We start from the raw sequence: 56870 nt of genomic DNA on the forward strand, positions 1-56870 counted from the left end.
CCCCACGACCCGCTCGCCGCTCCCACGCCCCCGCCCCCCCCCCCCCCCCCCCCCCCCCCCCCCCCCCCCCCCGGGGCTCCCCCTTGGCCGTTCATCCGGTCGGCGCAACGAGGGGCTGCGCCGACCGGCCTGAGTGGCCAGGGTTGAGTGCGCTGGATGGCGAAGTCGGTCCGAAAGGTCCAAACAACTACGCCATCCAGCGCACTGTTTTCTACAGGGTTCAGTACTGGTAAAGCTAGCTACGCCACCGGTATGAGACCGTCGGAACCGACCGACCCTGGGGCACCGGTGATGCCCGCGGCGACCCGAGACAGCCTGAGCACCGCGTCTACCAGCACCGGAGCCGGTAAGGCGTACGGCAGGCGCAGCCACCGCTCCAAACCGCCGTGCACACCGAATCGTGACCCGGGCGCGACCCGCACCCCCGCGTTCTGCGCGGCGACCGCGACCCGCGTCCCGATCGGCGCGGGCAGCCGGCACCACAGGCTCAGCCCGCCCGAGGGCACCTCGAAAGTCCAGTCCGGGCAGTGCGCCCGCACCGCAGCGACCAGCGCGTCCCGCGCCTGCCTGGTCACCGCGCGCCGCTCCCGCAGCATCGGCTCCGGATCGGCGTACAACTGGGCGACGACCAGCTGCTCGAACACCGGCGATCCCAGGTCGAACGCGTGCCGAGCCGCGGCGAGCCGCCCGATGACCTCCTCGGGCGCGCGCACCCACCCCAGCCGCAACCCACCCCAGTGCGACTTGCTCACCGATCCCACGGTGACCACCAGATTCGGCGCGAAGACCGCCATCGGCGGCGGCCCGTCCACCGGGTCCCCCACCAAATCAAGCTCGACCAGTGTCTCGTCGACCACCGCGGGCGTCCGCCCCCGCCGCAGCGCGGCCCCCAACCGCTCCCGCCCCTCGGCGTCCAGCCTGCGCCCCGTCGGATTCTGAAAATCGACCACGAAGTACGCCAACCGCGGCGCCGCCTGCCGCAGCGTCGCCTCCACCCCGTCGAGATCCCACCCCGCCCCAAGCCTGAAATCGCCCGCCTCAGAACCCCCCGGCCCCAAACCCCCACCAGCGCAGCCCCCACCCGCCCTGGGGGGTCGGCCCTGCTCCAGTCTACCGGCGGGGGCCGACAATTCCGGGGCGAGCGGGGCTGCCTGTGGATAACTCTCCGGCAGGGGAACGGGCACCGGCACGACATGCGCGGCCCGCATCGTCTCGATCGCGTTCGGATAAGTGGGCTGCTCTACGAGCACGCGATCCCCGGGCCCGGTAAGCGCCCGCAAGACAAGCGCGAGAGCGTGGTGAGCGCCGTTGGTGATCAGCACTTCCTCCGGGCCGGTAGGCAGCCCGCGCGCGGTGAACCGGTCAGCGATTCGCTCACGCAAAATATCCAGGCCGAACTCGTGATAACCGTGCCCGGACAACTCGGCCGCGAACGAGCCCCGCACCGCGTCGATCGCGGCGCCGAGCCCGGGAAGCGCGGCGGGAGCGGCCCGCGCCAAGTCGATCAGGTAGTGGCCGGTCGGCTCGGGTTCCCGGTCACGCGCGGCGGGCAGCGCGGTACGCGAACCAGAACCGCGCCTGCTGACGATCAGGCCGTCGGCCCGCAACAGGTCCCATGCGGTCGCCACCAAGGTCCGGCTGACACCGAGCGCCCCGGCCAACTCGCGCTCGGCGGGCAACAGGGTGCCGGGCGGCAGCTGCCCGTCGAACACCAGCAGCCGGATGCCCGCGGCCAACCCGGCCGAGCCCTGCCGACTGCCGTGCTCGCGCCACTCGCCGAGCATGCGAACCAATCGCTGGGCGGACACTCGTCCGGCTGCGGGAACACTGGAGACCATAGGGCCAATTGTCTCAGATTGGCCATCGCAGAGATAGCCAATCGTCAACCACGATGGCCGCATGGCCCTAGACCTGACTCCTGTCCCCGTCCGCATCAGCCCCAGCCGACGCCTGCCGCACCTGTTCGCGGGCCTGGCGCTCTACGGGGCGAGCATGGGCCTGCAGATCGAGGCGGCCCTCGGCCTGTCGCCGTGGGATGTGCTGCATGAGGCGCTGCACCTGCGAACCGGCCTGAGCTTCGGCGCGATCACCGCGGTCACCGCCGCCGCGGTGCTGCTGTGCTGGCTTCCGCTGCGGCAGCGCCCCGGCATCGGCACGCTCGCCAACGTGGCAGTCATCGCGCTCACCGTCGACCTCACCCTGGCCGTCCTGCCCACTCCCGGCGCGCTGGTCACCCGAATCGCCCTGCTCGCCGCCGGGATCTTGCTCAACGGCGCGGCGACCGCCGCCTACATCGGCGCCCGCCTCGGCCCCGGCCCGCGCGATGGCCTGATGACCGGCATCGCGGCCCGCACCGGTTTCCCGATCCGCTGGGTGCGGACCGCCATCGAGGTGACCGTCCTGGCCACCGGCTGGTTCCTCGGCGGCACGGTCGGCGTCGGCACAGCCCTGTACGCGCTGGCCATCGGCCCACTCGCCCAAGCGTTCCTGCCCTGGCTGTCGTGGCGCCCCCGTTCCGTGCCAGCCTGAACTGCCTCTGTCAAGGCCCCCACTCAACCTGTGGACAACTTTCAGGTCTGTGGATAACTTCCGGCCGCATTCCGCCACCCGCACTAATGTCGACGCATGTGAACGCCACAACCACCACCACGCCCCTGCCCCGTTGGAGCCTCGCCGTCCCGCCCGCCGCGGTGGCGGTGCTGGCCCTGACCTGGGGCCGCGACCTCGGGCCAGTGCTGCTGGCGCTGGTCTGCCTCGGGCTCGGCGGGGCGGTCGTCGCGGCCGTGCACCACGCCGAGGTGGTCGCCCACCGCGTCGGGGAGCCGTTCGGGACGTTGATCCTGGCCATCGCGGTCACGGTGATCGAAGTGGCCCTGATCGTCACGCTGATGGCGTCGGGCGGGGAGAAGTCCGCCTCGCTCGCACGAGACACCGTGTTCGCCGCCATCATGATCACCTGCAACGGGATCGTCGGCCTGGCGCTGCTGGTCGGGTCGTTACGGCATCGGGTGCAGGAGTTCCGCGCGCACGCCTCGGGCGGGGCGCTGGCGGTGATCACGGCGCTGGTCACGTTGAGTCTCGTGCTGCCGACCTTCACCACAAGCACCCCGGGGCCGACGTTCTCCGGCGCGCAACTGGCCTTCGCCGGAGTGGCGTCGTTGGTGCTGTACGGGGTGTTCGTGTTCGTGCAGACCGTGCGGCACCGCGACTACTTCCTGCCCAAGTCCTCGGCCGACGACCTGGACGAGGACGGCCACGCCGACGCCCCGACCACCCGGACAGCGCTGGCGAGCCTCGGGCTGCTGCTGGTCTGCCTGATCGCGGTGGTCGGACTCGCCAAGACGGTGTCGCCGACGATGGAGTCGGCGGTGGCCGCGATCGGCGCGCCGGTGTCGTTCGTGGGCGTGCTGATCGCGCTGCTGGTGCTGATGCCCGAGACGGTCGCCGCCGTGCGGGCCGCCCTGCGCAACCGCTTGCAGGTGAGCCTAAACCTGGCCTTGGGGTCGGCGTTGGCCAGCATCGGCCTGACCATCCCGGCGATCGCCGTGGCGTCGGTTTGGCTGACCGGACCGCTGTTACTCGGGCTGGGTCCGACCGAACTCGTGCTGCTCGTGCTGACCGTGGTGGTGAGCACGCTGACGCTGGTCTCGGGACGGGCGACGCTCTTGCAGGGCACCGTGCACCTGACCCTGTTCAGCGCGTTCCTGTTCCTGGCCGTCACACCATGAGAGTCACCAGCAGATGATCATCGTGGCCCCCTTCGTGGGTCACCGATACGGAAGAGAAGGTGAGGCACCGCCGTAGATCGCCGCGCAATCGCCTCGGCGGCCCGCGAAAACAGGTCCCAACGGTCTGCGGAAACGACACTCGACGGTCCGCGAAAGCCGGACTCGACAGCCCGCCAAAGCGAAACTCGACAACCCACCAAATCCGGACTCGACAGCCCGCCAAGACGGAACTCGGCACCCGCCAAACCCGGACTCGGCAACCCGCCGAAGCGGAACTTGACAGCCCACGGAAGCCGGACCCACCAGCCCGCCAAAGCGCGACTCGACAGCCCACGAAAGCGGGACGAGCCGCGGTGGCCGCGGAATCTGGACGCAGGCCGCGACTAAGCCAGTGGGTGTCGTGGTGGGTCCTGTTGTTGGTGCTGACGCACCGATACCTCGTCGGAACGTCGACCGTGGGGTTTGGGGTTCGGCTGCCGTGGGGTTCGCGGCTCGGCGGCCGTGGGTTCGGGGCCGCTGCCTCCGGGTTCGGGGGCCGCTGCCTCCGGGTCGGGAGCGGCTGCCTCCAGGTTCGGGGTTCGGCCGCCTCCGGGTTCAGGTTCGGCTGCGGTCGGGTTCGGGGTTTTCGGCTGGCATGGCGCTGCTGTGCCTTGGGTATGGGCGACGGCAGGCGGAACGGCATCAGCAGGGGTGACTGGGTCGCTGACGACGTGCATCCGGCCGGGTACGGGCGTCGGGGGCCGCTAGCGGTTCGGTCGGGAGCCTGCGCGGCTGCTCGGTGTGCGGCAGGGTGAGGTGCCTGCGGCCTGCCATCGGCCAGTCGGGTTGTCCGGGTCGGTCGCCCACCCAGGCGGCTGCGAGCCGGGCTTCGGCGCGGTGACTTGCCGTGGCGCGCGGTCGACGGTGAAAGGGTCGGCGGGGCTGTCGGACGGTCGCGACGGGTTGTGTCCTGTGTGGACTATGACTGGAGTGAGGAGCACGCCATGTTGGAGCACACTAAGGCGTTCAGCGGATTTTCCGTGGACGACATTGGCAAGGCCAAGGAGTTCTATGGCGAAACGCTCGGCGTTCCGCTGGTCGAGGAGTTCGGGATGCTGCGTCTGAGCCTGGGGGCGGAGACATTGGTCTACCCCAAGCCGGACCACGTGCCCGCGTCGTTCACGATCCTGAACTTTCCGGTTGCCGATATCGAGGCGGCGGTGGAGTGGCTTCGGGAGCGTGGCGTCATATTCGAGCGCTACGAGGGGGTTGACGAGAAGGGGATCATGCGCGGACGCGGGCCGTTGATCGCGTGGTTCAAGGATCCGGCGGGCAATGTGCTGTCGGTGCTCCAGGCCGACTGAGGTCAGCTCGCGCGGGACAGGGAGGCGCGCACGCCCTGGTAGGTGACGCCCAGGGAGGCGAGTGCGTCCGCGGTCGGGCCGCCGACGCGGAGGATGGCGAGTAGGACGTGCTCGTCGCCGATGCTCTTGTCCCCTAGGTCCAGCGCCTCGCGCAGGCTGTGCTCCAGGACCCGTTTGGCTTCGGCGCTGAACGGGACCCGCCACCGTGGGCCGAAGGTGCGCGGGCGCTTGCGCCCGCCTGCCAGCGCGCCTTCGCCGTGGGTTTGCTCGACGGCCGCGACGACGGCGTCGACGTCGATGCCGAACTCGCCGAGGGCGGCGGCTTCCGCCTCGGTCAGGCCGCCGCGCCTGCGGGTGGCGGCGAGGGCGGCGCGGGTCGCCTCGGTCGTGACAGCGTGCCGGGCGAGGACCGTGGTCCCCGGTGTGCCGTCCTGGCCGAGCAGGGCGAGCAGCAGGTGCTCGGGACCGATCGTGGCCGCTTCCTCCGTCTCGGCGATGCGCACGCCGTCGCGGACGACGACGCGGGCCGCTTTGGTGAACCGCTCGAACATCTACTGCCTCCCGTGTTTCTTGTGCACGGCCTGCTTGCTCACCCCTAGCTCGGCCGCGATCTCCTGCCAGGACCATCCGTCGGCGCGCGCGCTGCGCACCTGCACCGCCTCCAACTGCTCCAGCAGCTTGCGGAGAGCGGCCACCGCGCGCAGGCCGACCCGGGGATCGCGATCCCCCGCCGCGCTCGCCAAGTGGGTTGCTTCAGCCATAGCGTCAACATAGGTTGACGACACCGGGGTTGTCAACCCTGGTTGACGAGGGCAGGATCGGGGCATGCCGCAGATCGCGATGGCCGAACAGCCCGGGGTCGGACTCGACGGCCTGCCGCGCCCGAGTGAGGACGTGGTGGTCGTGCTGCCGGACGCGGTGATCCTGCTCGACGGCGCCACCTCCCTGCGCCCGGAGTTACCCAGCGGCGGCGCCTACGCGACCGACCTGGCCACCCAGCTCGCCGGGCGCCTGGCCACCGCGCCCGAACTGGATCTGGCCGACCTGCTGGCGGGCGCGATCCGCGCGGTGGCGCGCGGCAACGGCTTCACCCCGGGCGAGAGCCCGGCGAGCACCGTCGCGGTGGTGCGCTGGGACGACACGACCGTCGAGGCGCTGGTGCTGGCCGACAGTCCGGTGGTGGCGTTCCTGACGACCGGCATGGTGGTCGTGGCGGACACCCGGCTCCGCGAGGGGCCGCCCGGCTCCTACCGCGACCGGCTCCGCGACGGCGCCGGGTACACCGACGAGCACCTGGCCGCCCTGCGCGAGTCGGCGCGGCAGACCTCGGCCCGGCGCAACCAGGAGGGCGGCTACTGGGTCGCCGAAGCCGTGCCCGCCGCCGCCCACCACGCGATCCGGGCGTCGTGGCCGCGCGCGGAGGTCACCTCGATCCTCATGGCCAGCGACGGCGTGTCCTGCGGCGTGGACGACTACAGCCTGTTCGACTGGCCCGCCGTCCGCGCCCTGGCCACCGAACACGGCCCGCACGCGGTCCTGGACGCGGTCCGCGCCGCGGAGACCTCCGACCCGGCGGGAATCCGTTGGCCCCGCCCCAAACCCCACGACGACCAAGCCCTCGTGCACATCGACTTCACCAGGTGAGAACCGGCCGGGCGATCCGCCTGCCACCTACGCGCCAGCCAAGGAGAGGTCGGCGCTTGCCACACCCGTCGCGAAGTCCCCGGTGAGGCGGCCTTGGTGCGCGAGGGTGCGGCCTAGGGACAGAAGACTGTGCCACCGCGCACCCGGCCACCAGCACGTCCCCGGCGTGGCGGCTTATTCCGTTGGGAGCTTCTCGGCGCCGGTCAGGGTTTGCCGATGCCGATCCACTCGAAGCCGACGCGGCGGGCGACGGCGGGGTCGAGGAGGTTGCGGGTGTCGACCACGATGGGCTTGCGGACGGACTCGGCGAGGCGCGCCCAGTCGAGGCCGCGGAACTCGGGCCATTCGGTGAGGACGATCAGGGCCTCGGCGTCCTTGGCCGCCTGGTAGGGATCGTCGGCGATGGTGATGCCCGCGAGGTCGGGGTGGCGGGCGTCGGGGCGCAGGGCGGGGTCGTAGCCGACCAGGTCGGCCCCAGCCTGGCGGAGCAGGGCGGCGACGGCCAGGGCCGGGGAGTCGCGCAGGTCGTCGGTGCCCGCCTTGAAGGTGAGGCCGAACAGGGCCAGGCGCGTGTGCGACAGGGAGCCGCCGCGGCGGCCGGTGACCGCGAGGCGGACCTTCTCGACCATCCGCTGGCGCTGGCGGGTGTTGGTGTCGATGGTGGCGCGGATGAGGCGGAACTCGAAGTCCGCCGCGTCGGCGAGTTGCAGCATCGCCGAGGTGTCCTTGGGCAGGCAGGAGCCGCCCCAGCCGGGGCCGGGCTGCAGGAACGCCTGGCCGATGCGCTTGTCGTAGCCCATGCCCTCGGTGACGTCGGTGATGTTCGCGCCGAGGCGGTCGCACAGTTCGGCGACAGCGTTCACATAGGACAGTTTCATCGCCAGGAAGCAGTTGGCCGCGTACTTGACCAGTTCGGCACTCGGCGCATCGGTAAGCACTGTCGGGGCGCCGAGTCGGGAGTAGAGGGCGGCGACGCGTTCGGCGGCGTCCTGCTTGCTGCCGCCGACGACGATGCGGTCCGGGTTGAGGAAGTCGTAGACAGCGCTGCCTTCGCGCAGGAACTCCGGGTTGGAGACCACGGCGACGTCGTCGCGGACCAGCAGCTCCTCGGTGCGCGCCGCGGTGCCCACCGGCACGGTGGACTTGTTGACCACGACGCAGCCCGCGGGCAGCAGGTCGCGGACCTCTTCGACCACCGACTCGACGATGCTCAGGTCGGCGACGCCGCCGACGCCCATCGGGGTCGGCACGCACAGGAACATGACCTCGGGGCCGTTCTCAGCGGGCCGGATCGCGGCGGCGGCGCCCAGGACGAAGGTCAGCCGCCCGGCCGCGATGCCCTCCGCGACCAGTTCGGCCAGACCCGGTTCGAGGATGTCGACCTCGCCGCGGGAGAGGCGCTCGACCTTGTCGGCGTCCACGTCGGCGCACACGACGTCGTGGCCAAGCGAGGCCAGGCACGCCCCCGTGGTCAACCCGACGTACCCGGTGCCGATCACGGCGATCCGTCGTACGAACATCGGTTCTCTCCCCTTGCGTCCGGAAGTCAGCTTGCCTGCGGGGCCGGGCCGTCGCACGACTCGGGCGCCATGATGCGAGTCGCGGCGAAGGCACGCAACGCCCGGTCGTCGCGAAGATCGACAAGTCGGTTGCCCCAGCGGTCGGTTCCGGGCGCGAATCTGGCCTCGGCCTCGGGGTCGTCGTGGGGGAACGGGCCCGCTGAGGCGAAATCGAGGAGTTCGTCATAGACGCCCACGTACGCCTCGGCCTGCGGGCGCCAGTCGAGGACCCGCTCGGCGCGGCGCCTGCCAGCGGCGCCCAGTTCGGCGCGGCGGTCGGGGTCGTCGGCGAGCGCCACCACCGCGTCGGCAAGTCCGTCGCTGTCACCGGGTTCGACATAGACAGCGCAGTCACCGCCGGACACCACGGTTTCCGTGAGCCGGTAAGCGACGACGGGCAGCGCGTACGCCATGTACTCCATCGTCTTGTTCATGGTGGACACGTCGTTGAGCGGGCTGCGCGGGTCGGGCGAGAGGCCGATCGACGCCGCCGAGAGGTAGGTCGCGATCTGCTCGGGGCCGACGCGGCCGGTGAACTCCACGTACTCATCCAGCCCCAAGTCCGTGGACTGCCGCTTAAGGTCTTCCAAACAGTCGCCGAACCCGAGCAGGACGAACCGGAAATCCTTGCGGCCGTGGAAGTGCACGATCCGGTCGGCGGCCTCCAGCACACCGTCCACACCGTCCTGTGGGCCCATGATTCCCAAGTACGCCACCAAGTGTTCACCGCCGCGCAGTGGCGCGTCGCCCGCGTAGACCGGGCGCATGACAGAGGTGTCCGGGCCGGAGCGCACGACGGTCGTGTGCTCACGTTTGACGCCGCCTCGGTTAACCGCGATGTCTTGGTAAGAGGTGTTCGTAGAGATCACTCTGTCCGCGGTGCGGAAAGTGCGGCGTTCCAGCCACTTCAGGATGGCGAGCTGGATCTTGCCGGGCAGCTTCGTCGGCTCGCCGAAGCGCGACCGGAACACCTCGGGGTTGAGGTCGTGGTGGTCGAAGACGAACTTGACCCCGGTGAGCTTCCACGGCAGCGCGAGCGCCCAGTAGGTGTCCGGCGGGTTGCACGCCTGCAGGACGTCGAAGCGGGCGCGGCGGCGCACCTTGAGGGTGAGCCGGGCGGTGCGCAGCCAGCAGTAGACGAACTCCCAGGCATAGCCCAGCAGGCCATCGGCCTGCTTGGGCGGGGCGTACTTGTAGAGGTGGACGCCGTCGAGCACCGCGTAGGCGGGGTCGCCGGGGCCCTTGGGGCAGATCACCGACACCTCGTAGCCCGCCGCGGTGAGCGCCTGGCACTCCAGCCAGACCCGGCGGTCGAGCGGGACCGGGAGGTTCTGCACGATGATCAGCACGTGCGGCCGCTGACGGCTCACGGGGACCTCTTCCTGGCGGGGGACCGACGGGTCTGTATTCGCTCGATCGAGTAGTTCGGTTACGGGCGGTATGAATCAGCTGCGAAACCTGGCCGAGTTGCCCATCACAGATTCGGCCGACCGCCGGTTGTTGTTACACACCGTGGTCGTTCGCCGATACGGAGGTCGAAGCACCGCGGCGGGCGGGCTGGGCTGCGGAGGTGTTCGGGTGTACGTCGCATCCACCAGGAGGACCAGCGCCCCGCCCGGGGACGCGCGGCCCAGCCGGGTGCCGACCACGGTGCTGCTGCTCGGCACAGTGAGCCTGCTCACAGACGTCTCCGCCGAGATGGTGACCGCCTACCTGCCGTTCTACGTCGTGTTCAGCCTGCAGATGAGCTACCTGCAACTCGGTCTGCTCGACGGGATCTACATCGGCGCGACCGCCGTCCTGCGTCTCGTCGGCGGCCATGTCGCCGACCGGGTGGGCAGGCACAAGGCGGTCGCGGTCGTCGGATACGGGCTGTCGGCGGCCACCAAGCTCGCCTTCACCCCGATCGGCGCGTCGGCCGCCGGTCTCGGCGGGCTCATCGCCGTCGACCGCGCGGGCAAAGGCTTGCGGACCGCGCCGCGCGACGCGCTGATCTCCTTCGTCACCCCGCCCGACCGGCTTGGCGCGGCGTTCGGGGTGCACCGGGCGATGGACACCGTCGGCGCGATGATCGGGCCGCTGGCGACGTTCGCGATCCTGACCTGGCTGACCACCCGGCCCGGCCCGATCTTCGTGGTCAGCTTCTGCTTCGGCCTGCTCGGGCTCATCGTCCTGGTGTTCTTCGTGCGCCAGCCGCGCCGGGAGCGGACGCCGGGGCGCATGGTCACCTTGCGCGACACTCTCGGCCTGCTGCGGAGTCGAGGGGTGCGGCGCACGACCGTGGCGGCGGGCCTGCTCGGGCTCGCGACGATCTCCGACGCGTTCGTCTTCGTGATCCTGCAGAAGGTGTCCGGCGTGTCGACGCAGTGGCTGGTGCTGATGCCGGTCGGCACCGCCGTGACGTTCCTGCTCGCCGCCGCGCCGCTGGGGCGGCTGGCCGACCGGGTCGGGCGGTGGGCGGTGTTCTTCGCCGGGCACGTGGTGCTGTTCGTCGTCTACCTGTTGCTTCTTGGACCGTTTACCGGTGTGCCGTTAGCGCTGATTACCGTGGCTCTGCACGGTCTCTATTACGCCGCGACAGACGGCGTGCTGATGGCTCACGGCTCGACGTTGGTCCCGGAACACCTCCGGGCGGGCGGTTTGTCGATCGTGCAGACCGGCCAGGCGTTGGCGCGGTTCGGCTCATCCGTCTGCTTTGGACTGCTCTTGCAACAGTTGGCGTTCACCGTGTCCGTGCTCATCGCCATCGGCGCGCTCGGCGCCGCGCTCGTGGGCGTCTTCCTGCTTGTCCGCCCGGAGGTCTCCCGGTGAACTGGTTCGCGCGACACCGGATCGCGGTCGGCGTGGCCGCCATCGTGCTCGTCGTCGCCGCGGGGGTCGGGTATGTCGTGGCTGCCGTGCGCGACCAGCGGGCGGTCGCGAACCAGCCGGGGGCGGCGGTGGCGGGCGGGCTGACGTTCGTGGACAACGCGGGCGGGCAGAACCTGGTCTCCGCGCTCGCGCCGGACGGCACGCGGACCACCGGGGCGCTCAAGTGCCTGCGGGTCTACACGGCGGGCGGGACCACGGTCTGCCTGCGCATGTCCCTGCCCGGCGGCTACGAGGCCGCGGTGTTCGACGCGGCAGGCAAGGACCTGCGCCGGGTGCCGCTGCCCGGCACGCCGAGCCGGGCCCGGGTGTCGGCGTCGGGGAAGATCGTCTCCTGGACGGTGTTCGTGACCGGCGACTCTTACCTCGCGCCGGGCGGGTTCTCCACCCGGACCGGTGTGCTGGACCTGCGTTCGGGCGAGGTGGTCGAGTCGCTGGAGACCTTCGCCACGACCATCGACGGCGTGCCGGACGAGCGGGCCAACGAGAACTACTGGGGCGTCACCGTCGCCGCCGACGACCGCACCTTCTACGCCACCCTCGGCTCCGGCTCCACCACCTGGCTGGTCAAGGGCGACCTGGCGGCGAAGACCATGGCGACGGTCCGCCAGTCGGCCGAGTGCCCGTCCCTGTCCCCCGACGAGACCCGGGTCGCCTACAAGAAGCGCGGCGGCCGCCTCGGCGGCTGGCAGCTGTACGTCCTCGACCTCGCTACCGGCCGCGAGACAGCGCTACCCGGCTCGGACGGCGTGGACGACCAGGCCGCCTGGCTGACCCCCACCACCCTCGCCTACGCCAAAACCCCCCGCGACGGCGCACCCGCCATCTATGAGTCCTCCGCCGACGGCGCAGGCGAACCTCGGGTCCTGGTCACCGGCGCCTCGTCACCTTCCCCCTGACTGGTCGAGCCACACGAGCCGGGTGGTGGTGTCGTCGTCGGAAAGCAGAGTGCGCACCCGCTCAGGCGTGCTCACCCGCATGTGGAAGAGCTCGTCCACGGTGAGCGCTTCCACGCGGTCCGCGAACGCCATGCCCCAGGCCGCGACGCAGGCGCCCTCTTGGCCGTCCTGTTCCTGAACCACAGCGAACAGGCTCGGCGCCTGCTCGGCGATCATCTCGCGGACCTCGTCGCTGACCTCCGTGTTGTCACCCGATCGGGTCTGACCTGCTGCTACTACCATGGCGCCTCCACCCCACGCGCCGGTGTGATCACCGGCTGTCACCGCTACAGTGGCGTAGAAGTTGTCGCACCAAAAGTGGAACTTCCGAATTTCATCCATTCAGGCTACCCGGGTGGGTCTGTGCCGAGAGGCGAACCGTCGAGTCAGGGGGAGTTGTGAGCCAGGAGAACGGCGCGGCGGTCAGCGCGACCGTGCGGCAGTGGCAGCTCATCGAGATGCTGCGGGAGGCACGCGAGAAGAGCGGCCTGACCATGGACCAAGCCGTGGACCGGCTGCGCGAACTGGGCGGCAAGTGGTCGCGCTCGAAGATCAGCCGCATTGAGAACCGCGAGCAGGGCGTGAAGGACTACGACCTAGACCGACTGCTCGATGTCTACGGCGTGGCCGACCCCGGCGTGCGCGAGTGGGCACACGGCCTCGCCGCCCGCGCCGACGAACGTGGCTACTGGCTGTCGATTCGCAAGGACTTGCCCGAGGATTTCCACGGCATGCTCAATGTCGAAGCCGCGCTGATCGCCCGGCGGCAACTGGAAACCCTTGTGGTGCCAGGTTTGTTGCAGACAGCGGACTACACCCGCGCGCTGTTCAGGGGCGTCAACCCCGGCATGTCGCATGAACTGGTCGAGCGCCGAGTGCTGGCCCGCGCCGCCCGGCAGCGCGTACTGACCCGTCCGGACCCGTTGCGCTACCACGTGATCCTCGATGAGATGGTGCTCGAACGCGCCATAGGCACCCGATCGGTGATGCGTGGACAACTCAGCAGGCTGGTTGACGCCGCCGAAGCCGAGCACACCACCATCCAAGTCCTGCCGAAGTCAGCGGGCGCGAGCCCGGCGCTCGACGGCTCGTTCTCGGTGCTGACCTTGCCGGAGCCGATTCCCGAAGTCGGCTACACCGAAGGCCCAGGCGGTGCGGTCTTCATCGAAGACCGCACCGAAGTGGGACTATGTTTGGAGCGTTGGGGCATCCTCACTGACCGGGCGCTGTCACCTAACGACTCACTGGCAACCATCAAGAGCATCGGTAAGAGTTACGAGTAACCCTCAGCGAGAGGAATATCCGATGACGAGCAACGACACCGTGGTCTGGCGCAAGAGCAGCTTTTCCGGCGGCGGCGGCTTCGGCGGCGGCGACTGCGTGGAAGCCGCTCGGCTCGACGGCGACCGCTTTGGCCTGCGCGACAGCAAGAACCCCGGTGGGGCCATCCTGCCGGTGTCCACCGCCGCCATGACCGCTCTGCTCCGCGACCTCACCGCAAGCCACTAGACCCGCGATCAGCGTCCCGAAGGCGGGCCTTCGGGACGCTGAAAGTCACCGCGGGCTGGGCAACTGCCGGTTGGTGGCGCTGAGGTTGTTGGCCCAGCGGGCTATGCCGCCGCCGTCGAAGAGGACTTCGCCCCAGCCGCCGGTGGTGGGGCCGAAGCGGTTGTCGGTGATGACGGCGCCGGACAGCGGGGCGCCCAGGCGGAGGATGTAGCCGCCGCCCGAGAGGTAGTTGCCGACCACTTGGAGGTTGGTGGAGGCGAAGCCGTCGCTGGGCATGATGAAGATGGCCGCGTTCTGGTGGGTGCCGTCGTAGGCCTTGCCGTCGGCGCTGATGTCGATGCGGTTGTGCTTGATCGACAGGTTGGGGCCGCCGTAGTTCTGGATGCCGTCGTTGTGGGTGTTGTTCGGGTAGTCGCCCGCGCGGAGCATGCCGTGGATGTGGTTCTGCTCGATGGTGCTGTTTCCCGGGCCGTTCTGGATGCCGTCGGGGGTGCCGGAGATGTCGCAGCGGATCACCGTGACGGTGGCGTCGCCGTGGATCGCCCCGTTGCCCCATTGCGGGCCGGGCCACTGGGAGTCGGTGTAGGTGATGGTGGTGTCGCGGACGTCGATGTGGCCGCTGTTGCCGAGCAGGGGCGACCAACTGTGGTGGTTGCCCTCGATGATCGAGTCGCGGATGGTCAGGGTGCCTCGGCCGCTGTACTCGATGCCGCCTTTGACGTGGACGTTCGCCAGGGTGACGTCGCCGCCGCCGAAGCGGAGGGCGCCGGAGTTCCACTGGGTGCCGGGGGGCGCGCTGGCGGGGCCGTCGACGACTTTGAGTTTCGCGCGGTCGCCGCGGTAGCCGACTTGGCCGGGTTGAGGGACGACACCGGGGGCGAGAACGCCCGCGACCGGGCGCGGGGTGGCGACGGTGGGGGGTTTGACGCTGGACGACGCGGTCGGTTTGGCGCTCGACACCGTGCTGGTCGGCGGTGCGCTCGTCGTGGTCGTCGTCGTGGCAGGCACGGAGGTGGGCGCCGGGGCGATGGTGGTGGTCGTCGTCGTGGGGAGGGTGGGCAGCGGGGGGACCGGCTTGCCCGCCAGGGGTTTGCAGCCCGCCACGAGAACCGCGACCGCGCCTGCCGCGAGGGCGATGCGGGCGCCCGCGCGGCGTCTGGGTAAGTGGTCGGACATGGGTTCCTTCCGGTCGCGCCGCCTCGCCCGGGCGAGACAACAACTTCCCGCTGACACCAACGGCACTCTATGCACATCGCCGAACGGATCACAATAAGGTCACGGCGAGACGTCGTCGCGGTCACGGTGAGTGTGACTCTCCCCTCGCGTCCCAGAGATCGACGCTGGGTAACGATTCCCCCGGCGGCGCGATCCCAAGCCAGAGCACTTCCTTACTAAGCCGGGAGCCCTGGGATGCGCACAAGCACCCGACCGACCCCAGTAGGCGGACGGCACCACGCCGTGCCGAGTCCGCGGCCTCGGCCACCGGTCTGGCTCTCGGCGACCCTGCTGGCCTGCGGGATCGCCGCGATCCGGCTCGCCATGGTCGTCTTCGCGCCGTACGAGCGCGCGGTCGGCCTGTTCGATGACGACGCGTTCTACTACTTCGGCGTCGCCCGGCACATCGCGGGCGGCGACGGGTCGACGTTCAACGGCCTGGACCCCACGAACGGTTATCACCCGCTGTGGCTACTGGTCCTGATCCCGGTGTTCTCGGTCGCGCAGGGTCACGCCGCTCTGGTGGTGGTGACCCTGGTCTCAGCCGGGTTGGCCATCGCGTCCGCGCGGCAACTGGACCGGATCGGGAAGCTGACCGGACGGCCGGTGCTGACGCTGGTCTTCGCCGCGCCGCTGCTGGTGGTCGGGGCCGCGGGACCGTCGTTCTGGTACTCCGGGATGGAGACCGGGCTGCTGTTGTTCGCGCTGCTCTGGCTGGCGGCGACGTACGTGCGCACCGACGGCTTCACCTCGGCGCGGTTCGGGCCGGGGCACGCGCGGGTCGCCGGGGCGCTCATGGCGTTGGCCGTGCTGGCGCGGTTGGACACGGTGTTCCCGATGGCCGTGCTGGGCGTGCTCTCGGCGGTCCTGTGGGCGCGGGCGGGCCGTCCGTGGCTGCGGCTGTCGCTGTGGCTGGCCGCGTATCCAGCGGTCGCGCTTACCGTGTACATGTCAGTCAACTTGGCGTTGTTCGAGACAGCGCTACCGGTTTCCGGTCAGGCCAAAGCGTTGGGCGGCACGGCGTTCAACGTCGATGTCATAGGGCAGTTCTTGTCGTCGCCGGTGCTCTTCGGCCAGTCGACCTGGCTCGGCGCGCTCGGCCTGGTCGTGGTCGGCGCCGCGGTGGCCAGTCGGGCGGGCGGGCGGCTGGGTCACTCGGCCCGGTATGGCGCGGTCATACTGGCGGGCGGGATACTCACTGTCGGTTACTACGCGGTGACCTCGTCCTGGCAACTGTGGCCCTGGTATTTCTCGGCGGCACCGCTGGCCGTCGCGCTCGCCGGTCCGGCCATGGCGGCCCGGTGGAAAGCGCCCGCGCAGCGGCTTCTCGCCGCGGCGCTGGTCCTGCTGGTGGTCGCGGCGGTCGGCGCGAACGCGGTACGCGCGACCGGCGGCGGTGTGGCCCGCTCGGCGTTCATCGAGGCGGGGCCGAGGGTGGCCGCGCAGATCGACGCGCTGCTGCCGCTGGGCGAGCCGATCGCCATCGGGGACCGGGCGGGCAGCCTCGGCTACCACCTCAACCGGCCGGTCGTGCACCTGGAGGGCCTGGTCAACTCGGCGGCGTACCTCGACGCGATGCGCGCCGGGCGGGTGGCGGAGTTCCTGGCCATGCGCGGTGTCGTGCTCTACGCGCGCGGCGACGCCGAGTCGGGCGTCCCCGATCCGGCCCACCCCGGGTGCGTGCGGTTCACCGAGCCGCAGCAGGGCGGCGGCACCAAGGCGCGGATAGTGGTCTGTGAGCGGGACCTCCTGCTCACAACCCCGCTGGGTGATGGCACGTCCTACCGCGTGTGGCGTTACCGTGCGAACCTTGCCGGGTAGGGCTGGGTCCCCCGAAGAGAGTTGTTTCGTCCAGATGGCCGAACGGGCTAGCGCACGGCATCACATGGAGTAACGACTTTTCGTGTGATCACGATTGACTGAAAAGTAGGCAGCCGGACCTGTTGCTCGGCGATACGTCGTGTGTTGGGGCGCAGATGGACTTCTGGAAGACACTGCTTGTACTGCTCAAGCGGTGGTATGTGGCGCTCCCGGTGTTCCTGGTGACCATCGGCGCGGCGGGCGCGGTCTACGCCGCGGCGCCGCTGCACTACGAGTCGACCGGCGTGATCGTGCTGACCTCGCCGTCCAGCGGGCCGACGAGCAGCGCGGACAAGGTCAGCGGCCAGACCAACCCGCTGCTGGCGTTCGAGAGCAGCCTGGCCATCTCGGCATCGATCGTGATCCAGAGCATCAACACCCCCGAGGTGGTCAAGCAGCTGGGGGCGGACAAGGCTGACCACACGTTCGTGCTCACCGGCGGGTTCGAGGGCAGCCCGTTCATCAGCGTGAAGACCGAGAGCGTGTCCGAGCAGGGCGCGCGCGACTTGGTGGTCCAGGTGCTCGACCGGGCCAAGAAGGAGCTGGCGAAGCGGCAGGAGGCGCTCAACGCGCCGCCGAGCACGTTCATCGGCGTCGATGACGTGGTGCCGCCGACCGAGCCGGAGCCGCTGCGCGGGAGCAAGCTGCGCGCCGCGGCCGTCGCGCTGGCGCTGGCGCTGGTGGCCAGCCTCGGCACGGTGTTCGCCGTGGAGAGCTACCAGAACCGCCGCCGCAGGCGCGACGGCGGCGAGGAGGGCGGCAGGCACGCCGACGTGCCGGACGACGAGCCAGTGCCCGCCGGGGACCGCAGGGCGCCCCGGGCGCCCGCGCACGCGCGCGACGAGCGGCTGCCCGCTTCGCCCGCCGAGCGCACCCAGCGGGTGCGGCCCGCCGAGGTCGGCGGCCGGTCCACGCCCGGTGCCCCGGTCAAGGCAGCGCCTGCCGTGAACCGGGCCCCGGTTAACGGCAAACCGGTAAGCGGTGGTGCGGCGACCGGTAGCGCCACCGGCGGCAGGAGGCCGGGGTGGCCTGCCGAGGAGTACCGCGAGCCGCCCACGGTGCGCGTGCAGCCGCCCGATCCACGAAGCTGACCATGCTCCCCGATCATCTCGGCGGCAAGCAGAAGGCCGACGGCGCGACGCTGGCGTGTGGGTACGCGTTGGCCATGACGATGATCCCGGCCGCGCTGGTGATCAAGGGCATGCCGATGGCGATCACCCCCGGCATGGCCATCGGCCTGGTGATGGGCGTGCTGTGGTTCTGCGCCCAGTTGGTCACCACGCTCGGTGTCGCCAAGGGCCGCAACGCGGCGCGGACCGCCCTGTTCCTCTTCGCCTGCTCGCAGCTGGCGACCTACGGCTACGCCACGTACGGCTACCTGCCGCCGGACGAGCTGGCCGCGGCCGACCGGACGCTGATCACCTTGCTGGCGGTCATCTCGGTCGGCATCGCGACCTGCGACGGCGTGCGCGGCCTGGCCAGGATCGACCGGCTGCTCAAGACCATGGTCGTCGGCGCGACGTTCATGGCGGTGGTCGGCATTCTGCAGTTCATGGCGGGCCTGGACCTGACCCAGTACCTGATGCCGCCCGGCTTGCGGCCCAACGGCGAGATGTCCTACGTGCTGGAGCGGTCGAACTTCCGCAGGCCAGCGGGCACCGCGGGGCATCCGATCGAGTTCGGCGTGGTGTGCGCGATGGCGGTGCCGCTGGCGCTGCACTACGCGCTGCGCGGGATGGACCACGGCGGTCCGCACCGGCGGTGGTGGCTGTGCCTGTCCATTCTCGCGGTGGCGTCGATGCAGTCGCTGTCGCGCTCGGCGGTGCTGGCGCTGGCGATCGCGGCGATCTTCATCATCCCGGCGATGACCCCCAAGCGGCGGGTGCGGGCACTGCTCGGCATCGTGCTGTTCCTCGGTGCCATGCGGGTCGTGGTGCCCGGCCTGGTCGGCACCCTCTACAGCCTGTTCACCAGCATCAGCGTCGACCCGAGCGCGGAAAGCCGCAGACGCGCCGTCGAGCGGGCGGGCTCGGAGATCGCCGAGCACCTGGTCCTCGGCCGGGGCATGGGCACTTACCTGCCGGAGAAATACGGCTGGCTGGACAACCAGTACCTGGGCACGCTGGTGCAGAACGGCGTCGTCGGCCTGGTGCTGCTGATCTTCCTCTATCTCGCGGGCATGTACTGCGCGTTCCGCGCGCGGCTGGCGAGCAAGGACCCGAGGGTGCGTGACCTGGGCGTGACCATCGCCGCGTGCATCGCGGTGCCGGGCATCTCGTCGGCGACCTTCGACCTGATCGGCTTCGCCGTCGCCACCGGGTACACGTTCCTGCTCGTGGGCGTCGCCGGGGCGTTGTGGCGGACAGTGCAAGAGCAACCGGGCGGTGTGCCGCCGTTGCTTGGCGAACCACTGCAACGGGGAAGGCGTCCGCAGCGACATTCCCACCGACATTCCCACCGACATCCCCACCGACGACAAGCCCCGCCGCACAGAACCGAGGTGTCCGCGTGACCACAGACGCCCCCGAGGCGCCGCCGGGCGCCGCGGTCGGTGGGAAGGTGGGCCGGGGCGCGCTCTGGAGCCTGCTGAACACCGTCGTGCTGCGCCTGGGCACGCTGGTGGCGGGCATCGCGCTCGCCCGCATCCTCAGCCCGGCCGACTACGGCGTGTTCGCCGTCGCGCTGGTCGCGGTGACGCTGTTGCAGGCGTTCAACGAGCTCGGCGTCAGCCTGGCGCTGGTGCGCTGGGAGCGCGACGTGCGCGAGTTCGCGCCGACGGCGATGACGATCGCGGTCGGCACGTCGACCGCGCTGTACGCGCTGGTGTGGTTCGGCGCGCCCGCGTTCTGCGAGCTGATGGGCAGCCCGGACGCGGTGTCCGTGGTGCGGGTGCTGTGCCTGGCCGTGGTGTTCGACGGGGTCGCGGTCGTGCCAGCGGCGATCCTGAACCGGGAGTTCTTGCAGCGCACCAGGTTCCTCTGCGACGCGGCGGCATTCGTGGTGGTGACCAGCGTGACGATCTCGCTGGCGCTGTCCGGCGCCGGGCCGCTGAGCTTCGCGGTCGGGCAGATCGCGGGCAACGTGGTGTCGGTCGGCTGCTATCTGGCGCTGTGCCCGGTGCGGGTTCGGCCGGGCTGGAACCCGGTGGTGGCGCGCGAGTTGGTCCGGTTCGGGCTGCCGCTGGCCGCGGCGAGCCTGCTGGTGCTCTCGGTGACCAATGTGGACAAGATCGTCGTGGGGTCGCTCGCCGACGAGGTCGCGCTCGGGCTCTATGTCATGGCGTTCAACCAGTCGAGCCTGCCCCTGCAGGTGTTCTCCGAGGCCGCGCGGCGGGTGTCGCTGGCCGGGTTCTCCCGGCTGGCGCACGACAAGAGGCAGTTGGAGCAGGCTCTCGCGCGCGGGGTGGGGCTGCTGATGGCCGCGTCGATCCCGGTGTGCGTGCTGCTCGCCTGCTACGCCGCGCCGATGCTGCACGTGGTCTACGGCGAGAAGTGGACGCCAGCCGCGGTGGCGTTGCAGGTGCTGGCGGTGCTTGGCCTGCTGCGGATTCTGCTGTTCATCGGCTACGACCTGCTGGTCGCGCTGGACGGCAACCGGGTGCTGATCGGGTTGCAGGCGCTGTGGCTGGGCACGATGCTGCCCGCGCTGATCGTCGGCACCCGCTTGGACGGCATCCGGGGCGCGTCGATCGCGCAGGCGGCGGTGGCGGCGCTGGTTGTGGTGCCGTCGTTCGCCTGGGTGGTGCGCGGGCGTGGGCTGCGGCTGCTGCCGTCGGTGCTGGCGTGCCGCAGGCCGGTGGCGGGCGGGCTGCTGGTGGTCGCCTCGGCCGTTCTGGTGCACCACCTGTTCGAGAACGTCTTCGCGAAACTGGTCATCGGCGGCCTGGTGGCCGTCGCCGTCTACCTTCCGGTGGTGTATCCGATGCGTGCCCTGCTGCCTGGCCGTTCCGGTGCGGAGGCGGCCGCCGCGTGACCGCCCCGACGAAAGACCGCAACGGCGTCTCCGCCACTGTCCGCCGCGCGCTGCGCGACGCGTTCGGACTCTGGCCCATGCACGAGGCCAAGACCCGGCTGACCCTGGGGCGGCGGGTGCCCGCGCTGCGCGCGTTCGAGGACGCCGAGGTGGCCCGGCTGCGCGCGGTGGTCGGCGCACGGCCCTCGACTCTCGTGACCACGGTAATGCCGACTTACCGGCGCCCGGAACTACTACCGGCGGCGGTGGAGTCGGCGTTGGCGCAGACGGTGACAGACCAGACCGTGATCGTGGTGGACGACGGCGGCGGAATGCCCGCGCTGCCCCAGGACCCGCGCCTGGTCGCGGTGAGCCTGTCCCGCAACTCCGGCGTGCTCGGCCTGGTCCGCAACGTCGGCATCCGGCTGACGAACTCGCGTTACCTGGCTTTCCTGGACGACGACAACACCTGGCGTGAAGACCACCTGGAGCACACTCTGCGCGCTCTTAGCCGTGGCACCGATTTGGTGTATTCGGCCGTCGAACGCCGCCGCGCCGACGGCACCGTTCTCGATGTGCTGTCCGAGCCGTTCGACCGCAAGACCCTGGTGGATGACTCCCCGTACGTGGACTCCAACTCGATCGTGCTGCGCCGCTCGCCCGATGTGCTGTTCAGCCGCATTCCCCGGGTGAAGGCGACGCTGCCGAAGGAAGACTGGGAGTTCGTCCACCGCATGTCGAAGCGGCGCGTGGTCGAGCACGTCCCGGAACCCACCGTCCGATACCTGGTGAACGAGGCCAGCTACTACACCCAGTGGCAGGCCGACTGACTTCGCTCCCGGGCTGGGAATCGGACCTATCGCCGCGCGGCAAGGTGGGGCTGTCGTCTGTTCTCCTGGTCGAGGCAGCGCCAGGTGACCCTGGTGTCGCCGCCGAGCAGGGCCAGGCAGCCAGGGGAGACGAACCGGGCGTCGGCGACACCGGGGACGCGGGTGAGCGGGGTGTTCTCCGGGCCGAGCACGACAAGGTCCGTTTCGGTCGGCAGGGCGAGCAGGTCGGACGCGGGATCGTAGGCGGCAGGGTGGATTCCCGGGTCTTCACGTTCCCAGCGGAGGTGGCCGCCAGCGTCGAAGAAACGGGTGGTCGTCATGGCTCCCATGGCTGACTCCACACGGAATCGTTGCGTGACAACGGTGTTCTGGCCAACGGCGCAGCGGCCGACGTGGGTGGCTGGGAAGTCTCGGCGGGCGTCGGCGTCGGCGACGATCGTGTGATCGGCGTCGAACAAGACGATCGGGTGGCCCCCAAAGCCGAGGCAGGCGCTGTCGATCGGCGCGCTGGTCGGTGCCGAAATCGACCACCTGCCAGCCGAGCGGGCCAGCGTCCGGTACTCGGCGGAAGCGCCCACAAAGGACACCGCGACGGCGCGGGAATCGTCTGGGGCGACGAACAGGCGGGTGTCGACACCGCTGGTCTGGTGTGTTCCCGCGGCACCCAAGTCGATCTCGTCGCCGCTCGGCCTCGGCCGCACGGTGATCGCGTCGGTCCGGGAAGCCGCCCAGAGCACGGGGTCCTGAGTCAGATCGCGGGTGTCGCCGGTCCACCAGATCGTGGGGGCGGCCGGGTCCGAGCCGACCGCGTCGGGGCAGTGGGCTTGACAGGCGACGGTAAGGCGGGCCGCGAGGTCGCGGTCCCGCCAGCGGACCTCACCCGCCGCGTCGATGCCGAGCATTTCCCCGGTCGCCTGGTCGAGCACGATCGCGCCGTGCTCGTCGGCGTCGATCAGCACCGGCGGGTCCGGCGGGAGCGGCGGCGCCGTCTCCCTGGGATACAGCAGGTACCCGAGCACCAGCACGACCAGGGCGGCCGTGATACCGATCCATCGTCGCATGTGGACACTCCGGGATGCGGGCCGGTGGCCCGCGCCAGGGACGCGGGCCACCGGGACACGGATTACCTAGGCAGGTTGATGTAGGCGGCGCACGAGGGGTCGGGGCCGTTCTGGTCGAAGGTCGCGTGGAACTTCACGTAGGGCTTGGCGCCGCGGGGAACACGGACGTTCACCGTCTGGGTGTAAGTCCTGCCGCCGACGATGTTGTCTCCGCTGGTCCACGCCCAGTAGTTGGAGTTGCCGCCGTTGCCGCGCAGCCGGACGTAGACATTGTTGTGCTTGCCGCTGTTGCGCTCGATGTTGAAGCGGGTCTTCGACACGTAGACGGTGTTCTGACTGGCCAGGTTGAAGTCCACCGAGCCACTCAGGATGTCGCCGCCCGCCCGGCAGTCGGCGTGCCTGGTTTCCGCCGACGCCGTGCCCGTCAGCGCGATCATCCCCACCATCGCCGCGGCCGCGACGCCAACGGCCTTGGTTCGTCGAGTTGCCATGAACCCCTCCTGATTCCGCGAGTCCGCCGAGCGCGGACTCTCTGGCATGACAGGGGAAACGCTATGCGCGCCGGTTCGGGAAGTCGTCCGCCCACGGTTTGCGACTTCGGCTACAACTCGGAGATCACGTCCACGGCCGGATAAACCCGCGCGGTATACGAGGTCCACTGTCAGGACGACGCGGGGGCGGAAACGTGGCAGACCGGCTGGTTCTCCTGCGGGCACTGGCCAGAGTGCCCGCACTCCGCCCACAGCGCCTTTCGCTTGCGCTCGGCGCGCTTCGCTGTGTCGACGGCGGCGGCCGCGATCAGCATGACGGCGGCGGCGCTGCCACCGCCGTGGTGCTGACCACCAACGGCTTGGAGAGCGACACGGTGACCCCGGCGGCAGGCCCGTCGATCCAGCCGACACCCCAGGTGGTGATCGAGGTCCAACACGGCGGAAATCCCCTGGACGACTGCGGACTGACCAAGAGCTTCTGGGGCATGGGCGGCAAATGCGGCCCGGTCACCGTCAACGGCGCCACGATAGGCGTTTCCACCCAATCGACCGACGACGACCGATTCGACCAATGGGCCGCCTACAAGCACCTGGGCGACGCAGTGGTGTTCGTCGCCCAGGCGAAGTCGTACCCCTACACCGGCCTGCCCGGCCTGGACGCCTTACCGTTCACCGTCGACCAGCTCGCCGCCCTGGCCGCCGACCCGAAGTTCCTGGTCAAGTGACCCATGCCGAGCGGCGGTCCCCCAACCGCCGCTCGGCTCCCCCCTCCTGGGCTGCCCGTCGTCTCTTGTGGACACTCCGGGCGACTCGCAGGAACAAGGTTATGCTTGCCGCCTGGGAAAAGCGTCTGCCGTGGGTTGCGTCATCTGCTGCCCCGGGTGGGTTACGTCCGCCGTGGGGATAAACCTGCGCGGTATACGGGGTCCACTGTCAGTACGACGCGGCGCTGCGGCGGGCGGCTTACCATGCGGGGGGTGTTCAGCGAAAGCGCCGTTCTGCGCGGCTTGGGACGGCGTGGGCCGTGGCTGATCGACGCGGTGATCACGGCGGCGATGACGGGGCTGGCCTGGATCGTGGGCAGCCAGTACTTCCCCGACCCGTGGGGCCCCGACCTGTTGGCGTACGCGTTGACGGCCGCGGTGTTCCTGCCGCTGGCGGCGCGGCGGGCGGCCCCGGTGGCGGTGCTGGCGGCGTCGACGGCGGGGCTCGCGGCTTACCTCGCCGCCGGTTACGACCAGTTGGCGCTGAACTTCTGGGGGCCGCTTCTGGCGCTGTACACCGTCGCGTCGATGCGGCCGCCTCGGGTGACCGGGGCGTGCCTGGTCGCGCTGGCGCCGGTCCTGTTCTGGAGCGCGACGGTGTCCGGGCTGTCGCTGCCCATCGCGCTCGCCGAGACCCTGCTGCTGCCCGCGACGGCGTGGGCTTTCGGTGAGACCGGCAGAAGACTGGCCGACCGCAACGAGCGGCTGGCCGCGGTCACCGAGCAGTTGCGCGCCGAGCAGCGCAAGCGCACCGAGCAGGCGATCGTCACCGAGCGCCTGCGCATCGCCCGGGAACTGCACGACGTGGTGGCGCATCACATGTCGGTGATCGCGATGCAGACGGGGCTGGCGGGCTACGTGCTCGACGCCGACCCGGACACCGCCCGGACCGCCTTGAACGTCGTCAGCGGCGCCAGTCGCGAAGCCTTGGACGAGATGCGGCACATGCTGGACCTGCTGCGCGCCTCCGACGACCCGGGACCTGACGCCGACGGCGATTCCCAGCAGCCCGCGCCGGGGCTCGACGGTCTCGCGGACCTGATCAGCCGGGTGCGCGCCGCGGGCGTCGAGGTCGAGTTGGCCGTGGTCGGGACACCGCGCCCGCTGCCGTCCGGTTTGCAGCTGACGGTGTACCGGGTGATCCAGGAGGCGCTGACGAACGTGCTCAAGCACGGCGGCCAGTGCCGGGCCTGGGTTTCGGTAACGTGGCATCCTCGGCAAGTGGTGGTGCGGATCGACGACAACGGCACGCGGGCGGGCGACCCGGCCCCCGGCGGACACGGCGTGATCGGCATGCGCGAGCGCGCCCGGCTCTACGGCGGCACGCTCACCGCGGGCCCCGCGGCCGAGGGCGGCTTCGCAGTGCGGCTCACCCTGCCCACGCCGGAGCCGCTGAGCACCTAGGCGCCCGGCCGGGACGCGGGGAAGGGGAGCGATCCGTGGCGATCACGGTGCTGGTCGTGGACGACCAGGCACTCATCCGGGCAGGTCTGACCGCGTTGCTGCGGGCCGCCCCCGGCATCGAGGTGGTCGGCGAAGCGGGAAACGGCGAAGAGGCCATCGCCCAGGCCGCCGCGCTGCACCCCGATGTCATCCTCATGGACATCCGCATGCCCGGCGTCGGCGGCATCACCGCCACCAGGCGAATCCTGGCGACCGGCTCCGCCGCCCGAATCCTCGTCCTCACCACCTTCGACTTGGACGACTATGTCTACGACGCCCTCAGCGCGGGCGCGGCGGGCTTCGTCCTCAAGGAAATCGAACCCGCCCGCCTCCTCGCGGCGATCCACACCATCGCCACCGGCGACACCCTGTTCGCCCCCACAGTCACCCGCCGCCTCATCGAGGCCTACCTCCACCACCAGGCCCCGCCCGAGCCGACCCGCGCCACCGACCTCGACTCTCTCACCGCCCGGGAACGGGAAGTCCTCCAACTGGTGGGAACCGGCATCGGCAACGCGGAAATCGCCCAGCGCCTGGTGGTCAGCGAGGGCACGGTCAAGACCCACCTGAACCGGGTGATGACGAAACTGGACCTGTCCAGCCGAGCCCAAGCCGTGGTCACCGCCTACGAAACCGGCCTGGTCGTAGCCCAGTCGACCCGCGACGGCGCCTCCCGAAGACCCCCGTCCGAGCAGTGAGGGCCTGGATCAGATTCCGCTGCGCTGCCAGCGGAGTTCGCGGACGTGCTGGCGGACGCGGCGGGCGGGAGCGGTGAGCACCAGTGGGGACAACACGCGAGCGCGGCGAGCCCCCAACCGCCTGCGGAGCCGCAGCGTGTGCCATTCCGGCAGCGAATCGATGTCGCCGTAGGACTCGCGGGCGAAGTCGACCAGTTCTTCCACCGGATCGATGTCGGCACGGCCCTTGTCGAAGGCGCGGCCAGCTCTGCGCAGGGCGTCCCGGGCGAGGACTCGGCGCACCTGGCGGTCCAGGTCGGCCTTGTCCGCGAGCGGGTTGTCGGCGCGGTCGGTGATCGCGGTGTAGGCGGCGAGGCGCTGGCGCAGGTCGGCGACCACCGAGGCGTAGTAGGCGGCGGACATGTTTTGCCCGTGGACCCGGTAATACGCCTGGTCCACCCCGCGCAGGTAGCCGACGTCCGCGTGCAGGGCGAAGCGCATCCACATCTCGATGTCACCGGTGTGCTTCAGCTCCGGGTCGTAGCCGCCCAGCTTCTGCTGCAACGAAGTCCGGACGACCACCTCCGGAGAAGTGATGCACCCGTCCCCGAGCGCGAACCGGCGACGCAGCCAGGAATGTCCCTTGTAGACAGTCCAGCCGCGGTCCTCAGTGCGCGCGGGCGGCAGCGGTTCCGAGCCGTCCCAGTGCAGTGGGCGCCCGTACACGAAGCCCACCTCCGGATGGGCGTCCATCAGCCGGGCCGCCCGGCCGAGAGCCCCGGGAGTGAGGGCGTCGTCAGCGGACAGCAGCGCGCAGTAGTCCGCCGACGCCCAGTCCAGCAGGCCCTCGTTGTAGGTGGCGATGTGCCCCTTGTTCTGCACGTGCTCGACCACCTGCACCCGACTGTCCACATCAGACAGCGCGCGGGCGATGTCGGCGCTGCCGTCGCCGGAGGCGTCGTCGATCACGAGCACCCGGACGTCGACGTCCGGTTGGTCGAGCACGCTGCGCACGGCGGTCGGCAGCACCGAGCCGTACTTGTAGCACGGGATGACCACATCGACGCTGGCCACTGTCTAGCCCCCTCGGGATCGGCTACGGAAGAGTGGTTGCGAACACAGCGTCGACCCAGTAGTTGGATCCGTTACCGTTTCCGACCGGGAAAACCCCGCCGCCACCGTATTGGTACACGCCGTTGAATCCGGTGTCCGCAGTGGCGGGCGCGGTCAGCGGGCCATTGGTCCGATCGGTGGCGAAGTACTGCGACGTGTAGCCGTACCGTCCGGCGGAGCCCCAGTAGGACACCACGTAGGTCGTGCCCGCGGTGACCGGCACCGGAGTGGCGAACGTGAGGGTCTGCCATCCGCTGCTGGTCTCACCGGTGAACGTGCCGGTGGCCAACTGCTGCCCGGTGTTGCTCCACAGGGTTCCGGTGTGCGAGCCGGGGTCGCCCGCGGCCTTGTAGAAGCGCACGCCGGTGATCCAGCCGTCCGCGGTCGGGGTGATCCGCATGCCCAGTTCCACTGTGGAGTCGACCGCGTAGGTCTCGGGCTCGTCCGTGGGGCGGAACAGGGTGCACGGGCACGCGCCGGGCGGGCCGGTGGTGAACGACCAGGTGTGCGGCGTGGGCATGAAGTTGCCCATCGGGTCGCTGGCCCGCACGCTCACCGTGAACTGCGCGTCGCCCGCTAGGACCGAGGTCGAGGCGAAGGTGGCGCTGCGGCCGTCCGGGGCGATCTTGGTGGCGCCGCTGACCTCGCCGACGCCGTTCTGGGTCACGGTGAATTGCAGCGACGTCGGGTTGATCGGCTCGGAGAAGTGCGCGGTGACACCGGTTCCGGTGGACACGTTCACCGCGTTCGCCGCCGGGTCGGTCGAGGTCACCGTGGGCGCGGTGGTGTCGGCGCCGTCGGTGTCGACCACGACGTCGACCCAGTAGTTGTTGGCGTTGAACGTGCTCGTCGGGAAACCGCCGCCGTAGACGAACACGCCTTGGCCGCCCGAGGCGGGCGAGCTGGGCGCGGTGAGCACCCCGCGCCCGGCGCCCTGGTTGGCGAAGTAGCCGGTGTCGACCGAGTAGTGGCCGGTCGGCGTCCGGTACGAGGCGATGTAGGTCTGGCCTGCCTGGATCTGCACCGGGCTCGGGAAAGTCAGGGTCTGCCAACCGGTTTCGGTCTCGTTGGTGAACGTGCCGTGCGCGATGCGCTGGCCGTTCGTGGTCCAGACCGAGCCGGTGTGCGTGCCGGTGTTGGCGAAGGACTTGTAGAACCGCACGCCGGTCACCGTCGCGTTGGCGGCCACGGTGAACTTCACGCCCAGCTCGACGTCGCTGGCGTCCCCGGCGTCCACTGTGGCCGGTGTGCGCGTCTTGAACAGGGTGCACGGGCACGGTGAGAGGTTCGTGCCGGTGGTGAAGCTCCACGTCTTCTGCGCGGCGAGCGGGTTGCCGAAGCCGTCGGTGGCGTTGAGCGAGACCGTGTGCTGGGTGTTCATCGGCAGCAGGTCGGTGGGGCTGAACGTGACCACCTTGTCGTCCACGCTGACCGTGCCAGGGATCGGGGTTCCGTTGGCCTGCACGGTGAACTGCACGCTGGCCGGGTCGACGCCCTCGTTGAACGTGGCCGTGATGCTGCTGTCCACATACACGTTGGTGGCGTTGGCGGTGGGCGTTGTGGACTGCACGACCGGCGCGGTGTTGTCCGCGGTGTCGGTCGTGACGATCACGTCGACCCAGTAGTTGCCGCCGTTGAACGAGCTGTCCGGGAAGCCGGAGCCGTAGCGGAACACGCCGTTGCCGCCGGGGACGGACCCGGTGGCGGGCGCGGTGAGCGGGACGATGCCCGCGCCCTTGCCGTTGAAGTACCCGGGATCGACCGAGTACCGGCCCGCGGGCGCGGTGTAGGAGACGACGTAGGGCTGGCCTGCGCGGATCTGCACCGGCTGGGCGAAGGCGAGGGTCTGCCACCCGGTCGCCGATTCGCTGGTGAACGTGCCGGTGGCCAGGCGCTGGCCCGCCGAGGACCACAGCGAGCCGGTGTGCGTGCCGGTGTTGCCCGCGGACTTGTAGAACCGCACGCCGGTCACCGTGGCATTCACCGAGGTGGTGAACTTGGTGCCGACCTCGATCGCCGCCGTGTCTCCGCCGTCCACAATGGACGGCGTTTGGTTGCCGAAGATGGTGCACGGGCACTGCTGCGAGCCCACGGTGAGGTTGATCGTCACCGTGTTGCCGATGGTGGCGCCGTCGTCGGAGGCGCGGACCTTGATGGTCACCGGGCCGAGCACAGACGGCGTCCAGTTGTAGGTCCAGTTGTCCAGGCCGGTGGCGCGGTGGTAGGTGGTCCCGCCGTCGACGGACACCTCGACCGAGCCGACCTTGCCGCCGCCGACGTCGGCCGCGGTGCCGCTGATCACCCGCGGGGTGCCCGCGGGGACGGTGGAGCCGTTGGCGGGCGCGGACACCGTGACGGTCGGGCCGGTGGTGTCGGCGCTCTTGGTCGCGGCGACCAGCCCGGCCATCAGCGTGCGCGGCTGCGCGCTCATGTCGGCGAGCATGTTGACCGTCGCCTGCTGCATCGCCGGGCTCGTCGGCGCGGTCGGCGGGGCGCCCGCGGGGAAGGTGTGGTCGGCGTCGAGGCCCCAGGACCACTGCACGGTGGCGGAGTTGAACACCAGCGCCTTGCTGACCTGGTCGCGGTAGAGGATGAGCTTGTGGTTGGCCGGGCCGCCGCCGTAGAGGTGGCCGTGGTCGAGCAGCAGCTGCCCGTCGTCCACGGTGACCGTGGTGTCCGACAGCGGAACCGAGCCCGCGGGCCGGTGGCCGTTGTCCGGGTCGCTGTCCCACTCGTAGCCGAGCGTGCCAGCGGGCAGCGTGGTCGTGGTGGTGGCGGTCGCGATGGAGGTGTTGCGCCACAGGCGGTTGCGGCCGTAGGACGCGGGGACCTGAATGGCGTCGGCGCGGTAGCCGTTGACGAAGAACAGGGCGCCGGTCAGCGCGTTCTCCGGGCGCCCGCCGTCCGAGGGCGGCGACTGCCGGGGGTCGCGCCAGGTGCCGGTCCAGGCCGGGTTCGGGTCGATCTTCGCGCCGCCGGGTGCCTTGGTCTCCTTGTAGCAGACCATGGTGCGCAGAGCGGTGTTTGAGCCGTCGATCGAGTTCTCGAACCGGGTCTTCCAGAACATCGAGTTGCCGGTGAGGAACATCAGGTTGACGCCAGCGGCCTTGGCCGCCTCGATGCCCGCGCGCTGGGTGGCGTTGACGTACTCGTCGTGGCCCGACGAAATGTAGACCTTGTGGTTCTTCAACAGGTTCGGGTTGCGGGTGACGTCCACACCGGACAGGTAGCTGACGTCGTAGCCGTTGCGTTCGAGGAACCGGATCAGCGGGTACTCGGCGTTGAGGAAGTTCGACGTGCCCGCGTTGCGGTACGGCCGGTTGTAGCTGACCTTGAACGCGCGCCCGTCCGGCGAGCCGCTGAAGCCGCCCTCGTAGAGGTTGAACTCGTTGATGCCCTCGCGGTCACCGTACTTGTTGTACGCCTGCCAGGTCTGGTCCGAGGTCTGCACCACGATGTCGGAGGTGGACGAGTCGTTGCGCACGACGAACGGGTACTGGCTCGCGCCCGCGCCGTCGTTGCGGATGAAGTTGGCGACGTAGAAGCCGGGAACAGCCGTGCTGGGCACGAACCAGCTCGCCGAGACCGCCCAGTTGCCGCAGTCGACCAGGCCGGTGTTGGTGTCGTACTTGCACACCGGCTGGTTCTGCGGCAGCGGCACCGAGGGGTTCAGCGTCTGCTGGAGCCTGCCGCCGGTGCCCTGGTAATAGCCCAGGCGCACGATGTCGATCTGGTAATTGGCGCTCGGCGTCTTGACCTTGAAGTCGAGCCGCTCGCCGGGCTGCACGCTGGTGGCGGTGGCGAAGCCCTCGATATCGCCGTAGTGGCTCTCGACAAACCAGTTGTCGCGCGGCGTGCCCGGCTTGGAGTTCTCGCACACCACCGGATTCGTCGGCGCGTCACAGGGCCCCGCGGAGGCGGGTGACGCGACCAGGACCGGAAGCCCGACAGCGACGAGAAGTGCCGCGAGGCCCGCGCGGAGACCGCGGGCCTTCCGACCGCGTGCGGTGTGCGTCGCCGGGTCCATCCGAGCCTCCACGGTGTGTGACCGCAGGTGATGATGTTCTGCGGAAATGGTCTTGCGAATGGGGACGCGTGACACCGTCAGCGGTTCCCATCACCCAGTCATCGCCGAACCGTCCTACCCCGTTACCCCACTTGGCGGCTGGAAAAGTGGGCCTGGACTCAGAGCGTCACCATCTGTCCCTTGCGGACTGCACAACGCCAGCACGGGCATGACGGATCGTAGTGGCCCTGATACCCGGACATGATCATCAGCCGTGTGGGATCATGCGTCGAGTCGATCTCGGGGGGCGGATTGTGCGTGAGCGCGCGCTGATTCTGGCTGCGTCGTTGCTGGTGGCGGGCTGTGCCGCACCGGTGAAGGGCCTAGCGATGACCACTGACGGACAAGTCGCGATCCCGTCGGCGCAAGCCGAGATCAAGGAGTCTTCCGACAAGAATATCCGGAAGGTGCCGCGCGCTTCCGGCGAATATTTCACTTATCTGCCCGAGGAGACGGCGGCGCAGACAATCTGTCACACGATGCCGTTGCAGCGGTGGTCGGAACTACTGCACGGCCCGGTGCGCCGTGAGATCTACGGCGGCTCGCCTGCCTGCCTGGTGACCTCGAACCGGATGCGGGTCGAGCTGACGGCCCAGGACTTCGACCCCGCGGGATGGCGCCCGTACCGAGACACCCCGCCGCCACGGGACATTCGCCACGGGGACCGGCCGGGGCGCATCAGCGTCACGGCGGCGGCGCCGTTCCAGGCCGATGGCTACGTGGCGCTCATCGACGACAGCAGCGGCCGCAACCTGAACGCCCTGACTTTCCGGATCACCGCCGGGTCGCTGGCGACCATGGACCGGCCGCCCGCCTTCACCAAGCTGGTCGATGACGTCCTGGCGGAGGTGGTCGAGACGCTGGCGAAGCCGAGTCCCCCATTGCCCGCTGCCAAGGACGCAACCGGCGTGATCGACTACATCGCGACTCCGCCCGCGCCGCGCGGCGGGGTGGTCGACGCGCCGTACCCGGTGGCGGCGTGGCAACTGTGCACCGCGGCGGTGGCCGCGGTGGGTGTCGATCCCGCGACCCTGACCATCGTGCCCGACCTCACCGGCAACTGCCGGGTCGGCAGCGGCGCCGACCTTTTCGTCTCGCTCTGGTTGCGGCCGTACGCCAACCGCGCCGAGTTCACCGAGAAGATCGCCGGACGCCCAGCCAAACGCGGGCAGAACAAGCAGGTCGAGGTGTTGCTGCGCGACGACGTTCCGGCCTCGCTGTGGGTGACCACGGCCTCGGGTGACAGCACCCCGTTCATCGAGAAGCTGGTGCCGTTGCTGCTGGCGGGCTAGGGCGTGTCACCTGCCGGGACGAGACCGTTGCCGTCCGCGGCGGGCGCGTAGGCGCTGCGGCAGTCGGGGCAGCGCAACACCTCGTCCAGGCGTTCGCCGCACGCGCAGACCCAGCCCTTCTGGCGGGCGGGGTTGCCCGCGACGAAGGCGTGCGGGGGCACGCTCTTGGTGACCACCGAGCCCGCCGCGGCGAACGCGTACTGTCCTATGTCGACTCCGCAGACGACGACCGTGCCCGCGCCCAGGGTGGCTCCGTGCCGGACGTGGGTGTCCACCAACTGGTCAGGGCCTTTGCGAATCGCCGCCCGAGGCCGGAAGTCGTTGGTGAACAACACGTTGGGGCCGAGGAAGACCTCGTCCTCGCAGGTGACCCCGGCGAAGACGAGAGTCCCGTTCTTGACCGTCACCCGGTCGCCGAGGGTGGCTCCGGTCTCCACGAACGCGCCGTCGCAGATGTTGCAGTCGCGGCCGACGCGGGCGCCGGGCAGGACGTGCGCGAAGGCCCACACCCGGGTGCCGTCGCCGACCTGGTCGCTTTCGCAGAGGCCCTTGTCGTGCACGAACACGCCGGTCATGGGGCCACCTCACTTGTTCGGTGGCCCCGCGCGCCCACGCACTGTGTCAATGATTCGCTCGCAAGCTCGCTCATGCGAACACCGCGTCCGCCAGCACGGAGACCACGCGTTCCTGCTGCGCCACCGTGATTTCCGGGAACAGCGGCAGCGACAGGATCTCGCCCGCGACGCGCTCGCTGACCGGGAACGCGCCATCGCCGTGCCCGAGGTCGGCGAACGCGCCGGTCAGGTGCACCGGGGTCGGGTAGTGGATGCCCGCGCCGATTCCGGCCGCGTGCAGCGCTTTGAGCACGGTGTCGCGCTCGGCGACCCGGATCACGTACAGGTGCCACACCGGCACGTTGCCCTCGGCGACGACCGGGGTACGCACACCGGCGATGTCGGCGAGCAGCGCGTCGTAGCGGGCGGCGGCGGCGCGGCGGGCGGCGTTCCAGCCGTCGAGCCTGCGCAGCTTCGCCGACAGCACCACGGCTTGCAGCGTGTCGAGCCTGCTGTTGAACCCGAGCACCGGGTGCTCGTACTTGCGCGGCGAGCCGTGCGCGCCGAGCAGCCGGACCCGCTCGGCGAGGTCAGCGCGGGCGGTGGTGACCGCGCCGCCGTCGCCGTAGGCGCCGAGGTTCTTGCCGGGGTAGAAGCTGGTGGCGGCGATGTCGCCGAACGAACCGGCGGCCTGGCCGTGCCGGGTCGCGCCCTGGGACTGCGCGCCGTCCTCCACGATGGCGACCTCGGCGGGCAGCGCCGCGCGCAGCTTCTCGATCGGCGCGACCTGACCGTAGAGGTCGACCGGCAGCACCGCGCGGGTGCGCGCGGTCACGGCTTCGGCCGCGGCGGCGACATCGATCAGCGCCGTGTCGTCGTCGCAGTCGACCAGGACCGGGGTGGCACCGGTGCGGGCGACGGCTTCGGCGGTGGCGATGAAGGTGTTGGCTGGCACGACGCACTCGTCGCCAGGGCCGACGCCCAGCGCGCGCAGGGCGAACTCCAGCGCGTCGGTGCCGTTGCCGACGCCGACGCAGTGCTCGACGCCCGCGTACCGGGCATAGGAAGCCTCGAACTCGGCGACCTGCGGGCCGCCGACGAACGCGGTCTTCGCCAGCACCTGCGCCCAGCCCTCGGCGACCTCGTCGGCCACGGCGGCGTGCTGGGCGGCCAGGTCGACCAGGGGGATGCTCATGTCTACTCCTCGCGGGACGTGCTGAGTTCTCGGGCGGGCACGCCTGCCCAGGTTTGGCCATCTGGCACGTCGCGCAGCACCACCGCGCCCATGCCGACAACAGCCTTCGCTCCAATGTGGACACCCTGCCGGATGACGCACCCCGCGCCGAGGTACGCCGACTGCGCGACGGTCACATCGCCGGAGAGGGTGGCGCGACCGGCGCAGGTGACGAAGTCGCCGATGACGTCGTCGTGGGTGAACAGCGCGTGCGGCATGACGACCACGTGCGCGCCGACGCGCTGCGGCGCGGTGACGACGACCCCGGCGAGCAGCACGGCACCCTCGCCGAAGGTGACGCCGGGCGCGACCGAGGCCATCGGGTGGACCAGCGTGGCGTAGCGCTCGGGCGGCAGCGCCAGCTTGCGCACCAGGTTCGCCCGGCCGTCGGGCCGGGCTGGGGACGCCACGCACACCAGCACGACGGCGTCGGTGTGCTCGTGCACCAGCTCCGTCGGGCCGAACACCGGCACACCGTCCACTTCGGACCCATGGCGGCCGGGGTCGTCGTCAAGCATCCCGATGGGCTTGAAGGCTTCCGGGAGCGCGCGGGCCGCGGCGAGGACTTCCCTGGCCAGCCCGCCAGCGCCCACCAGGAGCAGGGGGCGGCTCATGAGCGGGCCACTTCGCGGTGCCAGACCTCCAGCGACAGCAACGTCCACAGCCGGGGCTGCTCGTTGCGGGTGCCCGCGGCGTGCTCGGCGAGCAGGGTGCGGACCGCGCCGGGGTCGAGGATGTCGGCGACGAACGAGGACGGCCCGGTGAGCAGGTCGTTGGCCATGTCGCGCAGGCCGTCGCGGAACCAGGCGTCGAGCGGGACCTTGAAGCCGGACTTGGCGCGGTCCACCACGTCGTCCGGCAGGTGCTTGCGGGCGACCTCCTTGACCACCCACTTGGTCGTGCCGCCGCGCACCTTCACCGAGCTGGGCAGGGAAAACGCCAGTTCCACGAGCCGGTGGTCGAGGAACGGCGGGCGCAGTTCCAGGGACGCGGCCATGGACATGCGATCGCCGCGCTCCAGCAGGTTGTCGGCGAGCCAGGCGTGCGAGTCGGCGTAGAGCATCCGGCGCAGCGCGTCGCCCCGCCCGTCCCGGTAGGGCTCGATCGCACTGCGCACGGCGGGTCCGCCGAGCAGGCCGGCGCGCTCCCGTTCGGTGAACGGCGCGAACCAGCCGCGCATCCGTTCCGCCGCGCTGGCTTCGGCCATCGCCCGGACCGCGACGCCAAGGCGGGCGCGGGACGCGGGCAGCGCGCGTTCCAACCGGGGCAGCAGGGCGCCACGCACGGGCGCGGGCACCAGCCCAGCCCAGCGGGTGGCGTTGGCGAAGCGGTACTTGGGGTAGCCGCCGAACAGCTCGTCGCTGCCCTCGCCGGAAAGCACGACCTTGACCTGCTTGCGGGCCAGTTCGGCGAGCCGGAACACGGCGACGTCGGCTGGCTCGGACAACGGCGCGTCGCGGTGCCAGCTCAGTTTCGCCCACGAGTCCTTGAAGTCCTCCGCGGTGACGATGACCTCGTGGTGCTCGCTGCCGACGATGCCCGCGACCTTGCGCGCCCAGTCCAACTCGTCCACCCGGGGGTCGCCGAAGCCCGCCGAGAACGTGTGCAGGCCCTCGCCCTGGCGGGCTTTGGCGGTCAGCGCGCAGATCAGGCTCGAATCGATGCCGCCGGACAGGTACGCGCCGACCGGCACGTCGGCGACCAGAGCGTCCTCAATGGACGCTTCGAGCGCGTCGGAGACCAGCCGCACCGCCTCGTCCGGGGTGACGTCGCGGCGGTCGCCCCGGGTCGGGATGCGCCAGTACGCGCGCAGCCGCACCTGGCCGTCGCGGCCCAGGGTCAGCCGGTGCCCCTGCGGGACCTTGCGCACGCCCTGGATCAGCGTGTTCGGCGCGGGCACCGAGCGGTGCGCGAGGTAGTCGTGCAGGCTGGCGCGATCCACCTGGCGGTCGCCGATGGCCGGGAACAGCGCCTTGATCTCCGAGGCGAACGCGAACACCTCGTCATCGACGTAGTAGTACAGCGGCAGGATGCCGAGCCGGTCGCGCACCAGGTGCAGCTCGCCGGTGTCGGCGTCGGCCACCGCGTAGGCGAACTGGCCGCGCAACCGGTCCACGCCGTCGACGCCGTGCTTCTCGTACAACGCCACCAGGGTCTCGGTGTCGCCGCCCGTGCGGAACGGGTAGTCCAGTGTGGACCGAAGCTGCCGGTAGTTCAGGATCTCGCCGTTGAACACCAGGTGGCTGCGGCCGTTGTGGCTGGCCATCGGCTGGGCGGACGCGCCGAGGTCGATGATCGACAGCCGGGTGTGGGCGAACCCGGTCGAGCCGTCGACCCAGGTCCCCGCGTCGTCGGGGCCCCGGTGGTGCAGCCGCTTGGCCATCTCGGCGAGCACGCCGGGGTCGACCGGGGCGCCGTCCAGGCGTCGCACGCCCGCGATTCCGCACATGGCTACCGCTGCCCCTCAGCCAGGTCCATGAGCTGCCGCGCCCGGGAGTCCCAGGACGCGGGCAGCACCGATGCCCGCCGCTCATCCACAGTGGACACACCGCCGTCGGCGATGGTCTCGCGGACGGCCGCGACGAACGCGTCGTGCCCTTGGGCGACCCGGACCCGGTCGGCGTAGTGGCGGATCTCGGGGAAGTCCGAGCTCACCACGGCCAGCCCGAGCGCGAGGTACTCCTTGAGTTTGATCGGGTTCGCGTGCTTGATCCAGTCGTTGTCCAGCCACGGCATGATCGCCACGTCGAACCCGGTGCCGTAGGCGGGGATCTCGGCGTAGGGCCGGAAGCCGAGCCAGTGCACGTTCGGGTACTTGGCGAACCGCTCCATGCTCAGCGTCGCGTCGCCGATGAGCACCAGCGACGCCTCGGGGAACTCGGCCGCGAGTCGTTCCAGCAGGTCGAAGTCGACCAGGTAGTCGTCCAGGCTGCCAAAGAACCCGATGCGCGGCCCGGGGATCTCCGCGAGATCGGCGGGCAGCGTGTCGCGGCGGCGGAAGTGCCGCAGGTCAACGCCGTGGTCGAGGAAGTACGCGCGGTCTCCGGTCGACGCGGCCTCTTCCGCTTGCAGCTCGCGGCTCACGTAGAGCACGTGGTCCGACCCGGTGAGCAGTTTGTCCTCCAGCGCCGCGATCGTGCCCTGGTCGGCCTCGGGGAACGCGGAGTGCCGGTCGGAGCGGTTGAACAGCAAGCCCCGGCGCCGCATCGGCTCCACCACGTCCCACGCGGTGGGGATGGTGGCGACGATGACCGGGGCGCGCATCCGCAGCACCGCGCACACCGCGCGGACCTGCGCGCGCACCAGGGTCGCGTTGAGCCTGCGCACCCAGGCGCTGCCGTAGAAGGGGATCGGCAGCGGGGTCATCACGTGGTAGCCGGGCACGTCCGGCAGCGGGCGGCGCACCAGCTTGGCGACGCTGCCCGCCTTGCGGGCGATGCGGCGCAGGAACTGGGTGCTCTTACCCGGGGTCGGCATCCGCAGGCCGATGCTGTTGACCAGCAAGACCTTGCGATGCTCCGCGACCCGGCGCATGAGCTGGAAGTCGGAGTGCGCCTGGTTGTGGTACCACCAGTCCTGCGCCGAGAAGCACACGTACGGCGGCGCGTTACGGTCCGGTGTGGACAGTGGCTCCGGCCAGCGGCGCTGGCGCAGCAGGCCGCGCAGCGCGGCCCGGTGCCGCGCGGTCGCCGATCCGCGCACCGCGCGCGGGAGGTTGTTGAGCACCGCGGCCAGCCACATCAGCGCCGCCGCGCCCCGGCCGTGCCGCTCGCGGTGCAGGCGAACCTTGTTGGTCACCAGCAGCGACCACAGCCGCGGCGAGGTCAGCACCTCGCCGCCCAGGTGCACCGCGTGCGCGGCAGGCTCGTAGCGGGTGCCGAAACCGGCGGCCCCGGCGCGGAGCATGAAGTCGGTTTCCTCCGAGTAGAGCAGGTAGCGCTCCTCCAGCGGTCCCACGGCTTCGAGGCAGTCGCGGGTGACCAGCCAGGCCGCGCCGGTCGCCCAGTCGACGGTGCGGGCGCGCTCGTAGGCGGCCGGGTTGGTCACGGTCTCGCCGAGGGCGGCGATCCGGCCCGCGCGGGCGCCGCCGAGCACGGCCTCGCCCACCGACCGCGCCACAGTCGGCGCGCGGCGCAGCGAGTGCTGCACGCGTCCGTCCACATCGGTCAGTCGCGGCACGACGACACCGACCCCCGGGCCGACCGCGGCGCGCAGCGTGGCGACCGAGCCGGGCGAGAGCCGGATGTCGGCGTTGAGCACCAGCACGTCGCAGCCCAGCGCGTGCGCGACGCCCGCGTTGACCCCGGCGGCGAACCCGTCGTTCCCCGCCCGCGCCACGATTTTGGCCGCCGGGTCGGTCGCGGCCACCACCTCGGCGGTGCCGTCGGTGGAGGCGTTGTCGACCACGATCACCCGCGCGTCGGCCACGCCATCGAGGGCGGCGGGCAGGGCGCGCAGGCAGTCGCCGATCACCTCGGCGCTGTTGTAGGTCACGATGACAACCGCGACCGGGCGGGTGCGCTGTGTCAATGGTTCGCTCGCAAGCTCGCTCACGATGTCACCAGCTCGATGGCCTGGGCCAGCGCGCCGACGACGCGCCGCTGGTCGGCGTTGGTCAACTCGTGGTGCAGCGGCAGGATCAGCGACCGGCGGGCCAGGTCCTCGGTCGCGGGCAGCGGCCCGTGCGGGTGGCCCGCGTAGGCGGGCTCAAGGTGCGCGGCCATGATCCCGCGCCGCGCGGACACCCCGGACGCGGCGAGCCGGGCCAGCACCTCGGCCAGCGGCGGCGCGCCCTCGGGCAGCGCGACCCAGAACGACTGGTAGTTCGTGGTTCCGTGCGCCGGGTCGGTCACCGCGCGCAGCCCCATCGGGGCCAGCATCTCGTGGTAGCGGGCGGCCAGCTCGCGGCGCTGTTCCACGATGCCGTCGAGCTTGCGCAGCTGCACCAACCCCATGGCCGCCTGGATGTCGGTCATCCGGTAGTTGAACGCGGTCTCCACATAGGACTCGACCACCGCGCCGCCCGCGGCGTGCCGGTCGGCGGCCGACATGCTCATGCCGTGCTCGCGCAGCCTGCGCAGCCGCGCGGCCCAGTCGGCGTCGTCGGTGGTGACCATGCCGCCCTCGCCGGTGGTGAGCAGCTTGCGCGGATGGAACGACCAGGCCGCCAGCAGCGCGCCCGTCCCCACCGGCCGACCGTACACAGTGGACCCGGCGGCGCACGCGGCGTCCTCGACCACCGGAACGTCGCCAACCGCGATGCGGATCGCGTTGACGTCCGCTGGCACCCCGCCCTGGTGCACGACCAGCACCGCCTTGGTGCGCGGCGTGACCACCTCGGCAACGGTGCTGCCGGTCAGGTTGCCGGTGACCGGGTCGACGTCGGCGAACACCGGCGTGGCCCCGCAGTAGCGGATCGCGTTGGCGGTCGCGATGAACGACAGCGACGGCGCGACGACCTCGTCGCCGGGGCCGACGCCGAGCAGGTGCAGGCACAGGTGCAGCGCGGTCGTGCAGCTCGACACCGCCACCCCGTGCTCAGCCCCGACCCGCGCGGCGAACGCTTCTTCGAACGCCGCCACCCGGGGACCCTGCGCGACCCAGCCGGAGCGCACGGCCTCGGCCACGGCGAGGGCTTCTTCCTCGCCGAGAAACGGCTTCATGACCGGGATGTTCACGCCTGCTTCTCCCCGCGCCACCACTCGACCAGCCCGCGCAGGCCGTCGTCCAGCTTGATCTCCGGCCGCCAGCCCAGTTCCCGCTCCGCCGCGCCGATGTCGGCCAGCCGCCGGGTGACGCCGTTGACCTTGCGCTCGGGGCCGTGCTCGACGCCGAGGTCGGAGTCCATCGCGCCGAGCAGCGCCTGGGCCAGTTCCAGCAGGCTGGTCTCCTGGGAGCTGGCGATGTTGTAGACGGTGTCGGTGACGTCCGCGCGGGCGGCGAGGAGGTTGGCGCGGGCGATGTCGTGCACGTGCACGAAGTCCATCGTCTGCGCGCCGTCGCCGAAGATCAGCGGGGCATTGCCGTCGACGATCCGCTCCATCCAGCGGATCAGCACCTCGGTGTAGAGGCCGTGCACGTCCATGCGCGGCCCGTAGACGTTGAAGTACCGCAGCGCCACGTAGTCCAGGTCGCGCATCGCCTTGAAGCTGCGCAACATGCCCTCGTTGAACGCTTTCGCCGCGCCGTAGAAGGTGTCGTTGTTGTACGGGTGGTGCCGCTCGTCGGTCGGGAAGGTCTCCGCGAGCCCGTAGACCGACGCCGACGACGACGCGATCACCTTCTTCACCCCAGCGTCCGCCGCCGCCTCGATGACCGTGAACGTCCCGTCCACCAAGCATTCCAACGCCAGCCGCGGTTCTTCTGCGCACTGGGTGATGCGGATCGCGGCGAGGTGGAACACCAGGTCGGTGCCCTTGCTCAGCTCCGCGACCAGCGCCCGGTCGTTGATGTCGCCTTCGACCACCCGCAGCCTGCCGCTGGCGTCGGCTTGGGCCAGGTTCTGCCGACGACCGCGCACGAAGTTGTCGAGCACGACCACCTCGGCGGCGCCCGCCGCGACAAGCTGGTCCACCACCGCCGAGCCGATGGTGCCCGCCCCACCGGTCACCAGGGCCCGCTGCCCCTCAATCGGCTGGCCACTCATGCCTTTACCCCTTCACGGAAATCGGCGCCGAGAACGGGCAGGAACGCCCCACCCTGGGCGAGGCTCGCCGACGCGGCCTCCAAAATGGACAGAACCTGCAACCCCGAGCGGCCGTCGGTGAGCGGCGCGCGCCCTTCGGTGATCGAGGCGTGGAACTCGGCCATGACCGCGCGCAGCGCCTCCTTCTCCGGCAGCGCGGGGGCGACCATGTCCCCGGTGCGGTACGACACGATGGTCTGCGCGCGCTTCTCCGCGCCGAGGTCGCCGGGCACCGAGCGGTCGACGCCGCGGTCGTAGACCGACAGCCGCTGCGTCGGGTTGAGGTCGTCCCAGACGACCGTGCGCGCCGAGCCGCCGATGACCATCGTGCGGATCTTGGTGGGGGACAACCAGTTCACGTGCACGTGCGCCATCGCGCCGCCGGTGAGCTGGATCGTCAGGTGCGCCACGCAGGCGTGGCCGGCGCCGATCGGGTCCGACCCGTGCGCGGCGACCGCGAGCGGCGCCACGTCGTCGGGCAGGATCGACAGGAAGATCGACAGGTCGTGCGGCGCGAGGTCCCACAGCACGTCCACATCGGGCTGGACCAGGCCCAGGTTGATCCGCACCGAGTCCAGGTACTGCACCGCGCCGATGCCGCCGCCGCGCACCAGCTCGCGCAGGTGCGCCACGGCCGGGGTGTAGCAGTAGGTGTGGTCGAGCATCAGCGTCAGACCGCGCGCGTCGGCGGCGTCCACAAGCTGCCTGCCCTCGGCATAGGTTGCCGCCAACGGCTTTTCCACCAGGACGTGCTTGCCCGCCTCCAGCGCGGCCATGGCCACCGCGAGGTGGGTCTTGGCCGGGGTGGCGATGGCGACGGCCTGCACCGCCGGGTCGGCCAGCACCTCGTCCAGCGAGTTCGACACGCGCACCGTCGAGTAGTCGCCGAGGACGCGGCGGGCACGGTCGGCGTCGAGGTCGCACAGGTATTCCAGGCGCAGGCCCTCGGTGGCCTGCGCGTTGCGCACGAGATTAGGCCCCCAGTATCCCGCGCCGATGACGGCAAGCCCGATGGTTCCCACGCTGCTATCCCTCTCGTAAAAGCCTGAAAAGAAATCAGTAAGCGCCGTGGCCGCTGAACACGGCCCGGAATGTCTTCCAGAGGATCACCGCGTCCAGCGCGAGCGACCAGTCCTCGACGTAGCGCAGGTCGAGCCGCACCGCTTCCTCCCACGGCAGGTCGCTGCGCCCGCTGACCTGCCACAGCCCGGTCAGCCCCGGCTTGACCAGCAGCCGCCGCCGCACGTCCGGGGCGTAGCGGGCGCTTTCCTCCGGCAGCGGCGGCCGCGGCCCGACCAGCGACATGGGCCCGGCGAGCACGTTGAACAGCTGCGGGAGCTCGTCGATGGAGTAGCGGCGCAGGATCGCGCCGACCCGGGTCACCCTGGGGTCCTTGCGCATTTTGAACAGCAGGCCCGCGCCTTCGTTCTGCTCGGCGAGGTCGGTGACCATCTTGTGCGCGCCGGTGACCATGGTGCGGAACTTGATGATGGTGAACTCGCGGCCGTCCTTGCCGACCCTGCGCTGCTTGTAGAACACCGGGCCGCGGCTGTCGACCGCGATCGCCAGCGCCACCATCAGCATCAGCGGCGCCAGCAGCGTGATCAGCAGGCCGGAGCCCACCTTGTCCACGACGTCCTTGACCACGCGCCGCACCCCGGTGAACGAGGGGGCGGAGACCCGCAGCAGCGGCATCCCGAGCACGCCGTCGACGTGCAGCCGGGGACCGGCGACCTCCATCAGCACCGGAGCGACGACCATCTCCGCGCCACTGCCTTCCAGCCGCCAGGCCAGTTGTTGCAGCCGCTTGGGCGTCCAGTACTGGTCGGGGGTGACCGCGACGATGCGGTAGCCGCCGCGGCGGGCGTGCGTGGCGAGGTCGTGCAGGGTGCCGACGACCGACACGCCTTCCAGTTCGGTGACGCCCTCGCCGAGCCCGTCGGCGGTGCAGACCGCGTCGACGCGCCAGCCCAGGTGCGACGCGCCTCGGGTGCGGGTGATCAGGTCGCGCACGGTGTCGACGCTGCCCGCGGCCAGCACCGGCAGCAGGCAGTGGCCGTCGCGGCGGGCCCGGTGCAGGCCCTGCCGCAGCGCGTAGCGCAGCGGGAACGCGACCAGGGCTGTCGCGGGGAGCACGACGAACACCCAGGGGCGCATGCTCGCGATGTCGAAGAGCAGCCCGCCGAGCGCGAGCACGACGCCCGCGGCGACGAACCCGCGCCCGAGCCTGCGGAACTCCTCGGCACCTTGGCCGAGCACCGCGACGTTCCACGCCCGGTTGACCATCAGCGCGCCGACCAGCACCGCGAAGGTCACCACGGTCACGCCGCGGACCAGCGGCCCGCCGGGGTCGACCCGGCCGCCGACGAATCCGCCGACCGCCAGCACCCCGAACAGGATCGCGAACAGGTCGGCGATAATGACGCTGAGCCGGTAGCGCGGCTCCCAGTCCGCCACCGGCGGAAAGGACGGCTCCCCTACGGGCAGCGCCCGTTGTGGCGCCCGACCGCGGCGCGCGCTCGTCGGCGGCTGCCACATGGTCGTTCTTCGGCGCGGTAACCCAATTTGGTCACGCATCGTGTATCCCCTGGTTCGGGCCGGATCGGGCATGCACGTCGCGGGGCATCCCCGAGAGCCCTCGCCTTGGTCATTTGTCTTGGTGAGCCAGCCCGTCCGGGCGGTGTGCCCGGGGCGTGGCTGCGATAGCTGATTCGCTCCCCTCCCCGGCCTTGTTACACGGAGGGTTAGTTTTCGCGTAACCCGACCGAGTAGATAGCCCGTCAGCAGGTAACCGGCTACACGTTCCGTAGCCATTCAGCCACCACTAGCGGCCCCCACCACCCCCAAGAACCGCAGGTAAACACGCCCCCACCCATCACTTGCGACAGTCCGAACAAGACAGTCAAAACTGTCACCACACGCACAAACACACGACCAAACGGCGGAACACCTTTAACGCTTCCGGATAGTTCGCAACCGTCGATCTTCCCAATCCCCCACTTCCCCCACCGCCCCCATCCAGCCGCACCCCCCTTAGTCCATTCGCGGCCACTCTCCCCCCAGCCCACCCCTTTCACCCCCACCACCTGCACCTGTCTCGTTCCAGACCCCCACGCCCCCGCAGACAGCTTGCTGCCACCCACCCACCACCACCCACTTCAAACTGTGCCCTTGATCACACCACCCAAAAACCACCCCCCGCACCCCGCCCACCAGCCCCACCCAGCACCCCCAGAACCACTCCCCAGCCGCCCTCCACCAACACACCTAAGGCAAGCCACTCCACGCCCCACAAACACAATTCCAGCCACCCACAAATACATCACTCCCCAATACCCCGCCCCCCTTCAACTATTCCAACACCACCCCATCACGCCCCAACCACACAACAACCATTTATTAGCACTCTCCCCAAACAAACAAAACAAAAACGGCCCTCCCATCAGGAAGGACCGTTCTTACAAGTTACACAGATTGCTGTTGTGGCCAGGGGCGGGGTCGAACCGCCGACCTACCGCTTTTCAGGCGGTCGCTCGTACCAACTGAGCTACCTGGCCCAACCCCGTTGGTGTCTCCACACCGAACCACGCTGGTTCCGGTGGAACTCGCACCGTGGGGGGTTCGGGGGGGTCGCTCCCCCGATGCGCTCGGCGAGCGCCCCAGCCCACGCTTTCCGTGGGCAAGGGGACGCCAAAGCGAGCGACCCTGACGGGACTCGAACCCGCGACCTTCGCCGTGACAGGGCGACGCGCTAACCAACTGCGCCACAGGGCCTTGCTACTGCTGTCTTCCGTGCTCCCAACGGGATTCGAACCCGCGCTGCCGCCTTGAAAGGGCGGAGTCCTAGGCCGCTAGACGATGGGAGCCCGACCAATTCCGGGCGAACCGATCGACCGCGCTTCCAGGTCTACCGCTGACCGCTCGGTTTCGCTGGGAGCATGTGTAGCTTAGGGCACGGCGGGTGATCCGCCAAAACGGGGGGGCCATAACCGCTGTGAGCTGGGCAAACGCCGGGTTCGATCACCGCGGGGCGGCCGGAACGTGATGCGACCCCCGCTCGGGGCACCGAGCGGGGGTCGCGGGCTGGGTGGGTGGGCGACGGCCGGGGCGGTCGCCCAGCGGACGGGGATGGCTCGTGCGCGCGCCGGTGAACGACCGGTGAGGACGGCGGTGTCCTCACGCGGCTGCGGCGTGCTCGCGGTCAGCGGCAGACGGCGGGGATGCCGTCGTCGCCGTCGACCAGGCCGAGCATTTCGAGCAGTTCGCGGCAGTCCTCGGCGCTGTGCGCGCCGCGGGCCACCGCGAGGCGGGCGCGGCGCACCTGCTCCTCGGAGACGCGACTGGTGTCGCCCGAGCGTGGAGTGGGGACGCCCGAGGAGAACTGCCCCGACGTTCCGAGGCTGTCTTGCTGCAGAAGAAAACTCCGCACTTCGAGTGACCCGCTCATTGGGCCACCTCACAAGGTCGGTGGCCTCGCGCGCCTACGCACTGTGCTGATCGTTCGCTCGCAAGCTCGCTCATCGTGCCTCCCCGGCTTTGTTTGGCGTGAGGCTATGAGAGATCGCGCCGCGGTCACAGCCCCCCGCAGGGTGAACCGCATTCCACGGTAGGTAGCGGTACGTGACCGGTTTTCCCGATGCGAGCGAGGAGTCGCCAGGAGTTCACCGGCTGTCCGCTCACCCGAACGGCGGCATCGGGTATGACTCGGCACACTCCGTTTGCGCAACCCCTACCCCCTAAGGGTATGGTCGACGGCATGGAGCACGCGCCCCCGGGTACCCCCAGCGCCAAGAAGGAGTCCCACCAGCGGCGGTTACGCCGGGTCGAGGGACAGGTGCGGGGCCTGCAGCGGATGGTCGACGAGGACGCCTACTGCATCGACGTGCTCACCCAGGTCTCGGCCGCGACCAAGGCCCTCCAGGCGTTCGCGCTGGAACTGCTGGAGGAGCACATGGCCGGCTGCGTGGTGGACGCCGCCCGGCAGAGCGACGAGGCGGCCGCGGCGAAGGTCCGCGAGGCCGCCGACGCGATCGCCCGGCTCGTGAAGTCCTGACGCCGCGCCCGGCCGCCACCCACCGGCCACAACAAGATCAAGCACCACCGAAGGGAACACCCGTGTCTCTGCAGACCGTCTACACCGTCAGCGGCATGACCTGCGGCCACTGCGTCAGCTCGGTCACCGAGGAGCTGTCCGACATCGAGGGCGTCTCCGCGATCGACGTCGACCTCAAGACCGGCGCGGTCACCGTGACCAGCACAACCGAGCTGAACCGGGACGAGGTCGCCGCAGCGGTGACCGAGGCCGGGTACCAGCTCGCCAACTAGAGGACCGCGATGACGACCATCGAACGCGCCCCGGAGACGGTGGAGCTGGCCATCGGCGGGATGACCTGCGCGGCCTGCGCGGGCCGGGTGGAGCGCAAGCTCAACAAGCTCGACGGGGTGCGCGCGACGGTCAACTACGCGACCGAGCGCGCCACCGTCGAGGTGCCGCCCGGGTTCCCGACCGACACGCTGGTCACCGCCGTGGTGGGCGCCGGGTACGCGGCCAGCCCGGTCCGCGCCGAGCCGGAGCCCGCCGAGGACGACGACCGCGAAGCCGACGCACGCGCCGACGAGCTGCGGCTGCGGTTCGCGATCTCCGCCGTGCTCAGCGCCCCGGTGGTCGCGGTCTCGATGGTCCCCGCCTGGCAGTTCCCCACCTGGCAGTGGACGGCGCTCGCGCTGTCCTACGTCGTGATCTTGGTGTGCGCGTGGCCGTTCCACCGGGCCGCGGCGGTGAACCTGCGGCACGGCTCGGCGAGCATGGACACGCTGGTGTCGATGGGCGTCACCGTGGCGTTCCTGTGGTCGGTCTACGCGCTGCTGTTCGGCGGCGCGGGGGCGGTCGGGCTGCGCCACGAGTTCAGCCTGCTGCCCGCCGAGGGGCACGCGACCGCGGACGTCTACTTCGAGGTCGCCGTGGGCGTGACCACGTTTTTGCTGCTCGGCCGCTGGCTGGAGGCCAGGTCGAAGCGGCGGGCGGGCGCGGCGCTGCGGGCGCTGCTCGCGCTGGGCGCCAAGGACGTCGCCGTCCTGCGCGACGGCGTTGAGCGGCGGGTCCCGGTCGCCGAGCTGCGGGTCGGCGACCTGTTCCTGGCCCGGCCGGGCGAGAAGATCGCCACCGACGGGGTGGTCGAGGAGGGCGCGTCCGCGGTCGACCGGTCGCTGGTCACGGGCGAGTCGGCGCCCGTCGAGGTGGGCCCCGGGGACTCGGTGGTCGGCGGCACGGTCAACGCCAGCGGCCGGTTGGTGATCCGGGCGGCCCGAGTCGGCGCGGACACCCAGCTCGCGCAGATGGCCCGGCTGGTCGAGCAGGCGCAGACCGGCAAGGCCGAGGTCCAGCGGCTCGCCGACCGGATCTCGGCGGTGTTCGTCCCGATCGTCCTGGGACTCGCGGCGCTGACCCTGGCGGGCTGGCTGGTCACCGGCGCGGGCGCGGACGCCGCCGTCACCGCGGCGGTCGCGGTGCTGGTGATCGCCTGCCCGTGCGCGCTCGGGCTGGCCACGCCCACGGCGCTGCTGGTCGGCACCGGCCGCGGCGCGCAGCTGGGCATCCTGGTCAAGGGCCCCGAGGTGCTGGAGTCGACCCGGCGGGTCACCACGGTCGTGCTGGACAAGACCGGCACGGTCACCACCGGCCGGATGGCGGTCGTGGACGTGATCCCCGCCGACGGCGTCACCCCGGAGCGGCTGCTGCGGCTGGTCGGGGCCGTCGAGTCGGCCTCCGAGCACCCGATCGCGGTGGCCATCGCGGCGCACGCGGCCCAGGAGGCGCCCGACCTGCCCGCGGTGGACGGCTTCCGCAACGCCGAGGGCCTGGGCGTCACCGGCACGGTGGACGGCGAGGCGGTGGTGGTCGGCAGGCCGCGGCTGCTCGCCGAGCACGGCGTCGAGCTGCCCGAACCGCTGGTCGAGGCGCAGGCCGCGGCCGAGGCGGCGGGCCGCACGGTGATCGCGGCCGGAGCGGGTGGGAAGGCTCTGGGGCTGGTCGCGGTCGCCGACACGGTGAAGCCGACCAGCGCCGAGGCCGTCGCCAGGCTGCGCGCGCTCGGCTTGCGGCCGGTGTTGCTGACGGGCGACAACGAGGCGGTGGCGCGGGCGGTGGCGGCCGAGGTCGGCATCACCGACGTGATCGCCGAGGTGCTGCCCGAGGAGAAGGTGGCCGCCGTGCGGCGGCTCCAGGCCGATGGCGAGGTCGTGGCGATGGTCGGCGACGGCGTCAACGACGCCCCGGCGCTGGCCGCGGCCGACCTGGGCCTGTCGATGGGCACCGGCTCGGACGCCGCGATCGAGGCGGGCGACCTGACCCTGGTGCGCGGCGACCTGCGGCTGGCCGCGGACGCGATCCGGCTGTCGCGGCGCACGCTGGCCACGATCAAGAGCAACCTGTTCTGGGCGTTCGCCTACAACGTGGTCGGTATCCCGCTGGCGGCGTTCGGGCTGCTCAATCCGATGATCGCCGGGGCGGCGATGGCGCTGTCGAGCGTGTTCGTGGTGTCGAACAGCCTCCGGCTGCGCGGTTTCCGCGCCACCGCGACGGGGTAGGCGTATAGCGGTGAAACGCCCACGGCGCAAGAAGAACATCAGGTGAACATTTCCATCGATTTTTCCGCCGCAGCCCCTCCCGCGGGCCTCGTGCACGTGCAACAATCAAGTTGCTGACACACCCCCGGTCAGCGCCTGTGGAGATCCCCTCCGGCCCCCGCGTTCCTCCCCCTGGCGCGGGGGCCTCTCCGTGTCCATGGCAGGGTCTTCGCAGGTCATCCGGACGTAACGCGATCGTGCGCTGTGCCCCGAGTCACAGGCGCTGCCGGACCGCGACCTGTTCGTTATCGTGTGCGGGTGCCTTTTCCCTCTTTCGGACGCAGCCGCACCGACCTCAAGACGGTCGGCACCAACCCGGGACGCCACCGCAACCCGCAGCGTGAGCAGGCCGAGGACGCCCTGCCCGACGACGAGCTTGAGTCGTACCTGGCCGCGCTCGCCCCCGAGGGCGACGCGGAGACCACCGGCTCCGGCCGCCGCTTCGGCGGCGCCGAGGTCTACCAGCTCCGGCTCTCCCTGGTGGCCAACGAGCAACTCCGCGAACTGGCCGCCTACCGGCAGACCTCGCCGATGGCGCTGGCCCAGGAATGGGTCATGCAGCGCCTGGAGTGGGAAGCCCAGCAGCTTCAGCGTTCCTGAGCGCTCCCGCGTTGCCCCGACCGACCGCAGCCGACCCACCACAACCCGAACACAAGAGCCCCGGCCGAGCGGCCGGGGCTCTTGTGTGTTCTGGCTTACAGCGGAATGACGTTCGTGGCCTGCGGGCCCTTGGTGCCCTGGCCGACCTCGAACTCGACCCGCTGGTTTTCCTCAAGGGTGCGGAAACCCTTGGCCTGAATCTCCGAGTAGTGCACGAAGACATCGGCGCCGCCGTTGTCCTGCGCGATGAAGCCGAAGCCCTTCTCGGAGTTGAACCACTTGACAGTGCCCTGTGCCATAAACCTGCCTCCATCGCAGGAGCTTGGGGTTACACCGTGCAACCCCGGGCCGCCTTCGGGCGATGCCTCCGCCCACTGCAGCGGAAAAGCAGCGCGCCCGCGTTGTCGTTCCGCGAGCGTGAATAGCACGAACACAGAAACTACGGCCTGCAAGGGAAAGACTATCGGCTCAGTCGGACGCGCACTACTGCCTGATGGGCGCTCGGCTAGCCCAAGCGGGTGATGTCAATCGGCACGCTCCGAAGCGACCGGATCGCTCTCCGAACTCACCCCCGCTTTCCAGTAATTGTGATGCGGCTCACCGCAGTTCTCGGCCAACGTCACAGGCCGCCACAGCGTCGATAGGGGGGTCACTCGGTTGTGGGGGAAAGGAAGCACGATGGACAAGCGCAGACGCACGGGACGTCGCTCGCTCCCGGTCGCGCTACTCGGGGCGGGCCTCGTCGCCACGCTCGCGCTCACCGGCTGCACCACCGGCGGAGCCGAAGCCGCGGGCGTTCCCGTGGCCCAGGCCGCCGCACCGGCCAAGGTCACCACGACCCCGGCGGCGGGCGCGACGGACGTCAGCCCCGGCGCCCCGGCCTCGGTCACCGTGGCCGACGGCGTCCTGCAAACCGTCACCCTGACCAACCCGGACGGCAAGAAGGTCAAGGGCGCCCTCAGCGAGGACAACCGGACATGGACCGTCGCCGAAGACCTCGGCTACGGCAAGACCTACACCTGGTCCGGCGCCGCGATCGGCGCGGACGGCGCCACCACCGCGGTCAGCGGCTCCTTCACCACGGTCAAGCCCAAGAGCCAGGTCAAGGCCAGCCTCAACACCGGCGACGGCCAGACCTACGGCATCGCGATGCCCATCGCGGTCACCTTCGACGCCCCCGTCAAGGACCGGCTCAGCGCTCAGCGGGCCCTCAAGGTCGCCACGACCCCGGCGACCGAGGGCGCGTGGGCGTGGCTGGACGACCGCCGCGTCCACTGGCGGCCGAAGGAGTACTGGAAGCCCGGCACCGCGGTGACGGTGACCGCCGACATCTACGGCATGCCGCTGGGCGGCGGCGCCTACGGCCGCGACGACGTCACCTCGACCTTCGCCATCGGCCGCCACCAGGTCGTCAAGGCCGACACCCAGACCCACCGCATGCTCGTCATCACCGACGGCGTGCAGACCCACGACTTCCCGGCCAGCTTCGGCCTGGAAACCGACCCGGGGCGGGTCACCAAGAGCGGCACGCACGTGGTCATGAGCAAACACGCGAGCTACGGCATGACCAACCCGAAGTACAACTACGAGAACGTCGTCGTCCCGTGGGCGGTGCGGATCTCGAACAACGGCGAGTTCGTGCACGGCTACGCGCCGTCGATCCCGCACCAGGGCAAGCGCAACGTCTCCCACGGCTGCGTCAACCTCTCGCCCGCGAATGCGAAGATCTACTACGACACCGTGCTGCCGGGCGACCCGGTGGAGATCACCGGAAGCACCCAGCAGCTTGGCGCGGCGGACGGCGACTACTACGACTGGGCCGTGCCGTGGGACCAGTGGCAGGCCATGTCCGCGGAGGCGAACTAGGGCACGGTCGGCTGGTCGCCCTCGGCGGCCAGCCGACCCGTTCACTCGATCACTTGTTGAACAATCAAATCATTGACGCGCGTCGCTTTATGCCAGGTTGAGCAGGGAACACAGTGGACGGAATACGCGCGGAGAATCGTCTGTAGCGGTATTGCCGGGGCGGCACTACCCTCGCCCCAATGGATGAGTCGGGGACCCAGCCAGACCAGAAAGCTGTCCGCAAAGCCGTCGCGGCGTCGGCTATGGGCAATTGCATCGAGTGGTACGACTTCGGGGTGTTCGGCTTTATGCCCGCCATCCTCGGGGCCGTATTCTTCAACGCCGCCACACCGACCGAAAATGTGCTCGGCACCTTCGCGGTGCTGGCGGTCGCGTTCGTCGCGCGGCCGTTCGGCGGGTTCGTGTTCGGGCCGCTCGGGGATCGGGTCGGCAGGCAGAAAGTGCTGGCCACCACCATTATTCTGATGTCCGGGTCGACGTTCGCGATCGGACTGTTCCCCTCCTACCAGACCGCGGGAGCCCTGGCTCCCGTCCTGGTCGTCGCCGCGCGGCTGGTGCAGGGCTTCTCCGCGGGCGGCGAGTACGGGGGCGCTGCGACGTTCATCGCGGAGTACGCCCCGGACAAACGGCGCGGCTTCCTGGGCAGCTGGCTGGAGTTCGGCACCCTCGGCGGCTTCTTCCTCGGCGCGGGCATGGTGACGGCCAGCACGATCGTCCTCGGCGACGAGGTGATGCACTCCTGGGGCTGGCGGATCCCGTTCCTGCTGGCCGGGCCGCTGGGCCTGGTCGGGCTGTACCTGCGGCTCAAACTGGAGGACACACCGCTGTTCCGCGAGGTCGCCGCCCGGCACGAGGTCAAGACCTCGCCGCTGCGGGCGGTGCTGCGCACGCAGTGGCGGGCGATCCTGCACCTGATCGGCTACATCGTGCTGCTCAACATCGCCGACTACGTGATGTTGACCTACATGGAGTCCTACCTGACCAACGCGCTGGGGCTGACCGGGCACGGGCCGCTGCTGGTCATCATGGGCGTCATCCTCGCCATGATGCTCATCATCACCCCGGTCGGCGCGCTGTCGGACCGGATCGGCCGCAAGCCGCTGCTCTACGCCTCGTGCGCGGGGTTCATCGTGCTGCCGATCCCGGCGTTCAGCCTGATGTCCAGCGGCAACCCGGTCCTGCTCACCCTGGGGCTGGCCGTGATCGGGGTGCTGCTGACATTCCTCCTCGCCACCATCCCCTCCGTGCTGCCCGCGATGTTCCCCACCGAGGTCCGCTACGGCGCGTTCGCCATCGGCTACAACCTCTCCACCGCCCTGTTCGCCGGGACCGCGCCGTTCATCGTCACCAAGCTCGTGGACTCGACCGGCGACCAACTCGTCCCGGCGTACTACCTGATGGGCGCGGCCCTCATCGCCGTCGTGCCGATCATCCTGCTGCCCGAGACCGCGGGCCGGTCGCTGCGGGACATCACGGGAAGCACCCGCGGCAGGCTGGTGACTGTCTCGTGAGGCCGTGTTCGGCCAGAGAGGACCGGCTGCCTAGGCTCAGGTAATGAGCCGTACTCAACAACCGTGGCCGCCCGTGGAGACCGAGCCGCCGCTGGCGCACCCGGACGCGCCAGCGCCCGGCACCGACCTGCCGCAGCACTACGCGCGCTGCTTCGGGTGCGGCGACCAGCAGGAAGACGGCCTGCGTCTGCGCGCCCGGGTCGGCGACGGCCACACCATCCGGTCCCGGTTCACCGTCACCGAGGCCCACCAGGGCGCCCCCGGCCTCGCCCACGGCGGCCTGCTCGCCTGCGCGTTCGACGAGGCGCTGGGCACCACGGTCGGCAACCTGCTGCGCAAGCCCGCCGTGACCGGGAAGCTGGAAACCGACTTCCTGCGCCCCGTCCCGGTCGGCACGACCCTCGTCATCGACGCCCACCTCGACGGAATCGCGGGCCGCAAGGTCTACGTCAGCGCCGAAGGCCGGATGAACACCGACGACGGCCCTGTCGCCGTCCGCGCCCGGGCCCTGTTCGTCCTGGTCGACCTGAGCCATTTCGTCAACCACGGCAGGCCGGAAGACCTCCAGGCCGTCGCCCGGGACCCGAAACTGCTGGGACGGCTGCCGGTCGAGGTGAATCCGTAGTCTGGTGGCATGTTCTTAGCGGTCGTCGGCGTTGTCGTGGCGCTCCTGCACGTGTACCTGTGGAAGCGCCTGGTGAAGGACACCACCCGCGCGCCGTGGGGCCGCCGGATCGGCGCCATCGCGCTGGCCGTGCTCGCCGCGCTGGTCGCCGCGACCCTGGTGCTACCCCGGGTGGTCGGGGTCGAGATCGCGGCGTGGTTCGCGTGGCCCGGCTACATCTGGCTGGCGCTGTTCTTCTACCTGCTGCTCACCCTGGCCGTCCTGGAACTGCCCCGCCTGGCGCTGCGCCGCTGGTCCCGCCCCCTTGAGGCCACGGCGACGACCACCGTGCGCCCACCGGAACCAGCGGTGGACGACAGCAGACGCCTGTTCCTGGCCCGCGGCGCGGCCGTCATCGCCGGGGTGGCCTCGACCAGCATCGTCGGCGCGGGCATGGTCTCCGCGCTGAGCCCACCCCTGGTCAAGCGGGTCCCCGTCCCGATCGGACGGCTGACCCCGGCGTTCGCGGGCTTCCGAATCGCGGTCGTCAGCGACATCCACCTGGGACCACTGCTGGGCCGCGCGCACACCGAACGCCTTGTCCGCATGATCAACGAAACCCAGCCGGACCTGATCGCCATGGTCGGCGACCTAGCCGACGGAACGGTCGCCGAACTAGGCCGAGCAGCGGAACCCTTGCGGGACCTGGTTTCCCCCTACGGCACCTACTTCGTCACCGGAAACCACGAGTACTACTCCGGCTACGAACAGTGGGTCCGCGAACTGGAACGCCTCGGCCTGAACTACCTCCGCAACGAACACACCCCCATCACCCGCGCAGGCGAGAGCTTCACCCTGGCAGGCGTCACCGACCTAACCGGAAAAGCCCTAGGCGACGCCCCCGACATGCCCCGCGCCCTCTCCGGCCGCGACACCACCATCCCCACCGTGATGCTGGCCCACCAACCAGTACAGGTCTCCGACTCCACCCGCCTCGGCGTCGACCTCCAACTCTCCGGCCACACCCACGGCGGCCAGATGTACCCCTTCCACCACTTGGTGTCCCTGGCCCAACCAGCCGTCTCCGGACTGTCCAAAATAGACAACACCTGGCTTTACGTCACCAACGGCGCAGGCGTCTGGGGCCCACCAGTCCGCGTAGGAGCACCCCCGGACATCACGGTCATCGAACTCACCCCACCCCGCTGAGCGACGCGGCCTGCCAGAGGCGTGCCGGGAGCAACGCAGGACAGCCTGCGTTTCTGGCACTGCCAACCGCTCGTCAATGGGCGGAGAAGCAGACCCACGCTCCTACCAGCAGGAACCCGAGGCTCGCCAGGTGCTCGATGGGGTGGAGTGGTTTCTTCGGGGGAGAAGGAAGATCGCTAAGCTGGCTCCGCACGTGTGAGGCCGAAGGCATCCCACCCGTCTTTCACACGGCGATCTTCCTTCATAGGGGCCCCGAAGAAACCACTCCACCCCATCGAGCAGACAGCAACAGCAAGCAACCAGCCCACCCGCAACATCAAGTCAACGTGCGTGGCCGAATAGCGTTGGCCTTGTCAACCAGCTCATGACGTTGCTCAGGCGTGCCCGCGAGCCGAGCCAACGCGCGGTAGCAGCGTTCCAGCCCAAAGCGCAGTTCGCGCTCGGACAGCGTGCAACCGAGAACCGCCCGATTGGCATTGGCTGGATTGGCGCCGGGCTTGCCCGCCTTCACCCAGCCGTAAGCGGATTCCAGTACCTCCGCGGAAAGCTGCGTGCGCCGCTCAGCGTCCAAAGCCAAGCGCTCCAAGCGTTTCGCGGCGTCGTGTAGCTCGTGCTCGACCAGCTTCTCGGCTTCCTGCGCCCGGGTTTTGATCTTGATGGCGGCGACCTGAGCCGCCACGTGGTGGCTGGAGGTGTCCGGAACGGACTCCAGCACCTCGATCGCCCCGGAGCGGGCGCCTTGGGCGAGGTAGACCCGGGCCAGCCCGAACGCCGCGCTCACGAACGAATGGTCCGTGCGCCACACCAGTTCGTAGTAGCGGGCGGCGGCGAAGTGGTCGCCCGCCTGCTCCGCGCTGACCGCGAGGGCCAGTTTCGGGGCGATCTCGCCGGGGACCGCGTCGTAGACCCGGTCGAAGGATTCGCGGGCGAGCTGCGGGGCGCGGTTGGCCAGGGCCAGCAGGCCGTGGAACCAGTCCGGGCGCCAGTCCGCGGGGTCCGTGACGAGCCTGCGTGCGGCCTCCAGCTCAGAACCGGCGGCGCGCAGGTCGCCCTGTTCCATGCGGGCCTTCACCAGCCGCAGACGGACCTCGATGGAATCCTGCGGCGCGTTCATCAGGGCAGCGACCAGTTCGGCGGGCTCGGTGGCGGTGATGCTCGCCAGGACAGCGGCCGCGTGGTCGTCAGTGTCCACAAGGGGCAGTGGCAGCACAGTCGCCACCTCGACCGGATCGGGCGCTGGCAGGGTTTCCCCGCGCTCAGCCACAACTAGTCCCGCACCGAACGTCCTGGTCTCCACACTGAACACAGTGGACGGTCCAGGGCGCGGGCGGCCGGTGCCCAGCGCCATGACCTCGCGCAGCACGCCGGTGAGCTGGTCGGCCATCTCCTCCGCCGAGCCGAACCGCTGCGCCGGGTCGGCGTGGGTGGCGCGCTTGAGGACGCGGTAGTAGCTGCCGAACAGCGCGAACAGAGGCTCGGCGTCCGGGCCGGGCAAGGTGTGCTTGTAGCGGGTGGTGTAGCCGGCGAACTCGATCGATAGCACGGCCAGGGTGCGGCCGACGGTGTAGATGTCGGACGCGACCGTGGCGCCCTCGGTGGCCAGCTCCGGGGCGGCGTACCCGGCGGTAAAGAACAGCGGGCTCTCGTAGTCGTCGGTCTTGCGGACCGCGCCGAGGTCGATGAGCTTGAGCTGCTCGCCGGTCTGGATCACGTTGTCCGGCTTGAGATCGCAGTAGAGCATGTCAATGCTGTGCAGGTACCCGATCGCGGGCAGGATCTCCAGCCCGTACGCGATCACCTGCCCGATCGGCAGCGGCTCGGCGCGGCCCGCCTCGCGGTGGTGCTCCAGCGCGAGCTCGCGCAGCGACTGGCCGCCGACGTACTCCATGACGATGTAGCCGACCAGCGTGCCGGTGCTCGGGTCCGGGTGCTGCACGAAGTTGTAGATCTTGACGACGTTCGGGTGCTCGACCTCGGCGAGGAACCGGCGCTCGGCCACCACCGACGCCATCGACGTCGCGTCGCCGGTGTCGATCATACCCTTGAGCACGACCCAGCGGTCGCTGACGTTGTGGTCCTTGGCCAGGTAGATCCAGCCGAGGCCGCCGTAGGCCATGCTGCCGAGCACTTCGTACTGCCCGCCGACCAAGTCGCCGCGGAACAGGCGGGGCCGGAAGTTGAACGCCTGCCCGCACGTCGGGCAGTTGCCCTCCGGGTCGCCCGGCTTCCCGTCCCGGCCGCGGCCCACCTCGGCGCCGCAGTTGTTGCAGAACCGCTTGTTCTCCGACACGACCGGGTCTTCCAGGACCGCGCTCGCCGGGTCCTTCACCGGGACGATCGGCACCTCGACCAGGCCCGCGCCCAGCCGCCCCCGCCCAGACGCCCGCGACCCCGTGCGGCGGCTCGTGCCGGGGAACGAACTGGACCCGGTGACCGGCGCGCTGTCAGACCGGGTCTTAGCCTGCTGCGGCTCGGGCTGCGGGTCCGACTGCTCCGCGGACTCCTCCGGCTTGGGCGGGACGATGCTCTGAGTGAGCGTGGTCATGCCCAACACGCTGGTGGGCTGCGGCTCGTCAGCGCCGAGAGCGGTCTCGGGCAGCACCCCCGGCTGCCGCGGCGCCACACTGGG

The 56870-nt window shown here is 70.4% G+C and carries 48 protein-coding genes and 3 tRNA genes (1 of these 51 running past the window's edge); 25 read left to right on the top strand and 26 right to left on the bottom strand.

The window, feature by feature from the left end:
* Positions 1-239: 239 nt before the first annotated feature.
* Positions 240-1838 (bottom strand): aminotransferase-like domain-containing protein, encoded by a 1599-nt coding sequence (locus ACZ6SD_RS11575; protein ID WP_465316849.1) that lies wholly within the window; start codon positions 1836-1838, stop codon positions 240-242.
* A gap of 61 nt (positions 1839-1899) precedes the next feature.
* Here ACZ6SD_RS11575 and yczE point away from each other — a divergent pair, with 61 nt between their 5' ends.
* The 3 genes from yczE to ACZ6SD_RS11590 all read left to right on the top strand — a co-directional run bounded on the left by yczE (position 1900) and on the right by ACZ6SD_RS11590 (position 5071).
* The gene (yczE, locus tag ACZ6SD_RS11580; protein ID WP_465316850.1) at positions 1900-2529 is read left to right on the top strand and encodes a membrane protein YczE; all 630 of its coding nucleotides are present in this window, start codon (positions 1900-1902) and stop codon (positions 2527-2529) included.
* A gap of 86 nt (positions 2530-2615) precedes the next feature.
* A complete protein-coding gene (locus ACZ6SD_RS11585) occupies positions 2616-3728 on the top strand; it encodes a calcium:cation antiporter (protein ID WP_465316851.1) in 1113 nt (370 codons plus the stop codon).
* Between the two features lie 983 nt (positions 3729-4711).
* Positions 4712-5071, top strand: coding sequence for a VOC family protein (locus tag ACZ6SD_RS11590; protein WP_465316852.1), 360 nt, complete (start codon positions 4712-4714; stop codon positions 5069-5071).
* Positions 5072-5073: 2 nt separating this feature from the next.
* Here the strand turns inward: ACZ6SD_RS11590 and ACZ6SD_RS11595 are convergent, their stop codons facing one another.
* Positions 5074-5622: a Clp protease N-terminal domain-containing protein gene (locus ACZ6SD_RS11595; RefSeq protein WP_465316853.1), complete on the bottom strand. Its 549-nt coding sequence runs from the start codon at positions 5620-5622 to the stop codon at positions 5074-5076.
* On the bottom strand, positions 5623-5832 hold the full coding sequence (locus tag ACZ6SD_RS11600) for a helix-turn-helix domain-containing protein (RefSeq protein WP_465316854.1): 210 nt from the start codon (positions 5830-5832) through the stop codon (positions 5623-5625).
* Positions 5833-5896: 64 nt separating this feature from the next.
* Between ACZ6SD_RS11600 and ACZ6SD_RS11605 the strand changes: the two genes are divergently transcribed.
* Positions 5897-6715: a hypothetical protein gene (locus ACZ6SD_RS11605; protein ID WP_465316855.1), complete on the top strand. Its 819-nt coding sequence runs from the start codon at positions 5897-5899 to the stop codon at positions 6713-6715.
* Between the two features lie 203 nt (positions 6716-6918).
* Here ACZ6SD_RS11605 and ACZ6SD_RS11610 read toward each other — a convergent pair whose 3' ends face one another.
* A complete protein-coding gene (locus tag ACZ6SD_RS11610; protein ID WP_465316856.1) occupies positions 6919-8235 on the bottom strand; it encodes a UDP-glucose dehydrogenase family protein in 1317 nt (438 codons plus the stop codon).
* Positions 8236-8261: 26 nt separating this feature from the next.
* Positions 8262-9644 (bottom strand): glycosyltransferase family 4 protein, encoded by a 1383-nt coding sequence (locus tag ACZ6SD_RS11615; protein WP_465316857.1) that lies wholly within the window; start codon positions 9642-9644, stop codon positions 8262-8264.
* Positions 9645-9852: 208 nt separating this feature from the next.
* On the opposite strand from ACZ6SD_RS11615, the gene ACZ6SD_RS11620 reads away from it, so the two are divergent.
* The gene (locus ACZ6SD_RS11620) at positions 9853-11085 is read left to right on the top strand and encodes an MFS transporter (RefSeq protein WP_465316858.1); all 1233 of its coding nucleotides are present in this window, start codon (positions 9853-9855) and stop codon (positions 11083-11085) included.
* Positions 11082-12041 carry a TolB family protein gene (locus ACZ6SD_RS11625; RefSeq protein WP_465316859.1) on the top strand — a complete coding sequence of 320 codons (960 nt, stop codon included), beginning with the start codon at positions 11082-11084 and terminating at the stop codon, positions 12039-12041. The genes ACZ6SD_RS11620 and ACZ6SD_RS11625 overlap by 4 nt, the downstream gene beginning before the upstream one ends.
* Here ACZ6SD_RS11625 and ACZ6SD_RS11630 read toward each other — a convergent pair.
* Positions 12027-12323 carry a hypothetical protein gene (locus ACZ6SD_RS11630; RefSeq protein ID WP_465316860.1) on the bottom strand — a complete coding sequence of 99 codons (297 nt, stop codon included), beginning with the start codon at positions 12321-12323 and terminating at the stop codon, positions 12027-12029. The two genes, ACZ6SD_RS11625 and ACZ6SD_RS11630, sit on opposite strands and share 15 nt — an antisense overlap.
* A gap of 155 nt (positions 12324-12478) precedes the next feature.
* Here ACZ6SD_RS11630 and ACZ6SD_RS11635 point away from each other — a divergent pair, with 155 nt between their 5' ends.
* Both ACZ6SD_RS11635 and ACZ6SD_RS11640 read left to right on the top strand, forming a co-directional pair.
* Complete coding sequence (locus ACZ6SD_RS11635) at positions 12479-13363, top strand: helix-turn-helix domain-containing protein (protein ID WP_465316861.1); 885 nt, start codon at positions 12479-12481, stop codon at positions 13361-13363.
* A 22-nt stretch (positions 13364-13385) separates the two neighbouring features.
* Positions 13386-13589 carry a DUF397 domain-containing protein gene (locus ACZ6SD_RS11640; protein WP_465316862.1) on the top strand — a complete coding sequence of 68 codons (204 nt, stop codon included), beginning with the start codon at positions 13386-13388 and terminating at the stop codon, positions 13587-13589.
* A gap of 45 nt (positions 13590-13634) precedes the next feature.
* Here the strand turns inward: ACZ6SD_RS11640 and ACZ6SD_RS11645 are convergent, their stop codons facing one another.
* Positions 13635-14765 (bottom strand): right-handed parallel beta-helix repeat-containing protein, encoded by a 1131-nt coding sequence (locus ACZ6SD_RS11645; RefSeq protein WP_465316863.1) that lies wholly within the window; start codon positions 14763-14765, stop codon positions 13635-13637.
* A gap of 234 nt (positions 14766-14999) precedes the next feature.
* On the opposite strand from ACZ6SD_RS11645, the gene ACZ6SD_RS11650 reads away from it, so the two are divergent.
* The 5 genes from ACZ6SD_RS11650 (at position 15000) to ACZ6SD_RS11670 (ending at position 21445) form a co-directional block, all read left to right on the top strand.
* On the top strand, positions 15000-16625 hold the full coding sequence (locus tag ACZ6SD_RS11650) for a hypothetical protein (RefSeq protein WP_465316864.1): 1626 nt from the start codon (positions 15000-15002) through the stop codon (positions 16623-16625).
* Between the two features lie 155 nt (positions 16626-16780).
* A complete protein-coding gene (locus ACZ6SD_RS11655; RefSeq protein WP_465316865.1) occupies positions 16781-17755 on the top strand; it encodes a hypothetical protein in 975 nt (324 codons plus the stop codon).
* 2 nt (positions 17756-17757) lie between these two features.
* Positions 17758-19176 carry an O-antigen ligase family protein gene (locus ACZ6SD_RS11660; protein ID WP_465316866.1) on the top strand — a complete coding sequence of 473 codons (1419 nt, stop codon included), beginning with the start codon at positions 17758-17760 and terminating at the stop codon, positions 19174-19176.
* The gene (locus ACZ6SD_RS11665; RefSeq protein ID WP_465316867.1) at positions 19173-20636 is read left to right on the top strand and encodes a lipopolysaccharide biosynthesis protein; all 1464 of its coding nucleotides are present in this window, start codon (positions 19173-19175) and stop codon (positions 20634-20636) included. Before ACZ6SD_RS11660 ends, ACZ6SD_RS11665 begins: the two co-directional genes overlap by 4 nt.
* Positions 20633-21445 carry a glycosyltransferase family 2 protein gene (locus tag ACZ6SD_RS11670; protein WP_465316868.1) on the top strand — a complete coding sequence of 271 codons (813 nt, stop codon included), beginning with the start codon at positions 20633-20635 and terminating at the stop codon, positions 21443-21445. The genes ACZ6SD_RS11665 and ACZ6SD_RS11670 overlap by 4 nt, the downstream gene beginning before the upstream one ends.
* A gap of 26 nt (positions 21446-21471) precedes the next feature.
* Here the strand turns inward: ACZ6SD_RS11670 and ACZ6SD_RS11675 are convergent, their stop codons facing one another.
* Both ACZ6SD_RS11675 and ACZ6SD_RS11680 read right to left on the bottom strand, forming a co-directional pair.
* Positions 21472-22506 (bottom strand): hypothetical protein, encoded by a 1035-nt coding sequence (locus ACZ6SD_RS11675; RefSeq protein WP_465316869.1) that lies wholly within the window; start codon positions 22504-22506, stop codon positions 21472-21474.
* A gap of 62 nt (positions 22507-22568) precedes the next feature.
* Positions 22569-22997, bottom strand: a complete 429-nt coding sequence (locus ACZ6SD_RS11680) for a hypothetical protein (protein WP_465316870.1) — start codon at positions 22995-22997, stop codon at positions 22569-22571.
* Between the two features lie 194 nt (positions 22998-23191).
* Here ACZ6SD_RS11680 and ACZ6SD_RS11685 point away from each other — a divergent pair, with 194 nt between their 5' ends.
* The 3 genes from ACZ6SD_RS11685 to ACZ6SD_RS11695 all read left to right on the top strand — a co-directional run bounded on the left by ACZ6SD_RS11685 (position 23192) and on the right by ACZ6SD_RS11695 (position 25902).
* A complete protein-coding gene (locus ACZ6SD_RS11685) occupies positions 23192-23722 on the top strand; it encodes a hypothetical protein (RefSeq protein WP_465316871.1) in 531 nt (176 codons plus the stop codon).
* A gap of 252 nt (positions 23723-23974) precedes the next feature.
* Positions 23975-25165, top strand: coding sequence for a sensor histidine kinase (locus ACZ6SD_RS11690; protein ID WP_465316872.1), 1191 nt, complete (start codon positions 23975-23977; stop codon positions 25163-25165).
* A 35-nt stretch (positions 25166-25200) separates the two neighbouring features.
* Entirely contained in the window at positions 25201-25902 is a 702-nt protein-coding gene (locus ACZ6SD_RS11695; RefSeq protein ID WP_465316873.1) for a response regulator, read from the top strand.
* Between the two features lie 9 nt (positions 25903-25911).
* On the opposite strand, the gene ACZ6SD_RS11700 is transcribed toward ACZ6SD_RS11695, so the two are convergent.
* A complete protein-coding gene (locus ACZ6SD_RS11700) occupies positions 25912-26955 on the bottom strand; it encodes a glycosyltransferase (protein WP_465316874.1) in 1044 nt (347 codons plus the stop codon).
* Positions 26956-26977: 22 nt separating this feature from the next.
* A complete protein-coding gene (locus tag ACZ6SD_RS11705) occupies positions 26978-31021 on the bottom strand; it encodes a DUF4082 domain-containing protein (RefSeq protein WP_465316875.1) in 4044 nt (1347 codons plus the stop codon).
* Between the two features lie 368 nt (positions 31022-31389).
* Between ACZ6SD_RS11705 and ACZ6SD_RS11710 the strand changes: the two genes are divergently transcribed.
* Entirely contained in the window at positions 31390-32352 is a 963-nt protein-coding gene (locus ACZ6SD_RS11710; RefSeq protein ID WP_465316876.1) for a hypothetical protein, read from the top strand.
* On the opposite strand, the gene ACZ6SD_RS11715 is transcribed toward ACZ6SD_RS11710, so the two are convergent.
* The 13 genes from ACZ6SD_RS11715 to ACZ6SD_RS11775 all read right to left on the bottom strand — a co-directional run bounded on the left by ACZ6SD_RS11715 (position 32349) and on the right by ACZ6SD_RS11775 (position 45272).
* On the bottom strand, positions 32349-32927 hold the full coding sequence (locus ACZ6SD_RS11715) for an acyltransferase (protein ID WP_465316877.1): 579 nt from the start codon (positions 32925-32927) through the stop codon (positions 32349-32351). The genes ACZ6SD_RS11710 and ACZ6SD_RS11715 overlap by 4 nt on opposite strands.
* Before the next feature lie 70 nt (positions 32928-32997).
* Complete coding sequence (locus ACZ6SD_RS11720) at positions 32998-34101, bottom strand: DegT/DnrJ/EryC1/StrS family aminotransferase (protein WP_465316878.1); 1104 nt, start codon at positions 34099-34101, stop codon at positions 32998-33000.
* Positions 34102-34103: 2 nt separating this feature from the next.
* Positions 34104-34754 (bottom strand): acetyltransferase, encoded by a 651-nt coding sequence (locus ACZ6SD_RS11725; protein WP_465316879.1) that lies wholly within the window; start codon positions 34752-34754, stop codon positions 34104-34106.
* Complete coding sequence (asnB, locus tag ACZ6SD_RS11730) at positions 34751-36589, bottom strand: asparagine synthase (glutamine-hydrolyzing) (RefSeq protein WP_465316880.1); 1839 nt, start codon at positions 36587-36589, stop codon at positions 34751-34753. The genes ACZ6SD_RS11725 and asnB overlap by 4 nt, the downstream gene beginning before the upstream one ends.
* 2 nt (positions 36590-36591) lie before the next feature.
* Entirely contained in the window at positions 36592-38694 is a 2103-nt protein-coding gene (locus ACZ6SD_RS11735; protein ID WP_465316881.1) for a glycosyltransferase, read from the bottom strand.
* On the bottom strand, positions 38691-39818 hold the full coding sequence (locus ACZ6SD_RS11740) for a DegT/DnrJ/EryC1/StrS family aminotransferase (RefSeq protein WP_465316882.1): 1128 nt from the start codon (positions 39816-39818) through the stop codon (positions 38691-38693). The genes ACZ6SD_RS11735 and ACZ6SD_RS11740 overlap by 4 nt, the downstream gene beginning before the upstream one ends.
* Entirely contained in the window at positions 39815-40786 is a 972-nt protein-coding gene (locus ACZ6SD_RS11745) for an SDR family NAD(P)-dependent oxidoreductase (protein ID WP_465316884.1), read from the bottom strand. The genes ACZ6SD_RS11740 and ACZ6SD_RS11745 overlap by 4 nt, the downstream gene beginning before the upstream one ends.
* Positions 40783-41847 (bottom strand): Gfo/Idh/MocA family protein, encoded by a 1065-nt coding sequence (locus ACZ6SD_RS11750; protein WP_465316885.1) that lies wholly within the window; start codon positions 41845-41847, stop codon positions 40783-40785. The genes ACZ6SD_RS11745 and ACZ6SD_RS11750 overlap by 4 nt, the downstream gene beginning before the upstream one ends.
* A 34-nt stretch (positions 41848-41881) precedes the next feature.
* A complete protein-coding gene (locus ACZ6SD_RS11755) occupies positions 41882-43363 on the bottom strand; it encodes a sugar transferase (protein WP_465316908.1) in 1482 nt (493 codons plus the stop codon).
* 945 nt (positions 43364-44308) lie between these two features.
* Positions 44309-44382: transfer RNA gene (locus ACZ6SD_RS11760), tRNA-Phe, on the bottom strand.
* A 143-nt stretch (positions 44383-44525) separates the two neighbouring features.
* Positions 44526-44599 (bottom strand) — tRNA-Asp (locus ACZ6SD_RS11765).
* Positions 44600-44618: 19 nt separating this feature from the next.
* Positions 44619-44691: transfer RNA gene (locus tag ACZ6SD_RS11770), tRNA-Glu, on the bottom strand.
* A 335-nt stretch (positions 44692-45026) separates the two neighbouring features.
* Entirely contained in the window at positions 45027-45272 is a 246-nt protein-coding gene (locus ACZ6SD_RS11775) for a hypothetical protein (protein WP_465316886.1), read from the bottom strand.
* 309 nt (positions 45273-45581) lie between these two features.
* Here ACZ6SD_RS11775 and ACZ6SD_RS11780 point away from each other — a divergent pair, with 309 nt between their 5' ends.
* The 4 genes from ACZ6SD_RS11780 to ACZ6SD_RS11795 all read left to right on the top strand — a co-directional run bounded on the left by ACZ6SD_RS11780 (position 45582) and on the right by ACZ6SD_RS11795 (position 49051).
* Positions 45582-45878 carry a metal-sensitive transcriptional regulator gene (locus ACZ6SD_RS11780; protein WP_465316887.1) on the top strand — a complete coding sequence of 99 codons (297 nt, stop codon included), beginning with the start codon at positions 45582-45584 and terminating at the stop codon, positions 45876-45878.
* A gap of 62 nt (positions 45879-45940) precedes the next feature.
* Positions 45941-46150 carry a heavy-metal-associated domain-containing protein gene (locus tag ACZ6SD_RS11785; protein ID WP_465316888.1) on the top strand — a complete coding sequence of 70 codons (210 nt, stop codon included), beginning with the start codon at positions 45941-45943 and terminating at the stop codon, positions 46148-46150.
* 9 nt (positions 46151-46159) lie between these two features.
* Positions 46160-48412: a heavy metal translocating P-type ATPase gene (locus tag ACZ6SD_RS11790; RefSeq protein ID WP_465316889.1), complete on the top strand. Its 2253-nt coding sequence runs from the start codon at positions 46160-46162 to the stop codon at positions 48410-48412.
* A gap of 297 nt (positions 48413-48709) precedes the next feature.
* The gene (locus ACZ6SD_RS11795; RefSeq protein ID WP_465316890.1) at positions 48710-49051 is read left to right on the top strand and encodes a hypothetical protein; all 342 of its coding nucleotides are present in this window, start codon (positions 48710-48712) and stop codon (positions 49049-49051) included.
* Between the two features lie 95 nt (positions 49052-49146).
* Here the strand turns inward: ACZ6SD_RS11795 and ACZ6SD_RS11800 are convergent, their stop codons facing one another.
* On the bottom strand, positions 49147-49350 hold the full coding sequence (locus tag ACZ6SD_RS11800) for a cold-shock protein (RefSeq protein WP_091450324.1): 204 nt from the start codon (positions 49348-49350) through the stop codon (positions 49147-49149).
* A 379-nt stretch (positions 49351-49729) separates the two neighbouring features.
* Here ACZ6SD_RS11800 and ACZ6SD_RS11805 point away from each other — a divergent pair, with 379 nt between their 5' ends.
* From ACZ6SD_RS11805 to ACZ6SD_RS11820, 4 genes are all read left to right on the top strand, one after another.
* Positions 49730-50917 (top strand): L,D-transpeptidase, encoded by a 1188-nt coding sequence (locus ACZ6SD_RS11805; RefSeq protein ID WP_465316891.1) that lies wholly within the window; start codon positions 49730-49732, stop codon positions 50915-50917.
* 179 nt (positions 50918-51096) lie between these two features.
* Positions 51097-52428 carry an MFS transporter gene (locus ACZ6SD_RS11810; RefSeq protein ID WP_465316892.1) on the top strand — a complete coding sequence of 444 codons (1332 nt, stop codon included), beginning with the start codon at positions 51097-51099 and terminating at the stop codon, positions 52426-52428.
* Positions 52429-52471: 43 nt separating this feature from the next.
* Positions 52472-53053: a PaaI family thioesterase gene (locus tag ACZ6SD_RS11815; RefSeq protein ID WP_465316893.1), complete on the top strand. Its 582-nt coding sequence runs from the start codon at positions 52472-52474 to the stop codon at positions 53051-53053.
* Between the two features lie 9 nt (positions 53054-53062).
* The gene (locus ACZ6SD_RS11820; protein ID WP_465316894.1) at positions 53063-54241 is read left to right on the top strand and encodes a metallophosphoesterase; all 1179 of its coding nucleotides are present in this window, start codon (positions 53063-53065) and stop codon (positions 54239-54241) included.
* Between the two features lie 316 nt (positions 54242-54557).
* Here ACZ6SD_RS11820 and ACZ6SD_RS11825 read toward each other — a convergent pair whose 3' ends face one another.
* Positions 54558-56870: the 3' portion of a serine/threonine-protein kinase gene (locus tag ACZ6SD_RS11825; RefSeq protein ID WP_465316895.1), read on the bottom strand. Its footprint extends 3 nt past the window's final position; the window shows 2313 of its 2316 coding nt (coding positions 4-2316); its start codon lies beyond the right edge, outside the window; the stop codon is at positions 54558-54560.

Source organism: Actinokineospora sp. NPDC051303, assembly GCF_055586285.1.

What these genes read in the sequence shown, in the direction of transcription:
- ACZ6SD_RS11575 (WP_465316849.1), bottom strand. Translation starts at nt 1,838, where the DNA reads ATGGTCTCCAGTGTTCCCGCAGCCGGACGAGTGTCCGCCCAGCGATTG.
- yczE (WP_465316850.1), top strand. Translation starts at nt 1,900, where the DNA reads ATGGCCCTAGACCTGACTCCTGTCCCCGTCCGCATCAGCCCCAGCCGA.
- ACZ6SD_RS11585 (WP_465316851.1), top strand. Translation starts at nt 2,616, where the DNA reads ATGTCGACGCATGTGAACGCCACAACCACCACCACGCCCCTGCCCCGT.
- ACZ6SD_RS11590 (WP_465316852.1), top strand. Translation starts at nt 4,712, where the DNA reads ATGTTGGAGCACACTAAGGCGTTCAGCGGATTTTCCGTGGACGACATT.
- ACZ6SD_RS11595 (WP_465316853.1), bottom strand. Translation starts at nt 5,622, where the DNA reads ATGTTCGAGCGGTTCACCAAAGCGGCCCGCGTCGTCGTCCGCGACGGC.
- ACZ6SD_RS11600 (WP_465316854.1), bottom strand. Translation starts at nt 5,832, where the DNA reads ATGGCTGAAGCAACCCACTTGGCGAGCGCGGCGGGGGATCGCGATCCC.
- ACZ6SD_RS11605 (WP_465316855.1), top strand. Translation starts at nt 5,897, where the DNA reads ATGCCGCAGATCGCGATGGCCGAACAGCCCGGGGTCGGACTCGACGGC.
- ACZ6SD_RS11610 (WP_465316856.1), bottom strand. Translation starts at nt 8,235, where the DNA reads ATGTTCGTACGACGGATCGCCGTGATCGGCACCGGGTACGTCGGGTTG.
- ACZ6SD_RS11630 (WP_465316860.1), bottom strand. Translation starts at nt 12,323, where the DNA reads ATGGTAGTAGCAGCAGGTCAGACCCGATCGGGTGACAACACGGAGGTC.
- ACZ6SD_RS11640 (WP_465316862.1), top strand. Translation starts at nt 13,386, where the DNA reads ATGACGAGCAACGACACCGTGGTCTGGCGCAAGAGCAGCTTTTCCGGC.
- ACZ6SD_RS11645 (WP_465316863.1), bottom strand. Translation starts at nt 14,765, where the DNA reads ATGTCCGACCACTTACCCAGACGCCGCGCGGGCGCCCGCATCGCCCTC.
- ACZ6SD_RS11650 (WP_465316864.1), top strand. Translation starts at nt 15,000, where the DNA reads ATGCGCACAAGCACCCGACCGACCCCAGTAGGCGGACGGCACCACGCC.
- ACZ6SD_RS11655 (WP_465316865.1), top strand. Translation starts at nt 16,781, where the DNA reads ATGGACTTCTGGAAGACACTGCTTGTACTGCTCAAGCGGTGGTATGTG.
- ACZ6SD_RS11660 (WP_465316866.1), top strand. Translation starts at nt 17,758, where the DNA reads ATGCTCCCCGATCATCTCGGCGGCAAGCAGAAGGCCGACGGCGCGACG.
- ACZ6SD_RS11675 (WP_465316869.1), bottom strand. Translation starts at nt 22,506, where the DNA reads ATGCGACGATGGATCGGTATCACGGCCGCCCTGGTCGTGCTGGTGCTC.
- ACZ6SD_RS11680 (WP_465316870.1), bottom strand. Translation starts at nt 22,997, where the DNA reads ATGGCAACTCGACGAACCAAGGCCGTTGGCGTCGCGGCCGCGGCGATG.
- ACZ6SD_RS11705 (WP_465316875.1), bottom strand. Translation starts at nt 31,021, where the DNA reads ATGGACCCGGCGACGCACACCGCACGCGGTCGGAAGGCCCGCGGTCTC.
- ACZ6SD_RS11710 (WP_465316876.1), top strand. Translation starts at nt 31,390, where the DNA reads ATGACCACTGACGGACAAGTCGCGATCCCGTCGGCGCAAGCCGAGATC.
- ACZ6SD_RS11715 (WP_465316877.1), bottom strand. Translation starts at nt 32,927, where the DNA reads ATGACCGGCGTGTTCGTGCACGACAAGGGCCTCTGCGAAAGCGACCAG.
- ACZ6SD_RS11720 (WP_465316878.1), bottom strand. Translation starts at nt 34,101, where the DNA reads ATGAGCATCCCCCTGGTCGACCTGGCCGCCCAGCACGCCGCCGTGGCC.
- ACZ6SD_RS11725 (WP_465316879.1), bottom strand. Translation starts at nt 34,754, where the DNA reads ATGAGCCGCCCCCTGCTCCTGGTGGGCGCTGGCGGGCTGGCCAGGGAA.
- asnB (WP_465316880.1), bottom strand. Translation starts at nt 36,589, where the DNA reads ATGTGCGGAATCGCGGGCGTGCGACGCCTGGACGGCGCCCCGGTCGAC.
- ACZ6SD_RS11745 (WP_465316884.1), bottom strand. Translation starts at nt 40,786, where the DNA reads ATGAGTGGCCAGCCGATTGAGGGGCAGCGGGCCCTGGTGACCGGTGGG.
- ACZ6SD_RS11755 (WP_465316908.1), bottom strand. Translation starts at nt 43,363, where the DNA reads ATGTGGCAGCCGCCGACGAGCGCGCGCCGCGGTCGGGCGCCACAACGG.
- ACZ6SD_RS11775 (WP_465316886.1), bottom strand. Translation starts at nt 45,272, where the DNA reads ATGAGCGGGTCACTCGAAGTGCGGAGTTTTCTTCTGCAGCAAGACAGC.
- ACZ6SD_RS11780 (WP_465316887.1), top strand. Translation starts at nt 45,582, where the DNA reads ATGGAGCACGCGCCCCCGGGTACCCCCAGCGCCAAGAAGGAGTCCCAC.
- ACZ6SD_RS11790 (WP_465316889.1), top strand. Translation starts at nt 46,160, where the DNA reads ATGACGACCATCGAACGCGCCCCGGAGACGGTGGAGCTGGCCATCGGC.
- ACZ6SD_RS11800 (WP_091450324.1), bottom strand. Translation starts at nt 49,350, where the DNA reads ATGGCACAGGGCACTGTCAAGTGGTTCAACTCCGAGAAGGGCTTCGGC.
- ACZ6SD_RS11805 (WP_465316891.1), top strand. Translation starts at nt 49,730, where the DNA reads ATGGACAAGCGCAGACGCACGGGACGTCGCTCGCTCCCGGTCGCGCTA.
- ACZ6SD_RS11810 (WP_465316892.1), top strand. Translation starts at nt 51,097, where the DNA reads ATGGATGAGTCGGGGACCCAGCCAGACCAGAAAGCTGTCCGCAAAGCC.
- ACZ6SD_RS11815 (WP_465316893.1), top strand. Translation starts at nt 52,472, where the DNA reads ATGAGCCGTACTCAACAACCGTGGCCGCCCGTGGAGACCGAGCCGCCG.
- ACZ6SD_RS11820 (WP_465316894.1), top strand. Translation starts at nt 53,063, where the DNA reads ATGTTCTTAGCGGTCGTCGGCGTTGTCGTGGCGCTCCTGCACGTGTAC.